This window comes from Arthrobacter sp. R3-55, assembly GCF_054161505.1.
Genome location: NZ_CP096423.1, coordinates 166,588 through 223,210, shown reverse-complemented (window position 1 = coordinate 223,210; position 56,623 = coordinate 166,588). Strand labels below are relative to the sequence as shown.

Sequence of the window (56,623 nt, the reverse complement as noted above, 5' to 3'; positions counted from 1 at the left end):
CTGCGGAAACCACCGCAGCCGAGACCCCTGCCCGCTCCGCCACAGTCTGCAAAGTCACCATGCTTTAAACGTAGCGCTTCTGTCCGTCCACGAAGTAGCGGGCCAGGTGCTTTTACAGGAGCACCCATCAAACCGCCAATTACCGCGCCTCGAGCCGCGCCTTCAGCTGCTCCGCGTATTCGGTGTAAGCGGCTGCGATCTCTTCCAGGTCAACGGTTTGGGGAAAGTCGATCACCGGCTGGTGTTCGGCCAGATATGACGTGGTTTCTTCAACAACACGCTGCTCTTCGAAGGCATCGAGCCCTACCTCGGCAAGGAAGTCCGGGTTGGTGTGGACCAGGGATTCGCCGGCTTGCCCCTCTGATGCCCACCGCACCAAGTATTCGTTCTGATTGACCAGTTCAATGTTGAATGACGTCTCCATGGCAAGCAGCCTACGCCGTTCGGAAAGAAGCGTTCGACGACGGCCTGCCGCCGTCGAACGCTTTTCCTTGCCCTAGAGAAGATCAGGTTACTTACTTCTATACTGGCGTTGTGATGGCATCACTGTGGTTCGGATTGATCGCCTCCAGCGCCCTGGTCATCGGCGCCATCGTCGGAGTGCGTTTCGAGCTGCCGAAGCGGGTTCTGGCCATCCTGCTGTCCTTCGCTGCGGGGTCGCTCATCACCGCCTTGGCGTTCGAACTGTTCGAGGACGCCTATGAACAGGGCGGAATCGTGCGCGCAGCGGTGGGACTCCTTGCGGGAGCCATCGTCTTCACCGCGCTGAGCGCCCTCTTGGATCGCTGGGCGCAACCCGGAAGAACGTCCAAATCCAAGCCCGCAGACAAAATCCAGGGCAGCCCGAAGCTGGATACCGACGCCGCAGCATCCGATAAGGCTGCCACCTCCGCCTCGACCCGCGGAGCCGCCGGCATGGCCCTTCTCGCCGCGGTCACCTTGGACGGCGTGCCCGAAAACGTCGCCTTGGGCATCTCACTGGGCGAGGGATCCGGCGGCTTGGCGCTCCTGGCGGCAATCTTCGTTTCCAACCTGCCCGAAGCCCTGGTGGGGGCGTCGTCCATGCGCAGCCAAGGCAAAACGGCCGGCTTCATCATGCTGCTTTGGAGCGCGTGCGCGGCATTGCTGGTTGCCGCCGTGGTGCTCGGCGCGGGACCGCTCTCCTCGGCCCAACCCGAGACGATCTCCCTCCCGCTGGCCTTCGCGGCGGGCGCGGTGATCGCATCACTCGCGGACACCCTGATGCCCGAGGCCTACGAACACGGCGGCCCCGCGGTTGCACTAAGCACGGCAGCCGGATTCGTCCTGTCGTTCACCCTCTCGCTCGCCTGACACGCTGGTGCGGCATTAAAGCAAGAAGCGCACGACGTCGGGGGCCCGGCGTCGTGCGCTTCTTTTGTATGTTGCGGCTACTAGACCTCGGGGCGCCGCTCGACAACGGTGTGGGGATCGCCGCGGCGCTCAACCACGGTGCGACGGGTGCGGTTGGACATGGCGATGGAAATGATGAGTCCGATGACGCCGACCACCATCAGGATGTAGCCAACCAGGACCTGATCGAGGAAGGGGATGATTCCGGGGGCGAGCGCGAAAGCCAGAATAGCTCCGATGGCGATCAGGGCGATGGAAGAACCAATTCTCATAACGTGCTCCTCATGTTTTTTCGGCGCAGTCAGGGTCTACGGCCGAATCTGTATCATCAGGATACTTATGTTCCCCTCGCCCGGCCACCACCTACCGGCCCATGTCCCTTCCCCAGGCGTGCAGGTCAGTGACCGTAACGGGCGGCCACCCGGCCGATCGCATCCTCGGGAGTGGGCGCCGGTCCGAACACCTGCTCCTGGCGGGTGACATCGGCAACGTACTTTCCAGTCTCGAACCAGGCCACCATGCTGGCCATGTCTCCCACCAACGGAAGGACCTTTGCAGTGACCTTGCCGAGCCCGGCGATAGCACCGGCGGGTATGGACATCACCTTGACCTGTTTGCCCGCCCGTCGGCTGGCGACTTCGGCGGCTTCATGGATGCTCACGGGACGGCTCCACCCGATGTCGATGCGCTCACCCTCAATAATGTCGGCATCCACCGCCTCGGCCAGGTAGGCGGCGACATCGCTGGCGAGCACGAACGTCAGGCGGGCATCTTTGGAACCCAGCCAAACGAAACGCCCCTTCGCGAAGGGATCTCCGCCCATCCCCACCGCCTGGTCAAAGAAAGCACCCGGGCGCAGGGCCACGAAGGGCACTCCGAGTTCCTCAAACTTATCCTCGGCCAGCTTCTTGTTCCAGAAGTGCGGAATCTGGGGTGTTTGGTCGCTGGTGACGATGCTGATCAGGACGAAGCGGGGCACCCCGGTATGCTTGGCGGCGACGGCCAGGTTGCTGTTCCCGAAGGTATCGATGGCCTTGGCGTTCTTGTCATTGCGCGTGTAGCCCGCCGCTGTGGAGATGGCCCCGGAAACACCGGTCATGGCGGCAATCAAAGAGGCCGCGTCCAACATGTCGCCGCGCGCGATCTCGACACCCTTCGCCTCAAGCTTGGACGCGTTGGATGCGGGCCGTACCAAGGCGCGGACCTTCTTCCCGCGCTTGAGAAGCTCATCCACCACTTGTCCACCCAGAAATCCCGTGGCGCCAACAACAAGGACAGGACGATCTTCAGCCACAGCTTCTCCTCAGGGGTTTGTTCCTAGGGTCAGTGGTAGCACGCCACCGGAACTGCGGGCTAGGGGGCACTTCGCCTCCACAGCAAAAGTGCAATCAGACGGTGATGACCACCTTCCCGCGGGCTTTACCGGCGTCGAGATATCGCATGGCCTCCGGGACCTCGGCCAACGGGTACGTCCGGTCGATCGCCGGGGTGATGGTTCCGGCCTCCAGGAGAGCTGCAAGATATTCCAGGTCCCCGGCGGTTTGAGTGCCCACGATCATGATGAGCCGCTGGCGAATGAAGGGGGAAAGCGTCACGGCCCGAAACTGGCGATCCAGGCCGCCTGTCCAGGACCCGCCCTCCTCACCACCGGTGATCACAGCTGCTCCCCCAGGGGTGAGCGCCCGGCGAAGACTCGAGACCGAAGGGTTGCCTGCGATGTCGATGATGACGTCGTACTTGTCAGCGCCCCCGGCCAAGTCAGCACGGTTGGCCAATCCAATACGGTCAACGGAGTCCCGGGCCGTGTAGTCGATGACATGATCAGCGCCGAGGCCCCGCACCAGGTCCGCCTTGGCAGCACTGGCTACCCCGGTGATCTGCATCCCGGCTGCCTTGGCAAGCTGCACCGCGTAACTGCCCACACCACCGGAGGCGCCGGTGATCAGGACCTTAAGTTCCTTCAGCGCCGGGCCGGAAGCGGGATCAATGCCGCCGGCACGCAACGCGATCAAGGCGGTGCAGGCGGACACCGGGACCGCCGCGGCTTGCTCGAAGCTGATGCTGGCGGGTTTATGGGCGAGCTGGTTCTCCCGGGCAGCGGCGTATTCGGCGAAGGATCCCTTCCCGGACCCGAAAACGTGGTCACCCACGGCAAACCGCGTCACCTTCGACCCCACAGCTTCCACGGTGCCGGCGAGGTCCAGGCCGGGGACAGGGTTTCGGGGTGCTCGGAAGCCGTAAGCGAGCCGCAGTGCATATGGAAGACCCGTGGTGACATGCCAGGTCCCGCGGTCAAGCCCGGCAGCGCGGACCCTGACCAGGACCTCATTGTCTTTGATGGCCGGGCGAGGGACCTGGGCCTCATGCAGGACATCGGCGGGACCATACGCGTCCTGGACGATGGCCCGCATGAACGGACGCGGCATGGCTGACATGTTCTGACGTGATTCCTTGGCGTGCTGACCAGTGGTCATGGCCGGACCTTTCAGTGCTGGCGATGCGGGGGTTCTTGGGGATTCTTGGGGTTTTACAGTTTTTTCGTACGCTGTACTAGAGACGTTACCGTACACTGTACTAAACCGCTAGAGCTCCATCCCGCCACCAGCCCGCACAATGACCACGGAGACCACGTGACCGCAGCACCCCAGCGCATACCCCTGAGTCGGGAACGGGTCCTGGCGTGCGCCGTCGAGCTCGCCGATCAATCCGGGATCGCCGCGCTGACCATCCGGTCACTTGCCCGGACCATGGGTACCAAACCCATGTCTCTCTACTACTACGTAGCCAACAAGGACGAGATCCTGGATGGCATCGTGGACATGGTCTTCAGCGAAATCGAACTGCCGGCACCAGGGGGAAATTGGCGCGAGGAAATGCAGCGACGCGCCCGCGGAATGCGCTCAGCGCTCAGGCGCCACCCATGGGCAGTGGGGCTGCTCGAAAGCCGCTCGGCCCCCGGACCGGCCACCCTCCGGCACCATGAAGCCACACTCTCCACGTTGCGGGAAGCCGGATTCTCCGTGCAGCAGACGGCCCACGCCTACGCCCTGCTGGACAGCTACATCTACGGATTTGCCGTCCAGGAAGCAGCACTCCCGTTCGAAGGCAGGGACACGGCAGCCGAAATCACCGAACCCATCATGGAGCGATTCAGCACCGGTGAGTATCCGCGCATGGTGGAGATCGCCGTCGAGCATGTCCTCAAACCCGGCTACGACTTTGGCGACGAGTTTGAGTTCGGCCTGGACCTGATCCTGGATGGCCTCAACCGGCTGAAAGCCGGACAGCAAGCCGGAGAGCAATAGCAGCCTTTGGCTTTCAGGCGCGAGTCTCAGTGGAGGCGCCCGGTTCGAAGGGGTACGGTCAGGCATAGCTGACGACGCCTAGTAAGGGAGCTGACTTAATGGCCAGGATCGAGGACTACGCGATCATCGGGGACCTGAACACGGCCGCCCTGGTGGGGCGCAGCGGTTCCATCGACTGGATGTGCCTGCCGCGCTTCGATTCTCCCGCCTGCTTCGCCGCACTGCTGCACACTCCCGACGCCGGCCGCTGGTTGCTGGCCCCCGCCGGAACACCGGAGGGCGCCAACTGCACGCGACGCCAATACCGCGAGGACACCCTCATCCTGGAAACGGATTGGGAGGTGGAGGGCGGCTCCGTCCGGGTCATCGACTTCATGCCCGTCCGCGACGACGCCGTGGACCTGGTGAGGATCGTCGAAGGCCTGTCCGGTGAAGTCACCATGAACATGGAACTGGTTTTGCGCTTCGACTACGGCCGGGTGGTCCCATGGGTCCGGCACGGGGAGCACGGGATCAGCGCCGTGGCCGGCCCCGACTCGGCCTACCTCACCACCCCCGCGCCCTTGGAGGGCAGGGACAAACGGACCTTCAGCGAATTCACCGTCCGCGCGGGCCAACGCGTTCCCTTCGTGCTGCGCTGGGCACCAAGCCACGAGCGGGAGCCACGCCGGATCAATCCGCTGCATGCCCTTGAAGCCACGGAATCGTTCTGGCTGGAATGGATCGGCCGCAGCGAGATGACCGGCAAATACAAGGAACCGGTGGAGCGTTCCCTGATCACCCTCAAGGCTCTGACGTATGCACCTACAGGCGGCATCGTGGCCGCAGCAACAACGTCCTTGCCTGAGCAGATCGGCGGACCGCGAAATTGGGATTACCGGTACTGCTGGCTGCGGGACGCCACTCTGACGTTGCAGTCCCTGCTGGCCGCCGGCTACACCGAAGAGGCATCCGCGTGGCGGGACTGGCTGCTGCGCGCGATCGCCGGCGACCCCTCGGAGCTTCAGATCGTTTACGGGCTCGACGGCGCCAGGAGACTCCCGGAGGCGGACATCCCCTGGCTGTCCGGTTACGAAGGTTCACTGCCGGTCCGCACCGGAAATGCGGCCGCTCCGCAGTTGCAACTGGACGTGTGGGGCGAGGTCCTGGACGGACTTTCGCTGACCCGGGCGGCTTCCCCTGACGGCGCCGTGGATAGCTCCTGGGATATTCAGGTGGCCTTGATGGAGTTCCTTGAGGGGGCTTGGGACCAGCCGGACAACGGACTGTGGGAGATGCGCGGCCCCAGGCAGCATTTCACGCACTCCAAGGTCATGGCCTGGGTGGCTGCGGACCGCATGGTCAAGGCCGTTCGAACCTCAGGCCTGCCGGGACCTGCCGACAGGTGGGCTGCCCTGCGCAGCGAGATTCATCACGATGTCATGGCCAAGGGCTTTGACGAGGAACTCAACAGCTTTGTCCAGTCCTATGGAAGCAAGGAGCTGGACGCAAGCCTGCTCCTGATTCCACGGGTGGGCTTCCTGCCGCACCGGCACCCGCGGGTTACGGGTACCGTGGACGCCATCCAGAAAGGACTCACCGACGACGGATTGGTCCTCCGGTATCGCACCCAGTCCGGTCATGACGGACTTCCGGGCGATGAAGGCGTCTTCCTGGCCTGCTCCTTTTGGTTAGTTGACGCCCTTCTGGGCATTGGCCGGCCGGATGAAGCGACGCAACTGTTTGAGCGGCTGCTCAGCCTGCGCAATGACGTGGGGCTGCTCAGTGAGGAATGGGATCCGCGAACGCAGCGGCACCTGGGCAACACTCCCCAGGCCTTCAGCCATTTCCCGCTCATTCACAGCGCCTTGCAACTCCACCAAGGCGAGGCCCACAACAGCGATACCCCGCTACACAAACCCAAGCACCCGGAAAGGGCCAGCGGCTCTACCCTTCGGAAAGATCCTCGCCTTCGGTAGCTGAGGGTTCACCCTTGTGGCGGGCTTCCTCGAGGTGAAGATCCAGCTTGCGCTCGGCTTCGCGGCGGCGCTGGCCGACGGTCCGCATCTGTTGCGTAGTGGGATCACCACGGTCCTCGTACGCCGCACCGTTGGGCGCGACGGGCTGCACACTCTCTTGTTCGCCCATACCTCAATGGTCCCATCACCGGATGGTCAGCGATAGTAAAAAACGGCCGTTGCGAGGCCCGCTCTGCGCCCTCCTACGAGTTCTTGGGGCGCAGAGCGGGCCTCACAACCAGCCTTTAGCGGCGCGTCTCGCCCGTGCCGGTGCCCTCGGTTTCGATGCGCTCCTTACGGACTTCCTCATCTACCTGGACGTCGTCGCGGACCGTGTCCTTTTCGAGCCGCACGCGCTCAACCGGAACGGTTTCCTTTTCCACCACAGGCCGTTCCTCGTGCAGGGTGACCTCATGTTCGCTCTCGGTCAGATCCGGACCGGACATGGCATCACCGGCGTTGGCATCCGTAATGGGCTCACGCTCCAAGCGGACTTCCTCGCGTTCCACAGGGACTGTGGTGGTGACGTTTTCCGTAGTGATGTACTTGCGCAGCCGGGCGCGGCCGGTTGCCTGCCTCTCGGTGCCCACATTCAGCTGCTCCTCGGAACGGGTCATGGCGTCATCGCCCCGGCCAATGGACGTGTCGCGGTCGGTATCGGCGTCCCGGTGATAGGCGCCGGTGTCTGTGGCATCCCTGGCACCGAGGGTGTCCTGGGTGCCCACAGTATCCCGGGTTCCCACCGTCCCGGCGACGCGTGCATCGTCATCGCGCTGGCCGCCGTAGTTGTCGCCGTCGCTGAGTCCATAGTGGTTGTAGAGGCGACTCTCCTCGCCCGGATCAAGGTGGCCGTCTTCAGCCACCCTGGGTGCGTCCTTAATGTGGTCCTTGCTGAAGGGCACAATGACGTCGTCGCCTTCAACCGTTGCCTCCCGAAGCGGAATGAAGGATTCCGAGCTTCCGAAGAGCCCGGTCTTGACGGTAACCCAGGTGGGTTCGCCTGTGTCGTCGTCGGTGTAGAACGTGCCAATGGAGCCGACCTTGTCACCTTCTGTGGTGCGGACGTTTCCGTTGAGCCCCATCAAACGGTCAATGTTTTCCCTCGCGAGCATGATGTCTCCTTGGAATGCGGTTCTCTTGATGGATCGCCAAGCGGGCTTCATCACCTGGCATGGTTTCCGGATGCCGGAGCGGGGAGCAGATTCGACCCGCCGGCTTTAAGGAACATCAATACAATAAGCATGCTTAGTGTTTCTTTGGCAAGCCCCTTTGGAGAATCGGTGGCGCTTGCCACACTGCCTCGCCAACCGTAGGCTCGAAGCGGAGAAATTAGTACTTGTGCCAAAGGTATCCACTCTCTCTTACCCGCCAGGGTTCATCATGTCTGCTCAGCCAGAACACCTCCCCTTTCCAAGCCCAACCCACGCGCGCACCCCGCGATGCCAGTCCTGCGGCAGCAGCCAGCACCTCTCCGTGGACACCATAGGCGCCCACCACGACCTCGCCTCCGGCCTGGTGGAAGTGGGTTACAACTGCGGAAAGTGCGACTCCTTCCTTGCCCATGCCGCAACCGTCGCCGACGTCGCAGATGTCCTGCATGGGTCCACAGATTTACCCGGCCTGCTTCAGGCCGGCAACCATCAACTACACTGCGGCATCCCGATGCACACGGGGGCCGGGAGGCGGCACGTCCTCATGGTCGACACCACAGGCAAGCCTGTGGACCCGGAGTTGGAGGCATACCTCAGCACCCAAGTCCTGCATTGCGACGAGTGTGGATTCCAGATGGAAATACCGGACTAGACCCGGCCTTCCAAGGGGGCGCTGACTCCAGCGCCCCCTAAGGCAAAGAGCGCACGACGGCGAGTACCGCCGTCGTGCGCTTTTTTGTGACCTTTTCCAGAAATCGCTTTCTTCCGCTTCCGGCATGCATTACATTTATCTCCAGCAGTTTTCGGGATGCCATCCCGATAATCGGAATTGAAAAAGAACTGACCATTCACGGCAACCCGCCGCCACCCGCTTGGAGACAAGATTGACTGAGAACAGCGTTGTTCAGAACGCCGGTCGGCCAGACACCGGCACCCCTTCCGAGGTGAAGAACGTCCGCAGGGCCGCATGGGCCGGACTGATCGGGACTGCCCTGGAGCAGTACGACTTCGTGATCTACGGAACCGCATCCGCGATCATCTTCAACACGATCTTCTTCCCCAACGTGGATCCTGCGATCGGCATCCTTGCTGCTTTCGGCGCCTATGCCGTTGGCTTCGGCGCCAGGCCCCTGGGCGGACTCTTCTTCTCCAAGTACGGCGACCGCCTGGGCCGCAAATGGGTGCTGGTGGCAACCCTGTTCCTCATGGGAATCGCCACGTTCGCCATCGGCCTCCTGCCGACTTACGAGCAAGCCGGGCTCTGGGCTCCGGCCCTCCTGGTGGCCTGCCGCTTCCTGCAGGGGTTCGGCGCCGGAGCCGAACAAGCCGGAGGCGTGGTCCTGATCGCCGAGACCGCACCCAAGGGCCAGCGTGGCAAGTACGCCTCCTTGGTCTTCGTCGGAGCAGCGGCCGGAACGGCACTTGGAGCGGTCGTCTGGATCCTGGTTCAAATGATGCCCAAGGAAGCACTGGAATCGTACGGATGGCGACTGGTCTTCTTCTCGTCAATCTTCGTGACGATCGCCGCTTACGTCATCCGCCGCAAGCTCAAGGAATCTCCCGTCTTCCAGGAACTTCAGGAAGAGGGGGCCATCGGCAAGCGGGACACTCCCGTGGCAGACGTGGTGAAGAACGGCCGTACCAACCTGTTCCGGGTGTTCTTCATGAATGTCGGCGCCAACGCCCACTCCTACCTTTTCCAGGTATTCCTGGGCTCCTACCTCATCAGCCAGCTCAAGATCGACGCAACGTTCATTCCCAAGGTCCTGCTGGTAGGCGCCCTGTTCGCCTGCGCGTCCGCCTACGTATTCGGCAACCTCTCGGACAGGTTCGGCCGCCGCTCCATGTACTTGGTGGTCACCACCTTCCTGTTCCTCTTCCCCATCCCGGCCTTCCTGCTGATCAACACGGGCAATCTGTTCCTGATCTCGCTGGTGATCGTCCTGGGCTTCATATTTGCCGCCCAGGGATCCGTAGGTGTCCAGGCCGCGTACTTCCCCGAACTTTTCGGCGCACGCTACCGCTACGCAGGTGTGGCACTCGGCCGCGAGTTCTCCTCCGTTTTCGGCGGCGGCGTTGCTCCGCTGATCTGCTCCGCGCTGGTCACGGCCTTCAGCGGATCCTGGGTCCCGGTAGCCATCTACATGATGGCCATCATGGGCATCAGTTTGTTCACCACCATCAAATCCCCGGAGACGGTCGATCGCGACCTTCTCCTTGAAGAGGACGCCAAGTAATGCAACCCCCGATCACGCCCATCAACCCGACAAAAATAGTCATCACCGATTGCGACCACGACTCCATCGATATCGAGCGGGCGGTTGCCCGGGATGCCGGCGTGGAGCTGGTGTTAACTCAGTGCCACAGCGAGGACGAGGTGATCGCTGCCGCGGCTGGCGCGGACGCGATTGTTGTCCAGTACGCGCCTATCACCGCCAAGGTTCTGGACGCGTTGCCAGGGCTGAAAGCGATCGGCCGTTACGGCGTCGGGGTTGACACGCTCGACGTCGAAGCCGCCACCGCGCGCGGCGTCGCCATCTGCAACGTCCCCGATTACGGCACCGAAGACGTCAGTGACCATGCCATTGCCTTGGCCGTCAGCCTGGCGCGCGGGATCACGCAGCTGGACCGCGGTGTGAGGCGGGGGGACTATTCGCTGGGGCCGGTGCAACCGTTGCACCGGATCAGCGGGCGGGTGTTCGGGGTGGTGGGCCTGGGGTTGATCGGGGCCGCCACGGGCCGTAAAGCAAAGGGGCTGGGCTACCAGGTCATAGGGTCCGATCCCCTGCTGGCACCCGGCTCTGTCACGGATGACGGGATCACTGTGGTCAGCTTCGAGGATCTCGTTGCCCGTGCTGACGTCATCTCCCTGCATGTCCCGCTCAACCAGCACACGCATCACCTCATCAACGGTGACGTCCTGGACAAGGTGAAGCCCGGGGCCGTTCTGGTCAATACATGCCGCGGAGGTGTGGTGGATACGGATGCGGTAGCGGCAGCCCTGAAGGACGGGCGCCTGCACGCTGCCGGCCTGGATGTCTTCGAAGTGGAGCCCCTGCCCAGGAACAGCCCCTTGTTGGAACTGGAGAACGCGGTCCTCACACCACACGCGGCCTGGTACAGCGAGGAATCTTACGCGGAGCTCAAGCGCCGCACGGTGGAGAACGTGGTGGAGGTCTGTGCCGAGCGCACACCGCGCAACATCCTTAACGGCGAAGTGCTGACGGGGAGCGTGGCCCGATGAGCATCGAAGCCATCCCGGGAACAACCGTCAAGACCATGCGGGCAGCGGTGTGGACGGGTCCGGAGACCATTGAGTACCGGACCGTGCCGCTTCCCGAGGTGCCGGAGGGTTGGTCCTTGGTCCGGTCCGAACTGACCGGGATTTGTGGCACGGACTTCTCCATCCTGCACGGAAGCCACCCCCGCGCTGAGGCGCCCGTGGTCATGGGTCATGAAATCGCCGGTGTTGTGGAAGTCGCCGCGGCGGGAGGTCCGGCGGCGGGCACCCGGGTGACCGTGGAACCCTTGATCCATTGCGGAACATGCCACCCGTGCCGGGAGGGGAACACCCATGTGTGCCGGAACCTGAAGCTGTATGGGATCGACGTTGCAGGGTCCTTGGCCGAGTACGTGGCTTTGCCCGCGGAAACCCTGATTCCGATCAGCTCAGCTGTTCCACTCCAGGAGGCAGCATTGGCTGAGCCGTTGGCCGTGGCCGTGCATGCAGTGTCCCGGTCGGGGCTGCGTGGCGGTGAGCGGGTGGTGGTTTTCGGCGCCGGCCCCATCGGCATCCTGACCGCGCTTGTTGCCCGGCATGAAGGTGCCGGCAGCGTGCTGATTTCCGAACCCTCCGAAGAACGCCGTGTAGTGGCCGAGCAGCTTGGTTTCGACACCGTCGCTTCCGGCACCGACCCTGTGTCCGCGGTCATGGATGCAACCGGCGGGGACGGCGCGGACATCGTGTTTGATTCGGCTGCGCACCCCTCGGTAGCGGCGCTGCTGCCCAAAGCCGTCCGCGTCCTGGGCACCATCGTTCTGGTGGGCGTCTACAAAAAGCCGGTAGAGGTGGATCTGCAGGCTTTGACCTTCGCGGAAAACACGGTGGTGGGAGTGCGCGTCTACACCCACGCCGACGTCGAACGCGCAGTGACGCTCATCGAGGGCGGCGAACTTGGGTTGGGACGGATCCCGGTGCAGGTCTTCCCCCTGGAAGAAACCCCGGCCGCGTTCACCCAGGCCATGACCGCCGGAGCGGTCCTCAAAGTATTCGTGGGCCCGGCAGGGGCGAACGGCAAGGAAGAAGAATGACTGACACCGGCATGACAGACACAGCAGCGCCATTTGACCTGACGGGCCCGGTTTTTGACCTGACAGGCTCGACGGCGGCCATCACCGGAGCCTCCCGGGGCATCGGCCTGGGAATCGCCGTCGGATTGATCCGGGCGGGCGCCAACATCGTTGCGCTGCAACGGGGCCCCCTCGCTCCGGAACTGGCCCAAGCCGCGGCGGAGGCGGGGGTTTCCGCTGAGGTCGTAGCCATCGACCTCTCCAGTCAGGACTCCGTCACCCGCGCCATCGAAACCACGATGGCCACGCACCGGGTGGACATCCTGGTCAACAACGCCGGCACGCAGATCCGCCATGACTCCGTGGAGTTCCCGCTGGAAGACTTCGACGCGGTCATGAACATCAACACCCGGGCGGTGTTCCAGCTCTGCCAGGGCTTCGGCAAGGCCATGGTGGAGCGCGGACACGGAAAAATTATCAATCTCGCCTCGCTCCTGAGCTTCCAGGGCGGATTGCGGGTCCCGGCCTACGCGGCTTCCAAAGGAGCCGTGGCCCAGCTGACCAAGGCGCTGTGCAATGAGTGGGCCCCACATGGGGTGAACGTCAACGCCGTAGCCCCGGGCTACATCGCCACGGACATGAACCAGGCGTTGCTGGCCGACACTGTGCGGAACGAGCAGATCTCCAACCGGATCCCGGCCGCCAGGTGGGGCTCAGGAAACGACCTCGCCGGAGCAGTGGTGTTCCTGGCATCCCCGGCAGCGGACTACGTCCACGGCGTGGTCCTTCCGGTGGACGGCGGGTGGATGGCCCGATGAGCACTGTTCAACGCCCGAGCATCCCCACACGTCCTGCGCCTTCGGCGATCCTGACAGCCAACCCCGTGGTGGCCGTCATGCGCGCACAGCACGCCCGCGAGTACGCCCCCGTGATCGAGGCCTTGGTGCGCGGTGGGGTCCGCTCCATCGAGTTGACCCTCAGCACCAGAGGCGTCTTCGAGGAACTGCCCCTCCTGAGGGAACGGTTCGGTACGGACGCCGAGATCGGGGTCGGCACCATCACCACTGCGGACCAAGCGAGGCAAGCCCTCGACGGCGGAGCGGACTACCTGGTCACCCCGGCGATGGTGACCGCGGTGGTGAGCGCCGCCGTCGAGCGTGGCATCCCGGTGTTCCCGGGCGGGCTGACGCCCACCGAACTGCTGGCAGGCTGGCAAGCCGGCGCCACTGCGGTGAAACTCTTCCCGGCTTCGGCCGTGGGACCCGGGTACATCGGCCAGCTCCGCGGACCCTTCCCGGATATGCAGGTGGTACCTTCGGGCGGCATCGGGATTGACGATGCGCCGGCGTGGATCGCGGCCGGCGCTATGGCCGTCAGCCTGGGCGGGCCTCTGCTGCGGGACGCCTTCTCCGGCGGGAACCTGGCGGAACTGACAGCCAGGGCAGAAAAGCTCAGCCGGCTCGTCGCCGGGGCCGTCGAAGCGAGGGCGGCGAAATGAGTGCACTCACCGAGGCGGTCCCTACCGATGTGATCACCATGGGCGAAACCATGGCGCTGATGAAAGCCGCTACGCCCGGTCCCCTGGCCCACGCAGGCTCCCTGGAATTGGGCATGGGCGGGGCGGAGACCAACTTCGCCATCGCCCTCAAGCGCCTGGGCACCAGCGTGACCTGGCTCGGGCGGGTGGGGCAGGACAGCCTCGGCGACCTCGTACTCCGAGAGGTAGCTGCCGAAGGCGTGACCACCCTGGGTATCCGCGACGCCGAGGCCCCCACGGGTCTGATGATCAAGGAACGCCGCACCCTGGAACACCTCAAGGTCTGGTACTACCGCTCAGGCAGCGCCGGCTCGCGGTTGGCTCCGGAGGACGTCCCGGTCCACATCATTCGGAAGGCGAAGCTGCTACACCTGACCGGGATCACGCCCGCCCTCTCCGAATCGGCGCGTGAAGCCGCACAGTATGCAGTGTCCGTGGCGCGCGAAGCCGGGGTGACCGTCTCCTTCGACCTGAACTACCGTGCAGCGCTGTGGACAGAGGACCAGGCAGGGCCGGTCTTCCGGGCGTTCATTGAACAGGCGGATATCGTGTTCGCCGGCGATGACGAAGCGGGGATCGCCGTGGGTCACGGCTCGGAATCCCTTGAGCTCGCCCACAGGATCGCAGCCATGGGACCAGGGCAGGTAGTGATTAAGAACGGGCCGCAGGGCTGCGTGGCTGTCATCAACGGCACCGAATACCGTCAAGAGGCAGTGCGCATCAACGCTGTGGACACTGTGGGGGCTGGAGACGCTTTTGTGGCCGGATATATCTCCGACCTCCTCGCTGGAGCCCCGGTGGAAGACCGGCTGCGCACCGCGGTGAGAACAGGCGCCTTTGCCTGCCTCGTCCCCGGAGACTGGGAAGGCATGCCACAACGACACGAGCTGGGATTACTGGACGCTACCGACCCCGTGGCCCGCTAGATCCTTCCGGGGTCTGCCGCTGCTGTGTCAGCGCCGTTGATCAACAGGGGCCTAGATCCACGCCCTTTCAAACCCCGGCGGCAAGCAACTGGTGAGCTCGGGCTGGAACTTCTGCAGCAACGCAACCAGGGATTGGACGCGCTCGGGGTTCATATGGACGCTGGGGGCGGAGACCGACACTGCGGCAGCCATGGCTCCGCTCAAATCAGGTATCCCGATGGCAAGGCACGTGATCCCCAGTTCGTTCTCCTGGTCATCCATGGCGTAGCCGTTGTGCTTGGCCTCATGCAAGGCGGAAAGGAATTCTTCCACGGTCCTGATGGAGAGCGGCGTCGGGGTGATGGCGTGGTTGAAGGCCTTGACCGCTTGGGCGTCGTCCTTCTCTGCCAGCAGCACTTTGCCCAACGCCGTGGTCTGGGCCTTCCGGCGAACGCCCGGATACGAGGTCATCTCGAACCCGCGGTGTCCGCGGGCCTTGGCCAGGTACACCACTTCATCCCCGGACAGTATCCCCAAGTGGGTGGCATCCTGGGTGATTCGGGCAATATCGGACAGGATCTGCTGCACGGCCCCCGGCAAATCGATGCTGGTTTGCGCTTGGGTCCCCAATTCCAGGAGCTTGACGCCCAGATGGTAGCTGCGGTCCTCCGCCTGACTCAGGTACTTGGCTCCCACCAGGGAGGTCAGCATCCTGTGGGTGGCCGATCGGCTGAGTCCTGCGGCTTTGGTGATGTCCTCAAGCCGATGATTGCCGGCCGCTACGTGGTCGATCAGGCTGAGTCCTCGTTCGAGTGTCCGGGCTCCGGCGGTGCTGGCTTCCATACCGCCGATTCTCCCACGAAACAGCCACTCGTCCCTATATGTGGAAAGTCCCCGGCGGCGGTTAGACTCTTCGGTGCGTACTGACCGCGAACAACGCACGACGGCGACCTGCCGCCGTCGTGCGTTGGGATACGGAAAGAAACTCTTCCAGGATGGCCCGGATCGCCACCTGACTACTTGTGCCGATGGCCCCGTCCGCCAATTTAGTAAGGATGCTTGCTTTCTGGCCGAAGGTGGTGTTTTGCTTGATTTACCAACGTTCAGGCACCCGGACTAGGAGCTGACATGGTCTATGAAGACAGCGCGGGTTCAAGCACTCCCAAAGCCCGCAGGAATGAAGTCGTCAATGCGGAAAAGGAACGCTTTGGGGGCATTAAATGGGGTTCGGCCTTCTTTGGCTGGTTAACGGCCATCGGGATGACGGTCCTGCTCAGCGCCTTGGCTACCGCCATCGGCGTGGGCGTGGGGGCGGCGAATCCATCCGGCGCCGAGCAAGCTGCGGATCAGGCCCAGCAGAACCCGGAAACCCTGGGTATTGTCAGCGGAATCGTGCTGGCAGTCGTCTTGTTCCTGGCCTATTACTGCGGAGGGTACGTCGCGGGTCGCATGGCCCGTTTCGATGGAGCGAAGCAAGGGCTCGCCGTCTGGCTATGGGGCATCATCATCGCCATCGTGGTGGCGATCCTCGCGGCGGTGGCAGGTAACCAATTCAACATCCTCGACAACCTCAACGGCGCCCCGCAGATTCCTGTCGACGGAAGCCTGATGACCGCCAGCGGCATCATTGGCCTTGTGATCGCCTTGATCGTTCCCCTCATCGGCGCCATCGTCGGCGGCAAGGCCGGCATGCGCTTCCACCGAAAAGTGGATCAAGCGGGCATTGATCACCAGAGCGGGGTCGTCGGTTAGGCGGCATCTACAGTGAGTATCGCCAAAGACGAGACAAGCGCACGACGGCGACCTCCCGCCGTCGTGCGCTTCAGGCCACCGTGCCTGAAGACCGCAGCGGGGCGCGGCGGGGGCGACATGGCGCGGCTGAGGCAACATGGCGCGGCTGGGCGATATGGCGCGGCGGGGGCGACATGGCGCGGCTGAGGCAATACGGGGTCAAGGGCTTGTGAAACCGGGCTTCGAGCTGCGTTCCTCGAGGGATTCGAGCTCCTGAAACAGCGTGATCTGGAGCCCTTCGGGTGCTTCGAGCCGGGAATTCAGCGATTTCCAGGGGGTCTCCCTGGGTTCAGCAATCAAGGTGCCGCCGGCTTCCACCAAGTCCTTGGTGGCCGCGGCGGAATCATCCACTTCGAAGGCGATCCGGATCTTGGCGCTGGGCTTGCCGTCCGCCTCAATCCTGTCAATCATCCGCACTTGGGCGGCGTTGGCGATCTCGAGGGTAGCCCGGCCGGCTTCCAGGATGGTGACCCTGGCGTCCCCATCTCCTTCGAAAGCAGCTTGCTCGGGCAGGCCCAGGGCGTCACGGAAAAATGTCAACGCGGCATCGTAATCCTCAGCCTCTACGACAAGGCGCAACTGCCGGACCGGTGTTTTTGGACTCGGGTTAATAGTCATGTTTTACGGTAGATCCTGAGCCGCTATTTCCTCGACACCATGAGCAGCGATTGGTTTTCCACATAGCGTCTTTGAGGGCTTATAGCGGTTGGGTCCCCGTGACAGGCTTGATTTATGGAAGGCACAGGGCAGATCGTGGAGCGGCGGGCAAGTTCGTCCGGCGCCAGTGATGTGCCGGCGCACGTTCCGCTTTTCTCGCTCGATGTTCCTGTCCGAACTTCGGCACACCAATTCCCGACGTCGGCAGGCATCACCCCGGATGCATCCCGGGACGCTGGGCGACCCTTCGTGCCCGACTCCCCGTCCATGCCCCGGGAACCTTTGGAAGGGGTAGCGCCCGCGGCGCTGGCAACTTCTCAGGAATCCGCGGCCGATGAGGTGCCGCGCGCGTTGACCCCGCACCCATGGTCGTCGAGTGTTCCATCAATGGAAGCGGCGCTTCTCGGGGGCGCTGCCGCAGTGGACGTGTTGCGTTCGACGGCGGCAGATGAAGTCCGACTGCTCGGTTTTGTCGATGCGGCTGACTTTGCGGGCAAGGTCGAAGAGATCGCCCGATCCTTGGAGTATGTCCAAGTTATTGCGGCGCAGGCGGTGGAACGGGCCCGGACGGAGGCGCTACAGGCCAGTCCGGGGTCCTCGGCGGCTGCGTCGGAGTGGCGGACGGGCTGGACTGAAACTGTGCCGGGGGCTGACGCGGGTTCTCTTTCCGGCGCGGGCTCCGGTACCGGCGCGGGTTCTTTTTCCGGCGGGGGTTCTTTTTCCGGCGCGGGCTCCGGTACCGGCCCGGGCTCTGGTTCCGGCGCGGGCTCCGGTACCGGCGCGGGCTCTGGTTCCGGCGCGGGCTCCGGTACCGGCGCGGGCTCTGGTTCCGGCGCGGGTTCTGAGGCGCCGGCAGCCGGGTCCAGGGCCAGTGTTGTGGATGACGGGTACCGGGACGCGGCACAGTTCCTGCGGGCGCGGTTGCGGATCGGTATCGGCGAGGCCCGGCGCAGGCTCGCCCTCGCCCCGGACGTCCTCCCCCAACCCGGCATGATTGGCCAGGACATCCCCGCCCGCCGCATGATCCTCGCCGAAGCCCTGGCCTCCGGAGAACTGCCCTCCCGCTCAGCGTCGATCATCAGCAGTGCCCTGGACAAAGTCAGGAACCTCACCGACGACGCCACCATCACCCGGATGGAACACGCCCTGACCAAAACCGCAGTAGAGACCGACCCGGACTTCGTCACCACCATGGCCAAACGCTGGACCGAATCCATCGACCAGGACGGCCCAGAACCCTCCGAGGAAGTCCTCCGCCAACACCAAGGCGCGTTCCTACGCCGCCGACGCCGCTACGGCCTGCACCACATCGAAATCTTCGCCACCGCCGAACAATACGAAACCCTCACCACCACCATGAACACCGCCACCAACCCACGCCTGACCACCACGGGCTTCGGCACTGTCATGGGCCCTGATGCCGGCACTGATGCCGGCGGCGGCCCTGACCTTGACCGGCGCTCCCGGGCCCAGAAACTCCTGGACGGCCTCACCGGTGCCTGCAGCCTCGCCATGACCACCGGGGAACTACCCTCCAACGGCGGACTCCGACCCCAACTCACCGTCACCATCGACTACAACGAACTTTTCGATCAACTCACCCCGCCCGGCAATGGCGCCAGGACAGGCACCGGCACCGCTACATTCCTTGGCCCGATCCACCCCAACACCATCCGCAAAATAGCCTGCGACGCCGACATCATCCCCGTCCTGCTCGGCAGCGACTCCCGCGTCCTGGACATCGGCCGCACCACCCGGATCTTCCCACCCCACATCCGCAAAGCCATCACCGCCCGCGACGGCGGCTGCGCCTTCCCCGACTGCACCATGCCCGCACCCTGGTGCGAAGCCCACCACACCACCTACTGGTCCAACGGCGGCACCACTTCGACAGACAACGGCACCCTGCTCTGCAGCCACCACCACCACCTCATCCACAAAGAACAATGGCGCATCGACATGACAACCGGCGTCCCATGGTTCATCCCCCCACCCCACATCGACCCCCAACAAACACCCCGACGCAACCACCACCACACACCCCACAGAACATAAGAAAGCGATGTGGGGCCAATGAGCGGGCTCCTGGGGAAACGAAAGCCCCACTCACTCACGAAGCCGGCAGCCGCCAAATCGCCAAAAGCCCGCCAAGTCCCCAGCAGCCCGGCGAGGTCAGCGTGCGGCCGGCCACCCCGTGTACGACTCTGCCAGGTACGCCTTGGCATGCTCGGACGTGACCACGGAGTGGAGTTCACCGAGTTGGCGGGCACGGTCGAAGTCGTCGGCACCCGGCACCGTATGCAGCATGGATGTCATCCAGTAGGAGAAGTGCTGGGCCTTCCATACGCGGTCCAAGGCGCGGTCGCTGTAGGAGTCAAGCAAAGCGGTAGAGCCGTTGGAATAGAAGGAGTCGAGGCCTTCGAAAAGCACTTTGACGTCGTGGATGGCCAGGTTGAGGCCTTTGGCCCCTGTGGGTGGAACGGTGTGCGCCGCGTCGCCGGCCAAGAAGAGGTTGCCGTGGCGCATAGGCGTGTGGACGAAGCTGCGGAATGGCAGAACCATCTTCTCCAGGACGGGCCCTTCTTTGAGCTCAAAGCCGTTGCCGTTGACGCGCTTGCGGAACTCAGTCCAGATGCGTTCGTCATCCCAGTCGGCCACGTTTTCCTTGGGGTCGCACTGGAAATACATGCGCTGCACGGTTTCAGTGCGCTGGCTGATCAGTGCGAAGCCGTTCTCCGAGTTCGCGTAGATCAGTTCGTCGGCGCTGCGCGGGGCCTCGGCCAGTATCCCGAACCATGCGAAAGGGTATTCGTGGAAGTACCATTTCCGGTTGGCCTCCGGGATTTGGAAGCGGCAGTGGCTGCGGGAACCGTCAGCACCCACCAGGAAGTCGGCTTGGATTTCGAATTCCTGGCCGTCGGCATCCGTAAACCACACCTTCGGTTTGCCTTCGAGATCGTGAACCGTGGTGTCGGTGACGCTGTACCGGACGTCACCGCCGTCGGCTTCCCGCTTCGCTGCGAGGTCCATGAACACGTCAGTCTGCGGGTACAGCCACACGGATTCGCCCACGAGTTCCTTGAAGTTGATGCGATGACTCTCACCATTGAAGCGCAACTCAATGCCGTCGTGACGATCGCCTTCACGCAGCACCCGGTCGGAGACCCCGGAGTCAACCAGCAGGTTGACGGTGCCGTGCTCGAGAATCCCGGCGCGGACCGTTTCCTGGATTTCCTTGCGACTGCGGATCTCAACCACTACGGACTCAATGCCCTGCTTGGCCAGCAGATGGGAGAGCATGAGGCCTGCGGGGCCAGCGCCCATGATGGCCACTTGGGTGGTGATGGGTGTGCGTGCCATTGTTGTTCCTCGCTTCGTTGCGGATCCCGGCTTACTCGGACGCGGGATGAATCTGGATTCAGTGTGGCGCGCAGTGAGTGATTGTCGTTACATCAATTCCGTTCAACGGAAGCGAAATCATTCGGCCAACCGCCGCCCTATGCCTCGGGCCGCCGTCTGGAGTGCCGGAACAAGCGCCTGCAACCGCATTTCCGCAAGCGGCACAACCACGCCTAAAGCCGCCACAGTGCGGCGCTTACCGTTCATCACCGGAACAGCAATGCCCCAGGTGTCGGAATCCACCACGCCCGCTAGTTGCGCGTAACCCTGCTGGGCGGCGTCGGCCAGCAATTGGCGCACGACGCCGGCCGTCACCTTTCCGGACGGATCCTGGAACTGCTCGAGGTACTCCGCCTGCACCTCACGTGGCTGGTGCGACATCAGGGCCAGCCCTGCCGAGGAGATATGGACGGGCATCCTTCCCGCCACCCTGGCCCGGTTCGCGACAGACCCCCTCCGCGAGAGCCGCTCCACGAACAGCGCCTCCCAGCCCTCCAGCACAGCAAGGTTTACGTTCTGGTTAAGGACCTGCTGGATATCCTCCATGAATGGCATGGCAGCCTGACGGAGGGCCAACGTGGGCGAATTTCGGTTGACGAGTTCCCAAAGGCGAAGACCCAGCCGAACAGTGCCACCAGCGCCGGGATCCAACAACCCGTGCTCTGAGAGTTGGCGGACCAGCCGATGCGCCGAGGACAAAGGGAGCCCTGCCCGGTCAGCCAACTCGGTCAGCTGCAGGGAGGTCACTCCTTCCGGAAAGGCTTCGATAACCCGAACCACGCGGTCTACTACCGAGTCTCCTGATGCTGAGTTGGCCACCACGCCCTCCTTGGGTATCTGGTCGGAAAGTGACGCGGCACCAACTTGCCACCTTCCATTCAATGGTAGAACGTGTGCCACGCAACATCCTGGGGTGATACAACTCTCATAACCGACCGAACGTTCTTTGGCCTGGGGCAATCAGCCAGCGCCAACCACAATGAAGTACCGAGGACGCTATGCCAACGATGACATCTGCCCGCCGCTCCCAATGGCCTGTTTGGCTCTGTTGGCTGGCCATGGTCCTGGACGGTTTCGACCTCGTTGTCCTTGGAACTGTCATCCCCACACTGATCAAAACCGGCGATCTGGGCTTCGACGCGGTCGGAGCCACCTTTGCCGCAACCATCTCCTTGGTAGGCGTGGGCCTTGGCGCACTTTTCATCGCGCCGCTTTCCGACAAGTTTGGGCGCCGGAAACTCCTGATCGCCTGTGTGGCAGGCTTTTCGCTGTTCACCATCGGCATTGCCTTTGCCCCGAACGTTGCCATCTTCTCTCTGCTGCGCCTGCTGGCCGGGCTCGGTTTGGGTGCTTGCCTCCCGGCCGCCCTGGCATACATGAACGACTACGCCCCGGCCGGGACAGCCGGGAAGTCCACCACCCGGACCATGACCGGTTACCACGTGGGCGCCGTAGCCACCGCTCTGTTGGCTATTTTCATCGTTCCCAACTGGCGGCTGATGTTCATCATCGGCGGTGTGGCCGGCCTGATACTGCTGCCCTTCCTGTGGGTCAAGCTGCCGGAATCGCTCCCTGAAGCAGCCCCTGCCAAGGCGGGCGAGGCCACGAAGGCAACAGCCGTCGTCGACCCCTCCACCGGTACCAAGCAAAAGACCGGTTTCCGCGACCTCCTGCAGAAGCCCTATCCTCTGGTGGCCGTGGGTATTGGCATCGCATCGTTCATGGGGCTGCTGCTGGTCTACGGGCTGAATACGTGGCTGCCGCAGCTGATGGCTGCTGCCGGATATCCCGTGAGCACCGGACTGACGCTGTTGCTGGTCCTGAACGTGGGCGCCGTGGCGGGCCTTTTCCTTGCCGGGATTCTTGCCGACAAGCATGGGACCAAGAAGATCGTGCTCCTATGGTTCGGGTTGTCGGCGGTGCTGCTGGCGATCCTGAGCGTCAAAATCCCCAACGAATTCCTGCTCAACGCGGCCGTATTCGTGACGGGAGTATTCGTCTTCAGCTCCCAGGTGCTGGTGTATGCCTGGGTCAGCCAACTGTTCCCTGCGCGGCTCCGCGGAACCGCACTAGGCTTCGCGGCAGGTGTCGGCAGGTTGGGCGCGATCGTTGGTCCTGCCGTAACGGGAACGTTGGTAGCCGCAAATATCGCCTACCCTGCAGGCTTCTATGTGTTCGCCGCCGCCGGACTGCTGGCCGTGGCCGCGCTCTTCCTGGTGCCGCACGAGGTCAAGGCCGCCGACGCCACCGTGCCGGCGCACCACTAGCCGCTCCAGACTAGGAAAAATCACCAGCACCGGGGTAAAACCGGCCCGATTCGATGCCCCGGATTCATGGTGCGGCAGTCCGGATCCAGAATTCCCGGTCCAGGGTCCAGGATTCAACGCCTCGATCCCTTGCGCAGGGACTCGTGCGCACTCCCCAGCAACTGCGGACCCGCCGCGAAGCAGCGATCAGTGGAATCCTGCAGTGCGGGGAGAGCCAAGACCGCCGAGTCGAAGTGATCTTCCCGGATCATGGTTTCGATGACCATGCACTGGTTCTCCGTCTCAAAGGCCCCCACCATCGCAGAGGAAATCTTGAGGCTGAGGACCGCATCCATGCTGGCATCGGCATCCTGCAGCCCTAGTCCGTGGGAAATTCTGAGGATCCTGCCGGGCAGCATACTCAGGTAGTTGGAGAGAAAATTGATGGCCGGTGTTGAGTCTTCCAGCTCCTCAGCCAGTGATTGCAGCGTGCATGGCTCCAGGACGGATTCCGTCTTCCCTACGTCTGGTTCAGCACGTCCGGCCGGCATCCGCCGGTCATTCACCACTTGCTGCCTGCGGCTCTGCGGCACCTTCCAGGGCCGACTCGCCGGGCTTGGTGGTAACCGTACCGGCGACGCAACCGAGCGTCGCGGTTGCGCAGTGGAGTTTCGCGGTGGGGCGTCCCGGTTGCGCGGTGGAGCGACCCGGCTGCACCGTGGGGCGTCCCGGTTGCGCGGTGGAGTTTCGCGGTGGAGCGGTGGTGCGTCCCGGCTGCGCGGTGGAGCGACCCGGTTGCACCGTGGGGCGTCGCGGTTGCGCGGGCGTTTGCTGTGAGTGCCACTGCAGTGGATGGTTCTGCAGTGGTTCGGCGTGCAGTCAGGGGGCAGTAAGTGGTTGTCGCCGCTGCGGGCTGCTTCACAGCGACGGGCTTCAAAGCGGCGGTGGGCTCCACGCCAGACCCGAGGCCGGTGGACTTCGCTCCGGACCCGACGACGGTGGGCCGGGTTACGTCGTTGACCGCCGTGGGCTTCCCTGCGGAACGCCGGCCGTGGAGGGCTGGTCCGTCAATGCTGGTGAGGGTACTCATGTCCTGGCGTTCCTTCCGGGTGTTGATCGACTTCTGTAGGGTTTTTGCAGAAAAGCCCGTGTGCCCCTGCCCTGGCTTCCTGCGGAAAATCCTCAAGTCCGACCCTGGAATTCTTATCTGGCCTGGAATTGTTGTCCGACCTTGGAATTCCTGTCTGGCCTGGAATTCGTGTCTGGCTCAGGAATATTTGCTCAGGAGTATGGCTGATGCAAGAAAAATACCGGCGGACCTGATCGAGCAGGGGGGAAGCCCGACCAGGCCCGGCGGGGCTTGATGGTGTTACTAGTAGCGCCGGTAGTTAGGTGGCTGCCGCTAACAAGCTGCGGCTAGGTGGCTGCCGCCAAGAAGCTGCGGCCAAGAAGCTGCTGACTGTGGCTTTCTGGACTAGCACCGCGGACTATGGCGCCGGGGACTATGGCACAGCCGCCGGGGCTGATCGGGCTGGGGTAGTGAATCCGATCAGACCCGGCTGCGCTATCGGCCGGCCCAGGGGGTTATCGGGCTGAACCCGTGGGGCTTGACGGCGTATTGCGGGAAGCTACAGGGAAGCTGCGGTGGTGCTGCGCTGTTACTTGGTGGTTTCGGTGCGTTGGGTGCCGGTGAAGGCGAAGGCGATGGTGGAGGTGGCGCCTTGGAAGTCGTTGTTCGCGGTGGTGGGGAACGCGGTGGTGACTTTGAGGTTGTCGGTCTTGGTCGAGGTCAGGGAGGCCAGGTTGTTCAGGACCTTGTTCGCGGCGATCACCGGCCCGTTGGCCAGCACGGTGGTTTTGGTGCCGGTGCAGGTGTAGGGGGCGGCGGTGCCGGTCCAGGCCACGGAGCAGTTTTCGATGGTCAGCTGCAGGCCGTGGGTGGTGTCGGTGGTGAGCAGTGATCCGGTGGCCCCGGCGGAGGTGGTGAGGGTGATGTTGTTCAGGTCCGAGTTGCCGGTGTTGGCCAGGGTGACGAGTTTTTCGATCTTGTCTCCGGGCAGCAGTCCTGCGACGGGGAGGTTCAGGGTGTTGGCCGGTCCGGGTGCGCCCAGGGCGATGGTGACGGTGCCTGCGGTCACTGCCTGGGAGGCGGAGGTGGAGGAGGTGAACGCGCCGTAGGTTCCCATGCCGGCGACGGCCGCTGCGGTGCCGACCAGTGCGACGGAGGCGAGGATTTTGCCGGAGGTGGTCTTGAGGCTGATGGCCATGGGAATCAGGGTCCTTTCGGTGGGCCACCGCGGTTCCGGCCGGCCTGTTCTTCGATGTCTGCCTCTCTGGCTGACAAGAACTACTGTGCCGGGGCTGGATCAAGAACAAATCCTGCAAACCCGCAACACTTCCTCAGGAAAAACTCAAGACTCCCGCACGCCCCCAACCCCCTATGAAAAACTGCATTGGTGCACGTGGAAGGCCAATGAAAGGGCACAAGAATGCCGATGTGGTTGCAGGCCCTGCTGTGGGGAACGCTGGCAGGCGGAGCCTTGGTCCTCGGTGCCGGGATCGCCTGGGTTTGGAAAGTCCCGCCGAAGATCGTTTCCACGGTGATGGCCTTCGGTGCGGGGGTCCTGATTTCCGCGCTGGCTTTTGAACTGGTGGACGAGGCGGTTGAGGGCGGCGGGTTGATCCCCACCGTGCTGGGTTTCCTTTTGGGCGCCGTAATCTTTGTGGGCTCCAACGTTCTGCTGGCACGCGCCGGCGCCAAACACCGGAAACGCTCCAGCGGACCCCAGCCCTCCGAGAAGGAGAGCCCCGGCAGCGGAACAGCCATCGCCGTTGGAGCGCTCATTGACGGCATTCCTGAATCCGTGGTGCTCGGCGTCGGACTTCTGGCCGGTGGCGGTGTCAGCCCGGCCATGCTGGCCGCGGTGTTCATTTCCAATGTTCCCGAGGGCCTGTCCAGCACGGCGGGCATGAAGAAGGCCGGACGCAGCCCCGCGTACGTCTTCGGCACGTGGACCGGCATTGCAGTGTTCAGCGGACTGGCTGCGCTCATCGGTTACACGGCTTTGGAGAACGCTCCCGGGAGCGTCATTGCGTTCATCACCGCAATCGCCGCCGGTGGGATCCTGGCGATGCTCGCGGACACCATGATTCCCGAGGCCTTCGAAGAGCACCACAACCTCACGGGACTGACGGCCGCCGTCGGGTTCCTCAGTGCCTTTACCATCCATCACGTGGGTGGCTAGGACTCCACCCCCAAAGGAGCTAGTGCGGCAGCAGGCCAAGCAACGGCAAGGCGACCGCCGTCGACACCGCCATGGCCGCCGTGTTGCCGATCACCGGGTGGAATCCTGCGGGTAGCCGCGCGGAAACCAGACGCGCAATGGGCGGAGCCAGGACTGCTCCCAGCACGGCCCCACCCACCATCGCGGACCACGAGCCGCCGTAAGCCAGCACGGCAGCAGGGGCCACGGACACCACGGACGCATAGGTGGCAGCCCATCCGCCGTCGCGGTACCAGCGCCGCCAGAGGACCACGCCGATTCCCGAGGTCAGCGCCTGGGCGAACAGTATGTGGGGCACCAGTTCCGACCCGTACGAGGGCAACCCCGGGTTGAGTACGTACGCCACCCCCACTGCCAGAATGACACCGGCGCCAGCCAGTTCGTTGGCAAAGAAATGGGTCTCGGTGAAGTCCTTGAGGACCCGTCGCACCGCCCAGCCGGCATCGCCGCGGAACTTCCGGTGAACGCTCGACGGCGGGACTCGCCGTTGTGCGGGCGGGTCCGGCACACGCAAGGCTAGCCACGGCAACTGCCTCGCCAGCAAAAACGACACCATGCACGCAACGGACATCGCAAGGACGTTTGCCACCACTGTCGGCAGGCCAAGCGGCACGGACACGGCGGGGATGAACAGCAGGGCCAACGGGGTAGTGGTGACTGCGCCCAGAACAGCGCCTGTGACGCAGGTTCTCCAGCCGCCGCCGTACATGAGGACCATAGCGGGAGCGACGCAAACAAAAGGTACGAAAGTGGGCTGCCATCCGTCGTCGAGCATCCATCCGAAGGCCAGGTTGGATATCAGCAAACTCAGCGACGCCGATGCCAGCACCCAGGGCCAAAGTCCGGTCCCATAACTGAGCGAACCCGGCCAACTCCGCCCCCGTCCGCCGGCCCGCCACGCAAGTGCCGCCCCGGACAGGAGCCCGAGCGCGGCGAGTTCCGAGGCGAAGAACAAGGGCTCCGTCATGTCGCTGAGGAACCACCGGAGCGCCGGGAGCCAGGACTCGGTGGCAGCTTCCGGCCAGCCGGAGTACACCGGGCCAAGCCGCGGAGACTCTTGGGCGAGCATGTGCAGGAGCAGTGCGAAAGCCCCCACAACTGCCACCATCCCGGATGCGCCCATAGCGACCGCTGCCGCGCCAAGATGGCGGGTTGGCTCCGGTCCTCGCCGGAACACGGCTTTGGGCGCGCGGTCAGTTGCGGAATCGGGCGAAAAAGAGTGCGTCATTGGGACCCTAAAACGTGCGGTGGTGCGTGGCTTTGAGCAGCGTAACCGACCGTTTGACGCCGGGCGCAACGTCCTGGTTACGGGGAATTTGTGACCGGACCAAGCACCCGGCCGGGCACCAGCCGGCCACACTCCCCGGCCACCCAGCCCGGCACCCGGCCGCGCACAGCCCAGCCCAACCCGGCACCCGGCCGCGCACGGGCCAGGCACCCAGCCCGGCCACCCGTCGTCGGGCCCCAACCCACTCACCCTTACTAGGTGATCTTTCTGCCCAATCGCTGCCGATCCCAGCCCGGTCCGGCGCCGGACGGGCCGGCCGAATCGAGAATGGTGATGTGGTCCCGCCGGGGAACGGGTCCCTTGCCGGATGACGACGGTCCTGCCCCGGGCCGAACGAACGATGGGAAAGACACCATGAACTTCTTGGAATCGTTGTGGAGCATCATTCTCGCTTTTTTCTTTGTTGCCTATTTGATCCTCCTCTTTCAGATCATTTCCGATCTTCTCCGTGACAAAGCCCTCGGCGGCGGCGTAAAAGCCCTCTGGATTCTGTGCCTGTTCGTGGCACCGTTCATCTCGGCCCTGATCTACGTCATCATGCGTGGGAAAGGAATGGCGCTGCGCAGCGAAATACGCGTTCGTGAATCAGTGGAAGAAGCAGAGAATTACATCCGGGAGGTTGCCGGAGCCCCTACACCCACCCAACAAATCGAATCGGCCAAGGCCCTTCTTGCCGCAGGTGACATTACCGAGGCAGAGTACGCTCGCCTGAAGGAGCTGGCATTGGCCTGATTCGGACGACGGTCCGTGCTTCACAAAACTGCCGAAAGGGACCGCATGACGCGATTGAAGGCATTCCCGCTGTTGGAAGGCGGACCGTTCCGATTCGGCCTGATAACGGCCTTGGGTGTCCTGGTTGCCTTGGCTTTGGGGTCCGCTGTCATAACGTTGCGGTATTCGCTGACGTTGATCTTCGCAGCCCTGTTTATCTCCCTGGGGCTGTATCCCTTGGTCCGGTGGTTGGAACGGTGGAAGCTCTCACGCGGCGGAGCCGTGCTCGCGGTGGCTGTGGGCTTCCTGGTGGTAGTGGCAATCCTGATCCGCTTTGTGGTTCCCATCCTGGTGGAAGAGGGCGCCGCGCTGGTCCGGTTGCTGCCGTCCAGCTTCGACGCAGTGGGTGAACAGGAATGGTTCCGGGACGTCAACGGATCACTCGGCGGAGCCCTGACCCCGCTGCTGGAATGGTTGGAAACCTCGGCAGCGGACCCCAATGTTTGGCTGGCTATTGGCGGCGGCGCCGTGCAGGTTGGCTATAACGTGGTGAACGGGACCTTCGCCGTGGTCTTCGTTGTTGTCCTGACCCTCTATTTCGTGGCCGGACACGAGGTCATGAAATCCAGCCTTTATGCACTGGTTCCCGCGTCCCGCAGGGAATCATTTGCGGACATTTCCGAAACAATCATTGCCTCGGTGGGTAAATACCTGAGCGGAATGTCAATCCTGGCCCTGTTCAACGCAATTTTTACCTTCATCCTCCTGTCCGTGGCAGGGGTCAGATACGCGGCGGTACTTGCCGTCCTTGCCTTCCCCATCACCCTCATACCGCTGGTGGGCAGCGCGGTCAGCACCGCCATCATTACCGTGGTTTCACTCTTCACCTCACCCTCAACGGCACTCGTTGTTTTCCTCGTCATGCTGGCGTACATGCAAATTGAGGCCTATATCCTGACGCCGCGGGTGGTGGGCAAAGCCATCAGCATCCCGGGTTCCTTGGTGCTGATCGGTGCGATGGTGGGCGGGACACTGCTGGGACTGCTGGGCGCGCTGATCGCCTGCCCCACCACTGCCTCCATCCTGCTGATCATCAAAAAGGTAGTCATCCCGCAACAGAACGCCAAGTAGCCCGGCATGCAAGGACTACTGCACGACGCCGAAGCCGTCACCTTGATCTTGTTGGCGCTGCACATCGTGCTCGGTGCAATTGCCGCGGTGATGGTCTCAGCCAACCGGAAACCGTCGTCGGCCATTGCGTGGGTGTTGGCGATCATCTTCATTCCGTATCTGGGTACGGTGGCGTTCCTGCTGGTTGGGCGCGGCAAGCTCCCCAAAGCCCGGCGCGAGAAGCAACGCGCAGTCAACGAACTGATGCTGGGACGTACGCCCGGCCTTTCAGCGGTCAGCCACAGTGAGGACTGGCCCGCCTGGCTGCGTTCCGCCGTCGAACTTAACCTCAGGCTTGGGGCGCTGCCCATGGTGGGCGGCAACCGCGCCGAGCTGTTGGAGGACTATGACGGATGCTTCCACCGCATGATCGCGGACATGGATGCCGCAGAAGAATACGTGCATGTGGAGTTCTACATCCTGGCGCTGGATCCCACAACGTCCCCTTTCTTCGACGCCATGGCCAGGGCCCGCAAACGCGGTGTGGAGGTCAGGGTGCTTTTTGACCACCTGGCAGCGGTTGGCGGCCCCAAGTACAGGGACATGCTCCAGGCTTTTGACCACATGGACGTCGAATGGCACGCCATGCTGCCCCTGCGGCCCTTCAAGGGTCAATGGCAGCGCCCGGACCTGCGCAACCACCGGAAGCTGGTGGTGGTGGACGGACGCGTGGGCTACACCGGCTCGCAAAACCTGATCGATGCCTCCTACAACAAGAAGCGGAACATTCGGCGGGGCCTTCAATGGCATGAGCTGATGGTCCGCTTGGAGGGGCCGGCAGTACGTGAACTGCACGCCGTGTTCGTCACGGACTGGTACAGCGAGTCCGGGACCCTGTTGCCGTTGGACACCTCACCGGTGGTCCTCGGATCGGAGCCGGAGCTCATTGACGCCCAGGTCCTGCCCAGCGGCCCCAGTTTCGATAACGACAACAACCTCAAGCTCTACACCACGCTCATCTACAAGGCCGAGCACCGCGTCAGCATCACCAGCCCCTACTTTGTCCCGGACGAAGCAATCCAATTGGCCATCGTCACCGCCGCCTCGCGGGGATTGAGCGTTGAGCTCTTTGTCTCGGAAGTGGGCGATCAGGCCATGGTCTACCACGCCCAGCGGTCCTACTATGAGGTCCTTCTGCGGGCGGGTGTCCGCATCTACCTTTACCGGGCACCGCAGGTCCTGCACGCGAAGCACTTCACCATTGACCACGACGTCGCAGTCATAGGTTCCAGCAACATGGATGTCCGCTCGTTCAGCCTCAACATGGAGGTCTCGGTGCTGGTCCATGGCCGATCCATCGTGGACCGGATGCGGGCCGTGGAGGACAGCTACCGCGAGGCGAGCATGGAGCTGTTGTTGGAGGACTGGCTGCGGCGGCCGGTGGGGCAGGTGGCACTGGACAACCTGGCCCGGCTGACGTCGTCGCTGCAATAGTTCGCCGGGGTAGCTGGTGAGGGTAGCTGGCGGGCGTAGCGAGCCGCAGTAGGGTGTGGCGCCCTGGCCGGGTGCGCCGCCGCAGCACGATCGGACTGCATCAATCGTCCAACTGCAAGTACCAGGTCACACCCGCGCTGATGCCCCTGCCCAGCAGCAGCGAGAACGCGATGGCGATGACGACCGCAAATTCCGTTGAAAGCCCCGGCAACAGCCCGGACAGGGCGCCGATGCCCACCGAGTAGACGGACCACAGGATGCCGGCTGCAACGGAATAGAGGACGAACCTGCCGCGAGGGACAGGGGTGATGGCGCTGGCCACGTTCATGGTCAGGCGCCCCAGCGGGACAAACCTGGAGGTCAGGACCCACGAGGCGGAGTGCTTGGATAATCGTTCCCGGGACGCATGCAGGGCCTTCTGGGTGCGAGGGCCTTGGAGCATCTTCCAACCGGCCATGTTCCTGCGTCGGACCAGTTCATACGCACCGAGATCTCCAGCCACCGCTCCGGCCAGCATGGCTGCCACCAAAAGGTATCCGTTGGGCAGATTATCCGTGGCGGACAGGGCTCCCAACGCTACAAACAACGACGTAGTGGGGATGGGTGGGAAGATCGCCGACAACGCCACGAAGAGGGCCCCGAGCGGGTAGACCCAGCCGGAGTCCGCAGCGCTCATGATGTCCTTGAAAGCCTGCACGGTGAAACCCCTTTCCGGGCTTCGCCCAAGCGTCTCACGGTGGACATCACCATCCTTACGCGCTGAGCCCGCCGCGCGGATCGCCTGTACTGGGTGAATCCTCGAAGTCACGCCCCTACACTGAAGGAGTGGACGACCTTCGAGGTACCCGCCCGGACTTAATGAGCCCTCAACTGACCACGGTTTCCAAGCCGCCCTTGGACGTGATGGACCGGCCCCGGCTTGTGGCAAAACTCGATGCCGCGCCAGACACCATCCTTCTCTACGCCCCTGCAGGATTCGGCAAAACGGTGCTCCTGGGCCAATGGCTCGCCTGCCGCATGGACAACGTCGCGTGGGTGAGTCCGGACCACCAGGACAAGCCGGCCCTGTGGCCGTCCATCCTTCACGCGCTCCGGCAGTGCCCTGCCGTACCAGCGGGCACTTTGAATCAATTTTCCGGATCCGAGGCTAATGCCCGCGAGGTACTGGGGCGTCTGGCGGAACAGCTGACCAGCGCCGGCACCATCCGTTTGGTGATCGACCGCGTTGAGGGCTTCCCGGCCGCTGACCGGGATCTTTGGATTCCTGCCCTCCTTGCCCACGCTCAACTGCCCTTCCAACTTGTCCTGGCCACCCGGGAAAGCACGGCCGTGGACCCGGGGCGGGCCCGGCTCAGCGGACGGATCCTGGAACTGCAGTCACATGATCTGGCTTTCTCCCTGGACGAGATCAATTCACTTGCGGCCAAGACCATCACCCTGCTTGGGACACATCAATTGGGCGAAGTGTTCCGTCAAACCGGGGGGTGGCCGGCTTGCGTGGTGCTTGCCTTGCGGACCCTGCGCAAGGCCGCGGATATCGAAACACCTGTGGGCGACATCGCAGCGAACAACCGCCAACTCGGGGAGTACCTGGGCCACGAAATTATCCGCGTACTCACCCCCGCCGAACGGCAGGTGCTCGCCAGTACCAGCATGTGCCGTGTCCTGGTGGCAGCCCAAGCCAATGCCTTGGCGGGCCACCGGGATGCGGGCAATGTCCTTTCCGCGCTGGCGGACCACCGCGATCTGGTGGAGTCCGCCGGAAGCGGACGGAAGGTCTTTCTGGTCCGCCCCCTGATCAGGGCATACTTCCGGGCCGAACTTACCCGGAAGGAACCGGACGAAGCGATTCGCCTGAACCGGATCGCTGCGCAGTGGCATGAGCAGGCCGGCGAACCAGAGGCGGCGCTCCGGCACGCCGTTGATGCAGCTGATTCTCAACTGATCGGTGCGATCCTCGAGCGGCACGGAGCAACTCTCCTGGGCTCAGGCGGAGTCACACGGGTCAGGAGGGCCATCGCGGCTCTGCCGGATTCGGTTCTGGCAACCAGTCCGAGGCTCTGTCTGGTGGCGGCACTGGCCCATGTGGAAAGCCGCCAGCCCACTACCGCTGCCCGCTACCTGGCCGCCGCACACCGGACCTGGCCGGATAATCCGCCGGCAGATCTCCGCGAACTTCGCGCTTTGGCAGAAGCCCGGCTTTCCTGGTTCAGCGGAGAATGGGAGAACCAGGATCCCAAGGCCACCAGCGACTATGCGGCCCTTCCCATGTCACGGCAGAGCGACATCAGGATCGAGGCAAAAATGGTGGCCCTCACTGCTGCGGTGATGGAGCAGCAGTACGGGGCGGCGGAGGACGAGGCCCGGGAAGCGTTGATCGAGGCCACCGAAGCGGGCAACAGCTACCTTGCCGGCAAGGTGTACCTCAAGCTTGCCGGCATCTCCTCCATGCAGGGCCAACTCCGCCGCGCCAGTGACTATCTTCGGCAGGCGGAGGAGAAGCTTCCGGCCTACGCGTGGACTGCGGGAGCCGGCCGATCGGTGGGTGCCTTGATTCATGCCTCGGCTGCCCTCCTCGGGTCCGAGCCCGCCGCTGCCCTGAAATTTGCCACTGCAGCCACTGCCGATCTCGGACAATTGGGATCCTCTGCCAAGGGGGTCGGAGCCGCGATGCGCGCTACCTTGGAACTGGTCACGGCGTGCGCCCACTTGGACACAGGAGACAGGCGGCACGCCTTGGACGGCATGCGCCAAGCCCGGTTGAGGATCGGCAAGGACTACCTGTTCGCGCAGCCGATGGCAGCCTTCATCGCGGTGATCGAGCACACGGCGGCCCTGTCACTGGGCCATGCGGAGCGTGCCCGTGAAGTCTTGGAGTGGGCCGAGGAGCTGATTCCCGGCACAGGCGAGTTGTGCCTTTTGCGAGCGCAGGGACCGGCTGGAATCAGCCGCTTCGATGCCGCGACAGAACGCCTCCGCCCCTTGCATGCGGGCGTGGCGGCACCCTTGCTGGAATGGACGTGGATTCACGTTAACGTCCTGGAATGCTCCATGGCCATCCGCGCGGGGCGGAGGGCAATGGCGGGAAAACTACTGGAAGATGCGCTGGCCATGGCGGGGGATCTGGCGGTGACCAGGCCCTTGGCCATTGCTCCCCAGGAAGTCATTGACCTGCTGGTGGAACGGGCGGGTACGCATGGCCCCCAGGAAGAACTTGCCAAGCGGTTGCTGGTTTTGCGGTCTCCTGCTGATGCCCGGCTTGCGCCCTTGCTGACTCCCCGGGAACGGGAGGTCCTGATGCTGCTCCCCTCGCATTTGTCGCAGGAACAGATGGCATCGGAGCTCCACCTGTCCGTGAACACGGTGAAGACCCACCTGCGGATCATCTATTCCAAGCTCGGGGCGGGGACCCGGCATGATGCCGTGGCTGCGGCGTACAGGTTTGGGCATTTACCGTAGGCCGTGACCTCGGAAGACGCCCATCACTCACCCGATTGGGGTGACCCACCAGCTTTGACCCGGTTCTAGTCTGAGAGAATGCCGGCCAAAGACCCCGCGGGTTACCGAAGGCACCCATGACAGACGTGACTGTCACGTTATTGGTGCTCGTCGCAGTGATTGCTGCGTTCGTGTGGAACAGGCTGCCCGTTGAGGTAGTGGCTCTTGGAGCAGCCTTGGCCCTTTACGGCACCGGCATTGTGGGTTTGGAGGATACTTTCGCCGGTTTCGGGAGCGGAACCGTGGTGTTGATAGCGGCGCTGTTCGTTGTGGCAGAGGCCATTGATGCCGCAGGGGTGACCACTTGGCTGGGAAGCCTGCTGATCAGGTTCTCGGGGACCAGCCGTACCCGGTTGATGGTGTTGATGATGGTCTTGACGGCCCTGCTGACTGCACTCATCAGTGTTAACGGAGCTGTCGCCGCGTTGTTGCCCATGGTGGTTGTCCTCGCTGTCCGGCTGGGACGGCGGCCGTCGGAACTGCTCATGCCCATGGCTTTCGCTGCACATGCCGGGTCCTTGTTGATCCTGACCGGCTCACCGGTCAACATCCTGATCCTGAACGCAGCGCTAGACACCACGGGGAAGGGAATCGGGTTCTTTGAGTTCGGGCTTGTGGGGCTTCCCCTGCTGCTGGGAACCATCGGATTGACGCTTTGGCTGGGGCCACGGCTTCTGCCGGTCCGGACCCCTGATGCCCTCCCCAAGGACCTGGGCTCCCACGGTGAGACGCTCATGAACCATTACCTGGGCGGTGAGGGGCTGAGCCGCCTCAGCATCCCGGCAGGATCGGCCTTGGTGGGCCAGCCGGTTGCGTGTCTTCAGGACGGGCACGACGGCGGCCACCTCCACCTCATCAGCGTGCAGGGCTCAGACGGCAAGCCGTCAGAAAACCCGGTGTTCGAACAGGGCGATGAGATTGTGGTGCGCGGCGGCCAGCCCACCATCGACGCCCTTGCCGCACGGCACGGCCTGAGCCAGGACGACGACGCAACCTGCGGACTGATCAGCAGCACCTACGGGGTGGCCGAGGTAGTAGTGGCACCCCGCTCAAACCTGGTCGGTACCGAGGCTTACCCCGGCATGGTGACGGACAGCGGTGACCTGGTGGTGTTGGCGCATCACCATCCGGGTGAGCCGGAGTCCTCGGGACGGACGCTGATCACCGCCGGGGACAGGTTGCTGCTCCAGGGAACCTGGGCTGCGCTCGATCAACACACCGTGGATCACAATGTGTTGCTGGCTGACTCGCCGGACACCATCCGCCGCCAAACAGTCCCCTTGGGCCCGCGGGCAACGCCGGCGCTGATCATTCTTGGCGCAATGGTGGTGCTGCTGGCCACGAACCTGGTGCCTGCACCCGTCGCGGCGATGCTGGCGGCTTTGGCCATGGTGGTGCTGCGTGTTGTCACGGTTCAGCAAGCCCACCGTTCCATGGCGTGGACCACCCTCATCCTGGTGGCCGGCATGATTCCGCTGTCCACGGCCATCACTTCCACCGGCACCGCGGAGATCCTCGCTGAGGGCATGGTGTCAGTGGTAGGAAACGGCGGCCCTTTGCTGTTGCTCCTGGGGCTCTTTGTGGTCACTGCCGTGCTGGGCCAGCTGATCAGCAACACGGCCACTGCCCTGATCATCATCCCGATCGCGCTCTCCGTGGCACAGGAGTCAGCCATCAATCCGTACGCGGTGCTGATGTGCGTGTCGGTTGCATCCTCCGCTGCCCTGCTGACGCCGGTGGCAACCCCGGCCAACATGATGATCATGCAGCCGGCTGGCTACAGATTCGGCGACTACTGGAAATTCGGGTTGGCCATCATGGCCCTCTACGCGGCAGCGGCCATCCTGCTGGTACCCGTGTTCTGGCCCCTTCAGACCTAGCCGCACCGAAGAACCCGGCACACCAAAACGATCGGAGATCAACGTCAAGGCAAACCCTGCACACCGTTCCGCCAACCCCGTAGCGAGGTATTCAAGCGCTCCTTTCCAGTGAAGGGGCAGAGCACACCAGGAGCAACACATGGCCAGCGTCCACACCACCAATGAAACCCCACCACCCGTCAAGGCGGCTTCATGGCTGCCTTTGATCGTGGTGGTCCTCACCCAAATCCAGGCATCATTCGCCGTCAACGCCTTGACGGTCTCCATGCAGGGCATCACCACTGACCTGGATACCGCAGCGACATCCGTGGGCACTGCCATCACCGCCGGTACGTTTTCGATGGCGGCTTTCATCCTGCTGGGAGCGAAGCTGGGAGCCCGGTTCGGGACGCGTAAGGTGTTCCAGATCGCCGTGGCCATTCACGCCGCAGCCATGGCGGGTGTGGCACTCAGCCTGAGTCCGGCGATGCTGTTCATTGCCCAGGCTTCTTCGGGCGCCGTCATTGCCCTGATCGCACCCGCGCTCACCGTCTTCATTGCCACCAATTACAAGGACCAGCAGCAGGCAAAAGCCATCGGGCTCCTGGCAGCTGCCATTCCGGCGGCCGGGGTGCTGGCACTGCTGATTGCGGGCTGGTTCGCCACCACCATCGGCTGGCGCTACTCGTTCGGCCTCATGGTGATCCTCGGTGCCATCAACCTTCTGCTGAGCTTCAAGCTCAAAACCGTGCCGCCGCAGCCCCGGCTGAAGATCGACTGGACCGGCTCCATCATCGCTGCGGTGGCGGTTATCCTGCTGAGCTTCGGTTTCAGCGGCCTGTCGGCCTGGGGCACCTGGTTCGCCACCAGCCAGGCACCCTTCGAGATCCTTGGGCTCTCGCCCGCACCCCTCCTGATCCTCCTCGGGGCCATTGCGGGACAAGTGTTCTTCCTGTGGATCCGGAAACGCCAGGACGCCAAGCTGCCACGAATTTTCGACCTCCGGGTACTGGCCTCCAGTTCCGAACTGGCAGTAACGGCCTGCATGGCCATCATGCTCTTCGTGGGAACTGCGGCAAACTTCCTGATCCCCCTCTACATGCAGATCGTTCAGGGGCGCTCGAGCATTGAGACCTCCTTTTCGATCATTCCGTACACGTTGTCCATTTTCCTCGCGAGCACTTTCGTGGCTTTCCTTTACGACAAGTTCCCTCCCCGGACCATCGCCCAGGGCGGCTTCGTGGTGGTGGCTGGTGCGCTGGTCCTGCTCGCCTTCACCATCCGCAACGACTGGGGCCAACTCTTTGTGGTGCTGGGCCTGATCCTCCTGGGTCTTGGCCAAGGCGCAATCGTCGCGTTGGTGTTCAATACGCTGCTCAGCGCGGTTCCCCGCGAGCTGGCCGGCGACGTCGGAGCCTGGCGCGGCCTGGTCCACAATCTCTCCGGCAGCGTGGGCATCGCCGTGGCGAGCGCGTTCGCCGTCGGGATGCTGTCCTCGCTTATTGCCAGCGGCGCCGCCGCGCATCCGGAAGTGTCGCAGGAGTTGATCTACAAAGTAAACGTCAACGAGGCAGACTTCCTGACCAACGCTCAGGTGGAGGCAGTGATCGGCGACCGGGTGAGCAGCCCCTCCGAGCTGGCAGCCGCGATCGAAGTCAACGAAGAAGCGCGTCTTCGCGCCCTGCAGATCTCCCTTCTGGGATTATCCGGGCTTGCCCTGCTGGCGATTGTCCCGGCAGGTCGCATGCCCGGCCGCATGAAGGGCGACCTTCCCGAGCAACTCGAACCTAACGATCCCGATGCGATTCCCGAGCCGGCCCCCAGCCCACACCACGCTGTCACGGCGCCGTCAACCACAGCTGTCCCCACCACAACTGCTCCAACCACAACAGAACGGGCGAAACGGTGAACCACGAACCCTACAAACTGATCCCGGCGGATTTCTTAGTCCTGCCCTCCCTTGGCGGATCCGACCCGAAATTGCACTTTGTGGACGGCTTCGGCGCACTCGACGCGATCGGCGTGCTGGTGCCCTCGGAAGGTGATGTTCCGGAGTCCGTCGGCCTGCACCGGGAAACGCTGGAAAGTGCGGGCTTTGACGGCAAACCCGGAACCACCCTTCAGCTGGCCAACGCATCAGGGACTTTGGTGGTGGCCGTTGGCGGTGGGAAGCCGGGATCCTTGGATGCGGACGGGTGGCGCAAAGCTGCCGCTGCCTTGGTCCGTGCCACGCAGAAGCATTCGCGGATCGGCTTTGAACTGACCCAAAGTTTCGATGGGACTGACGCTTCAGGGATGGACGCCGAGCGACTGGGCCAGGTTCTGGCCGAAGGTGTGCTGCTGGCCCGGTACAGCTATGAAACGCTCAAAAGCAGGAGCAAGCCGACAACACTGACCGAGGTGCAGTTCCTCGGCGCCGGCCTGGACACCGCGGCTGCTACCCAAGGCCTGGAGACGGGCCGGGTCAAAGTGCGGGCCACTGCCATCGCCCGGGACCTGTGCAACGCCCCGCCCAGCCACCTCACTGCCGTTGGGTTGGCCTCGGCGGCGAAGGAGCTCGGGGCACAGTTCGGATTCGGCGTTGAGGAGTTCAACAAAGATCAGCTGATCGAACTCCGCTGCGGCGGCCTCCTCGGCGTCAATGCCGGCAGCGCCCAGGAACCACGGATGATCAAGCTCAGCTACCGGCCGGACGGGTCCGCCACCGGCCACCTCGGCCTGGTAGGCAAGGGCATCATGTACGACTCCGGCGGTGTCAGCCTCAAACCCAGCGACCCCATGCACTTGCTCATGAAAATGGACATGGGAGGCGCAGCGGCGGTCCTGGCTGTCTTCACCGCACTGCGCGATCTCGGCTGCAAGGCGGCCGTGACCGGGTACCTGATGTGCACGGACAACATGCCCTCGGGCTCGGCCTACAAGTTGGGGGACGTACTCACCACCCGCAGCGGACTGACCATCGAAGTCAAGAACACCGACGCCGAAGGTCGCCTGGTCATGTGCGACGCCCTGACTCTGGCAGTGGAGGACGGCGTGGACGGGATCGTTGACATCGCAACGCTCACCGGGGCAGCCCTGATGTCCCTCGGGCAGCTCACCGCCCCGGTGTTCGGAAACCAGCAACACCTGGTGGACAGGGTGCTGGAGTCCGGGCGCCGTGCAGACGAACAACTGTGGCAACTTCCATTGGAACGGGCCTACCGCCCCCAGCTGGATTCGGACATCGCGGATATCTCCAACCTTGGCGGCCCTTACGCCGGTTCCACCACTGCCGCGCTGTTCCTTGCCGAGTTCGTGGGCGACACCCCCTGGGCACACATCGACATTGCCGGCACCATGCAATCCGACAAGGATGACGCCTGGCGCAGCAAGGGCGCCACAGGGTTCGGCGCGCGTCTCCTCATCGACCTGGCCCTCGGCTATTCAGCTACCTGACCCGTTACCAGCGAAAGGATTTCATCATGGGTTTGTTCAGGACCGCCGGCCGTGCCGCCGTCGTGGGTTCAGTCCTCGGCCGCACGCAACGCAGGCAACAACAGCGCTTCGCCGCCGAGGACGCTGCAGCAGCAGCTGCAGCCGGCCACCACCCTCCCGCTGCACCGCTTCAAGTGCCGCCTCCGCCGCCGCCTGTACCGGCCGCCGTCGTCGATCCGACCGATCATATGCTCGCCCAACTCAAGCAGCTGGGTGAGCTGAAAAGCGCCGGAGTCCTCAATGACAAGGAATTCCAGGCGCAGAAAGCACGAATCCTGGCGCGCTGAACTCTTGCATGACAGCAAAGAGGCCCCGACGCAGCAGCGTCGAGGCCTCTTTTGCATGGCAGGCGATTAAGCCTTCTTGCGCGTCACCAGTCCCCAGATGACCAGGACCAGCAATGCGCCGCCGATGGCGAGGAGCCACGTGGACAGCGACCAGAACTCGTTGATGCCCACCTTGAAGATTGCGCTGCCGATCCAGCCACCCAGAACGGCACCCACGATGCCCAGGAGGATGGTGGTGATCCAGCCGCCGCCCTGCTTACCGGGCATGATGGCCTTTGCGATGGCGCCGGCAATCAAACCCAAAATGATCCAACCGATGATTCCCATTTTTCTTTCCCTCTTTCATAAGTAGGACCCAGTTCGGCATAAGGACGCATGCCGCTATCGACCTGATTGTTGGCTACCAGACGAGCCGTCGGAGCATACCGACGGCTTGGCTGGCAGACGGCCTGCCGGCAGGATCGGGGTCGGTCATGGCGTGAAGCACCATGGACCAACGCCGCCGAACCGTGCCGGGAATTCGAGGTTCCCCCAGAGTCCTGGCAACCATGGACTCGAGGGGAGGGCCTGGGAACGCTTTGGTTCCGGTCAGGCATTCAAGTGCCACCAAGCCCAGTGAATAGATATCGCTGGCCGACGTGGACGTACCGCCGCACACCTCTTCGGGACTCAAGTAATGCGGTGTTCCCGAGGATGATTTGGGTGCGGAATGACGCCCGTCGATCGCTATCCCGAAGTCGGTCAACTTCGCGATCCCGGGGCCGTCCGGATCCGCGTGGAAGTCCACCAGGATATTTCCGGGCTTGATGTCGTTGTGGACAATGCCCCGGCGATGCAGATGAGTGAGCGCCTTCGCGATCCCGCTCATCCATGCCACTGTTTGCTCCGGGGAAACGGGGCCTTCGTGGAGGATGGAACGGAGATCGTTGCCGTCCATCAGATCCATCACCAGGTAGTTGCGGCTTCGCCGGGGGTCTTCCTCCATCATGGTTCCCGAGCCCAGCACCGCCACGATATTCCGGTGACGCAGCCGGCCATGGATGTCCACCTCGCGGCCAAAGGGCGTGTTTTTGGCCGGGTCCGTGGTGCCGTCTTGCGTTGCCCTGAAGATCTTGACCGCCACGAGCTTTCCCGTGCGCAGGTCAAGGGCTTCATTGACGTAGGCTTCCGAGCCGCCGCCAAGCCGCCCGCCCAGCCGGTACCGCCCGCCGAGCACTACCTCTTGCTGGGTGGGCTCAGCGGGCTGGGTGGGCTGGGTGGGCTCAGTTGGCTGGGTGGACACAGCGGGCTGGGACACAGCGGGCTGTTGGCTGCTGCGTGCCATCCCTGTGTGGGTTGACCCTGGCTGGGTTGACCCTGACTGCGCCGTGTTTCGACACGCGGCCCCGCGATCAGCGCGGACGGCCGCTACGTCAAGGGTGGTCACGCCAGGAGTGTTTCGATTTCGGTGGCCGGCACGCCGGCCACCTCCGCGAGCGCCTGGGGGTTGACTCCAGCATCAACTGCCTTCCTGAAGGCCAGCGCAAGGGTGTTTTGGGAGATGGCGAGTTCGTGCTGAAGGCTCTGCCGGCGAAGCGCAGCTACCCAGACTCCGCTAACGGGGTCAAGGGCGTCGATATCCATACGGAAGCCACAGCCGCAGGCCCACTCCGGCCAGATGGGCTCCACCGAGACCCACTTCATGGCGTCGTAGGCCGGTCCGGCGGAAATGGCCATGTGCGAGCCGCAGTGCACGGGTCCCATGGGGATCGCCTGATCCGTTACAACCTGCACGTCATTCTCAGCCACTGGTGTGGAACTTGGTTCACGCAGCGCGACTGTCATCGTCTTCCCACACATTCACTAGTAAGTAGCTTGGCTATCTAGTTATATGTGTACTTATGAATTATGTCCAGCCGGGACTCAGGAGGACGCGATGCTGTCGATGGCTTGGCGCATGCGCCGAAGGAACTCCACCACCACGGCGGAGTCATCGCTGCTCAATGTCTCGGCGGCCTCCATCATGCGGGCGTGCATGTCCCCCATCGTATTCCGAACCTCTTGGTGCGAATCGGCAGTGGGGCGAAGAATCAGGGCACGGCGATCCGTGGGGTGCGGTTCCCTGGTGACATAGCCGGACCTCACCAACCGGTCCACCAGGGATGTCATGGATGCGGACGTCACGCCCAGGCGGACCGCCAGCTCCTTGGGGCCCACCTCTCGCCCGGCCCTCTCGGCTTCCAGGAGGTAACGCAACGCCACAAGGTCGGTTTCGCCCATGCCCATGGAGTTGCGCGTGCGGCGGCGCATGTCGGCTTCGGCCGAGCGGTAGTCCCTCAGTGCGTTCAGGACGTCCACTGCGCCCATTTGCTTGCGGCTTTCCAGGCCGTACCAATAGCCCTGACGCTCACTTTTGTCGTTCATCACCAGTCCTTTGGTAGACATGTATCTCGCTTGTCTAACCAATTGATACTAGGTGATAATCCAAGGGCCCGCTGACCTTCGGGTGGTTCAGGCCCCGGCCTGCGCCTTTCGAACCCGCCGCCAGATAGCCGGCGCCACCACTACTGCAACGCCGACGGCGGCACCAATAACGGTCTCGATGATGCGGTCCCGCAGGAGCAAACCAGGATCGACAGGGGCCGCCAGGAGTGTGGCAATCAAGGCCAGCGGAGTGACGAAGACCTGCGCCACGAGGTACTGCCGGGCGATGAACATTTCGGCGCCGAACTGGCAGGCAGCAATCACCAGGACCATGGCCCACGGCGCGGGGTTGAGCCACAGGATTCCGGCCAACAGCACCAGCCCAATGACTGTGCCGGCGATCCTTTGGATGCCGCGGCTCACCCGGTGGCGCGTCGAATGGCCCACCAGCGGAACCACGGCCGCCACCATCGCCCAATAGGTGTGCCCGAACCCAAGCCGCTCCCCCACCAAAGTGGCAATTGTGCCCGCAAGGCCCGCAGCCACCAGATAGCCGCCGCCCTCCAGCCAGATCGCCCGCCGCTCAGCAGCGGTGTGACGGATGGGCGGTGGCGGCTTCCACGGCGTCCGGTGGCTCTTGGCCACGCGTGAGGACATACCGATCAGAAGGCAGAAACCCGTGGTCAGGACCGACACCAGCATTGCCTCCCACAGAGGGGGCTGGGCGGCGATGGAAGCAATGGCGGCAAACGCGAAAATATGAAAGAGGGAGCCGCCTGGGCGGAGCCGCCACGCAGCCACCACCACTGAGCACGCGCCTGCAACAACTGTTGTGGCAGCGGTCAGTAGCCACGAATAAGCGGCACCTTCTATCCCGGAAGCCTGCGCGAAGCGGGCCATGAGGGTGGCCAAAAGGATGATTAAAAGCATGAAGCCGCCGGCCCGCAATTGGCTGCGGAAACGGACGCCGTGGGGCTCGTTGCGGCCGTAAATTCCAGTGAAAGCACCGAACGAGGCAAACACGGCCAGGTCCAGCCGCCCGATCAGCGTCAGCGTAATCAGGGGAACAAACACACCTACAGCGCAGCGGAGGGCGGGATGGTGGTCCTTGTTTCCAGGACCCATCGTGAACAATTCCGCTACAGCCTTCAAGGGGCGGTTCGCCTTTCGTCGCAGGATCAAACGTACGACGACGGCGCTGGCGTCCGTTCAAGATTACGCTCCGGACGCTGGACTGCTTGGAGTTTTTGTACAGATAGTGCCCCGAATCACGCGTTATCAGGGCATTATCCGTACAAAAACTGCAGGGTCAGAAGCGGGATGCTGCGAGGCTGTTGACCTGGGTGGTGGCCAGCGGGTTGCCGGCTATATCCGTCATGCCCGAGGCAGGAGCGTATCCCGGAAGTGGTGCCGGCGCAGCAGGTACGGTCAGCGCCCCTGGCCCTCCCGCTCCCAAGGTAATAGTCAGGGTCCTGGCGCCCGGGTTCCATGTCAGGATTGAGCCGCCGGCGTTGTTCCCTGCAAAGGTGAGGGCTGTGGCGGTGTAATCCCCACGAAGTGCCACGCTGCCGACCCTAAGGTTGGGGCAGCCCGCTTGGGTCACGGTCAGGACGTCACCTGCGCTGATATTCACCAGCACCTGGCTGCTGCCATTCCCGCTCTGGGTCTGCGTTGCCGTGTTGCTGGTCCATGCGCTGCAGATGGTGGTGGCACTGAGAGCCTCGGAGAAGGTCAGCGTTACAGAGTCTCCTTGTTCCGCGACGCCTAGAGTCTTCCCTGTGCCATTGTTCAGTTGGACCCCGGTCACGGTGGGCACTGCCACGTCCTTGGTGGACGTTGCAAGACCGGCAGTGCCTGTATTACCCGCGGTATCTGTCGCGCGGCCCGAGTAGGAAATGGTTCCATCACTGAAAGCAGAAAGGTTAAGCGGAGCTGCTGTCCATACGCCCACACCGTTGGTCACCAGGGTTTGCGTCACCGGCTGCGCGCCGGAACCAGTCACCGTCAGGGTCACAGAGGAGTTGGCTTCCGCCGTACCGCTGACCGGAACGCTGCTGACATTGGCTTGGTTGACATAGGCCGGCGCTGTTAGCACGGGCGCCAGGGGCGGGGTGGTGTCCGTGACAGGCGTGGCGCCTAAGCTGCGTTGACTTTCGTTTCCCTGCCACAGGGAAAGGGTGGGCGTCACGGTGTAATACCAGGTTCCCGCAGGCACTCCGGCCTCCACGCAACTCAGTCCGGCGACTGTTCCCGCACATCCACCTGTCGCTGGAACCATGGTCCCGCCGGTCGCCGAACTGTAGCGGGCAATACTGTAGCCGGTTACGGACCGTCCTGCCGCCGTCGTGCTTGCCGTCCACGTGACCGTGACGTTAACGCCGTTGATGCCGGTAGCCGGTCTTGCGCCCTGGCCTACGGAATCGGCCGCGGCCGCGCCGGCGCCACTGTTGATGGAGCTCCAGAATGCACTGGCAGCCGGCCCTCCCCAGGAGACGAGGAGAATGCCTGCCACGATGATCGCAAGCTTACTGCGCCAGCTGAACAGGGCGCCCGAAGGACGGTTCTGACGGAGACCGCTCATTTCCGCACCTCCAGCGTCACAGGAACGGAAAATTGGGCACCCTGGCAGGCGGAGAGCGAGGCCACGTCCATGCTGGCGGCGCCCGGAAGCGTCAGCAGAATGGATGAGTTCGCAGGGATCACCACAGGAGGACTTATCGCCGCATCCGGGGGCGTGAACGTGACTCCCGTAGTGGTACAGCCGGCGTGGGCGGCGTCGGCAGTTACCGGTCCGTTGGCCGCGAAACCATGGACGGTCATGGGGAAGGGGTTGGGGTTTGAGGCGCGGAGAAGGACGTCTGCGGTCCCCCCTGGAAACAAGCTGGTCTGCAGGGTGTCGCCCGGGACAAGTGCCTCCATTGCGACTGTCTGAAGCGTGCCGTTGGCTGCCGATCCGTTGCCGCTACCGGCAGCGGCCCAGTAGGCATAGGCGGATCCTGCGCCACCCAGGAGGCAGAGGGCAAGAGTGGCGGCAGCGCTTCTTGCCAAGCGACCTTTTGCGGGAGTACGTGGAGTTCGGACGCTCGTCATGTCAGTTCGCCTGTCCTGTGCCGGTGAACGTGAGCAGGATGGTTGCGCCTTTGCAACCATCCTGGTTCCGGGAAGTGTCCAGCATGGAAATCTGAGGCCGCTTCGGCTCGGGCACGCCCAGCGACGAGAGTGATCGCGCACCAGGTTCCACGGTCAGCGGATAGGTTCCGGAGTACTGGGTGAGTTTGTAATCAGCGGCGCTGCAGGGCAGGTTGGCCGCCACCGCAGCGGGTGTTGGCACCACTTGGCTGATCGCGACGGACAGATTGGTCACCGCGATGGTTTTGTTGTCCGGGTTGGCGATCAGCAGGTCCACAGACCGCGTAACTCCCGGGGCCAGCAGCCCGCTGACGGTACCGCTCACGTCAAAGCTTCGTTTGACGTTCAAGACATGCAGCTGCCCCTGCGCCGTTGCCTGAAGCGTTCCTGCCGTCCCCTTTACGGTGAAGTCCGACTTTCCAGCCGGGGTGCCCACGGCGGTAGTAACGTTCAACGTCGTCTGGGTTGCGCCTCCGGACGTCAAAACCACCGACGACGGCGACCATGCGGCCGCCGCTCCGGCCGGCAAACCCGTGACGGCGAACGTCACCGGTCCAGTGAAACCTCCCGTGGATGCCACAGCAACCGTGTAGCTGGCAGATTGGCCCTGATCCACTGTGCGGCTGGACGGCGACAACGTCAGGGTGATTCCCTTACCGGCCTTGACCTGACCACCTTGGCTCCCGCCCGCTGCAAGCGCCGCAACAGGCACGAAAGCAACTACCAGCGCCAGGAGCAGCGCGCGCAGGGGTATTCCGACTCGGTGCAATGGCGCAGTGCGCTGTGGACGGGGGTCCATGGAAACTCTTTTCGGACGTGTTCAGTGCCGGGCGGAAAGATCAGCCAGGGACCGCCACTGAGGGGCGGTCCCCGGCCGGCCGGTGCTACAGGCTGGAGACGTTGACCGTGACGACGGCCGACTTGCAGGCGTCCTGGTTCACGGTGGTGCTGTCGTTGAACTTCAAGACACCACTGCCCACCGAGGTACCGGCGGCACCGGCAGCAACAGGACTGTTGCTGGTCACCGCGGTGACCTCGAACCACTCGGGGAGACAGCCGGCCACGTTGGTGCTCACGGTCGCACTAAGGGCGCCCACCACTGTGCTTGAGGTGGTGGAGTTATCGGCCGTGTACGCCACATCGACCTGGTTGCCTGGGGCAAGGCCGGCGTCGAACGTTGCGTGAAGGGTAACCGTTCCGCCTCCGGCGGCGTTGGCAGCTGAGCCGTTGCCCGAGCCCGTTGTGGTCCAGTAGGCGTATGCAGCTCCGCCGCCCACAGCTACCAATGCCACACCGGCAACGGCGGCGGTGATCCGGCTCTTTTTGGAAAGCTTGCGCATGATAAGACTCCTTGGTTTTTCTATGTCCCGGGGAGCCGCCTCGCAGCCCCCAGCATCCGAACGGTGTTGTCGGATGAAGCAATGCCCCCATGTTTCTGTGCTGTGCGCCCGCGTGGCTACTCTTGGCTGTACGCCATTTTCCGGGCCGACCAAGGGGTCAGGAATACGCTCATTCCCGGGGCAAGTACTCAGTTTTGCGGAGCGGACTACTTGGATGGGCTGGCGCGGGCGCCGGAACCGCAGGGCGGCGGGTACTCAGTTGTGGTCAACGTGTTCCGAGGGCCAACCACAGCCTCCGGCGCTCCCGGCGTGATGCAGGCCCGTTACGCTGCGCGAACATTGTGCCCGTCTTGAGCAAAAACTGCGCTGGAGTTCGAGCCCTTCGCGTTTATGACTTAAACCCCCGACGGCGGTCAGCCGCCTCTGGGAGGTGGCTGACCGCCGTCGGGCATCAGTGGTGGCGTGGGTCTTTAAGGGTCAGTTGGCCTATTTGTGGGCGGCGAGGATGGTGGAGGCTTCCTGGCGGGTGGTGCCGGAGTCCTGGATGCCCTCGGCGATGTGTGCGAGGTGGGCGGGGATGTCCCGGCCTTTCTTCCGCATTGCGGTGGCCCACAAGCGTCCGGCCCGGTACGAGGAACGGACCAGCGGTCCGGACATGACACCGAGGAAGCCGATCTCCTGGGCCTCGTGCTGGAGATCCACGAACTCCTGCGGCTTGACCCACCGGTCCACCGGCAGGTGCCGCTCGGACGGGCGCAGGTACTGGGTGATCGTGATCAGGTCACACCCGGCAGCGTGCAGGTCCCGCAGCGCCTCAGAGATCTCTTCCCTGGTCTCGCCCATGCCCAGGATCAGGTTGGACTTGGTCACCATGCCCAGGTCCCGGCCCTGGGTAATGACGTCCAGGGACCTTTCGTACCGGAACGCCGGACGGATCCGCTTGAAAATCCTCGGCACGGTCTCCACATTGTGCGCGAACACCTCGGGCTTGGAATCACAGATCGCCGCGATGTGCTCAGGCTTGCCGGAGAAGTCCGGGATCAGCAGCTCCACCCCGGTCCCCGGGTTCAGCTCATGGATCTTACGGACCGTCTCGGCGTACAGCCACACACCTTCATCGGCCAGGTCATCACGGGCCACCCCGGTCACCGTGGCGTACCGCAACTGCATGGCCTGGACACTCCGGGCCACCTTGGTGGGTTCGAACATGTCCACCGGGGACGGTTTGCCGGTATCGATCTGGCAGAAATCACAGCGCCGGGTGCACTCGGACCCGCCGATCAGGAACGTCGCTTCCTTGTCTTCCCAGCACTCAAAGATGTTCGGGCAACCGGCCTCTTCACAGACCGTGTGCAGCCCTTCCTTCTTCACCAGGTTCTTAAGCTGGACAAACTCAGGACCCATCTGGACCTTGGCCTTGATCCACTCAGGCTTACGTTCAACCGGGACTTGGGCGTTGCGGGCCTCGACGCGCAGCAACCTACGGCCTTCAGGTGCGAGTGTCATGACGTTCCTTTGTCTTGATCAGTAAATTCTTGCGTTGCGGGGCCCGTTCTGCGCCCTTCGGCATCGGCATACCGCGCACAGCGGGCCTCACAACTCAGCATTCGACGACGTTGACGGCGAGGCCGCCCATCGCGGTTTCCTTGTACTTATGGGACATGTCCTTGCCCGTTTCCCGCATGGTCACAATGACCTCATCCAACGAGACCCGGTGCGTCCCATCACCCCACAACGCCATCTTCGCCGCGTTGATCGCCTTCGCCGCAGCAATCGCGTTCCGCTCGATACACGGAATCTGCACCAACCCCCCGATCGGATCACACGTCAACCCCAGGTTATGTTCCATCGCGATCTCCGCCGCGTTCTCCACCTGACCCGGCGTACCACCCATCACCTCAGCCAACCCAGCAGCAGCCATCGACGACGCCGACCCCACCTCACCCTGACACCCCACCTCAGCACCCGAAATGGACGCCTGCTCCTTATACAAAACCCCCACAGCACCGGCAGTAAGAAGGAACTTCACCACCACATCATCCCGATCCTGCTGGGAAGCCTTGTCCATCCCCGGGGCGTAATTCAACGCGTAATACAGCACCGCCGGAATGATCCCCGCAGCACCGTTGGTCGGCGCCGTCACCACACGCCCGCCCGAGGCGTTCTCCTCATTGACCGCCAACGCGATCAGGTTCACCCACTCCTGCCAGTACTTCGGATCGTTCCGGTCCTTATCCTCCTTCAGGAGCCGCTCCAACCAATCAGGAGCACGACGACGGACCCGCAACCCGCCAGGAAGCACACCCTCACGCTTCAAACTGGTTTCCACACAGGCCTCCATCACGGACCAGATATGCAGCAAACCCTCCCGGATCTCCTCCTCGGACCGGGACGCCCGCTCATTAATGAACATGATCTCGCTGATGCCCAAACCCTTCGACTGGCACCGGCCCAACAACTCCGCCGCCGTCCGGAACGGCAACGGCAACTCCTTCTTGGACGCCTCCAACTCCCGCTGCGCGGCGTTCTCCTCACCCTCACAGACAATGAACCCACCACCAACAGAAAAGAACGTCGCCTCCCGCACGATGTTTCCCTCAGCATCCGAGACAGCAAACTTCATCCCGTTCGTGTGCCGCGGCAACACCGTCAACGGATGCAACACCATATCCTCCACCGCATACGGCAACTCCACCCCCTCACCCGAGGCACCAGCCAGGTTCAACACACCCGTCTCAGCAATAGCAGCCAAGCGCGCCTCCACCTCCTCAGGCAGGATCAGCTCAGGGTGATACCCCTCCAAACCCAACAAAGTCGCCGTCATGGTCCCGTGGCCACGACCCGTTGCAGCCAAGGACCCATACAAATCCACCCGCAACGACGCCACCGAACCCAGGACCCCAGCTTCCTTCAACTCACCAGCAAACACGGCAGCAGCCCGCATCGGCCCCACAGTATGAGAACTCGACGGACCAATACCCACGGAAAACAGATCAAAGACCCCAACGGCCATGGTTTTTCCTCACTCAATAAACAAAAAATAGAACCCGCCCCGCCCCCAACAAACGGAGCGGACCCCACAAAACCCCCAACCTTTCGCCACTTCGACGCTTCGCTGCCAAACACGCCGTGCGCACGGCACATCCTGCAGCAAACCCCCGAACCGGCCCCAGATGCCCACTCCCCAACCAACCGGACGCCCAAGGAACACCCCCGGCAGCTGGATCCATTCACAAACAAGCGAACCCGCGAGTCGTGCCCCATCTGTGCAACCCGACTCTGTGCAGCCCGACTCTGTGCAGCCCGGCGGGCCCCCCTGGGCCGGCATCCGGAAGCGGGCGTCCAAGGGAGCATCGCATCCGCCCAGCGGATGCCTATGCGACCGAGCCCGCGGAGGATGTCGGCCCCAACGGGCGAAGGCGGCCGAGCCCGCCGAGGATGTCGGCCCCAACGGGCGAAGGCGACCGAGCCCGCCGAGGACTTCAGGCCCATCGGCCAACACAACCGAGCGGCTAGCTCAGGTTCTCGACTCCCGGGTACAGCGGGTGCGCCTTCGCGAGGACATCAACACGGTGCCTCAACCCGGAAAGGTCTGCGTCGGCGTCGGCGATCAATACTTCGGCGATGATGTCCGCAACCTCGCGGAAGGCCGCTTCCCCGAACCCTCGGGTAGCCAGCGCGGGCGTCCCGATCCGGAGGCCGGAGGTGACCATGGGCGGCCGGGGGTCGAAGGGGACGGCGTTGCGGTTGACGGTGATGTCGACGGCGGCGAGGCGGTCTTCGGCTTCCTGGCCGTTGAGTTCGCAGTTGCGAAGGTCTACGAGGACCAGGTGCACGTCCGTGCCGCCGGAGACCACGCTGATGCCTTTCGCGGCGACGTCGGGCTGGACCAGTCGCTCTGCCAGGATGCGCGAGCCCGCGAGGACACGTTCCTGTCGCTCACGGAACTCTTCGGAGGCGGCGATCTTGAACGCAACGGCCTTGCCCGCGATCACATGCTCCAGCGGTCCACCCTGCTGGCCCGGGAACACGGCCGAGTTGATCTTCTTGGCGATGTCGGCATCGTTGGACAGGATAATCCCGCCACGCGGACCGGCGAGGGTCTTGTGGGTGGTGGACGTGGTGACGTGCGCATGCGGAACCGGCGAGGGGTGCAGGCCCGCGGCAACCAGGCCGGCGAAGTGGGCCATGTCCACCATCAGGTAGGCACCCACGGAGTCGGCGATCCGGCGGAATTCGGCGAAGTCCAGCTGCCGCGCGTAGGCGGACCAGCCGGCCACGATCAATGCTGGTTTGTGCTCCTGCGCCAAAGATTCAACCTCAGCCATATCCACGGTGTGGGTGTCCTCGCGGACTCCGTAGGGGACCACGTTGTAGAGCTTGCCGGAGAAGTTGATGCGCATGCCGTGGGTCAGGTGGCCACCGTGGGCCAGGTTCAGGCCCATGATGGTGTCGCCCGGCTTGATCAGCGCGTGCATTACCGAAGCGTTGGCTTGGGCGCCGGAGTGCGGCTGGACGTTGGCGAATCCAGCGCCGAACAGGGTCTTGATGCGGTCAATCGCGAGTTGCTCCACCACGTCAACGTGTTCGCAACCGCCGTAGTAGCGCTTGCCCGGGTAGCCTTCGGCGTACTTGTTGGTCAGCACCGAACCCTGCGCCTGCATCACAGCCACGGCCGTGTGGTTCTCGGAGGCGATCATTTCCAGGCCATCGCGCTGGCGACCCAGTTCGTCGTCGATCTTCGCCGCGATCTCAGGATCCAGCTCTGACAGTTGGGCGTCCAACGACGCCGACACCACTTGCTGGTATTCAGTCACCGATACAGGGTTCACAGTTCTCCACCGTTCTTTGCAGCGTATTCTTCGGCCGACATGAGCGGCCCTTCCTCCGTGGCGGCCACCTTGAACAGCCAGCCCGCGCCATAGGGATCGTTGTTGATCAGGGCCGGATCGGTAACAACGGCGTCATTGATCTCGGTCACCTCCCCCGTCACGGGCGAGTAGAGGTCCGATACCGACTTGGTCGACTCCACCTCGCCACACGTCTCGCCGGCCGTCACAGTGGACCCAATCTCGGGCAGGTCCACGTACACAATGTCGCCCAGGGCGTCGGCAGCAACTGCGGAAATCCCAATCCCCACGGCCCCGTCACCATCAACGGCAACCCACTCGTGCTCAGCCGAGTATTTCAATCCAGCAACTACTTTGCTCATCCCAACTCCTTCTCTGACTAACTGAAAACTTTTCAAGATCACCCGCGGCAGGTTGCCCCATCCCCAGCGCTTAGGGGTTCAAACAGCGCCACCATCCACAACGGTTCGGGTCCGGCGACCGGCAGCATGCGTCTAAGGGAGCGTCGCGTCCGCCCAGCGGGCGCCCATGCGACCGAGCATGCAGAGGTCGGCGGTCCCGAAGACCCCGGCTACTTTTGGCGCTTGTAGAACGGCAGCGGCACGACTTCGAACGGCTCGGCTTTGCCGCGCAGGTCAACCTCGACGATCGTGCCCGGCTCGGAATGCTCGACGTCGACATACGCCAGGGCGATCGGGTAACCGAGCGTGGGGCTCGGCTGGCCGGAGGTGACTTCGCCGATCAGCGAGCCGTCTTTGAGGACCGAGTAGTGGGCGCGGGCGGCGCGGCGTCCGGCGCCTTTGAGGCCTACCAGCTTCTGGCCCAACGTTGATCCGACGCCGGCAGCCTTGATGGCAGAGAGCGCCTCCCGGCCAATGAAGTCGCTTTCCTTGGCCAGGGAAACTACCGGGCCAAGGCCTGCGGCGTAGGCGTTGACGTGGATGGAAAGTTCGTTGCCGTACAGGGGCATTCCGGCTTCGAGGCGCAGGGAGTCGCGGGCTGCGAGGCCGGCCGGGATCAGGCCGTGGCCTTCGCCTGCTTCGAGCAGCGCTTCCCACAGGCCGGCGGCGTCAACGTTGGAGATGTAGATCTCGAACCCGTCTTCGCCGGTGTATCCGGTCCGGGCGAGCAGCAGGTGCTCAGTGCCGCCGTCGAACATTACCGGCACCTCCACCGCCGCGTAGTACTTCAGTCCGGTGACCAGCGCGTGCTGTTCTGCCGGGACAAGCGTCAGCAGGATCGCTTCCGCGGCCGGCCCCTGCACAGCGATGAGCGAAGTCTCGGCGGAAGCGTCCTCCACCACGACGTCGAATGCGCTTGCCCGCTCCGACAGGGCCGCGGCCACCACTTTCGCGTTGCCCGCGTTGGGGACCACCAAGAACCTGTCCACGCCGTCTTCGGGAGAGGGCCGGCGATAGGTGATGAGGTCATCGATGATGCCGCCGTCGGCGTTGCAGATCAGCGAGTACTTGGCCTTGCCCTCGGCCACTGCGGACAACTTGCCCACCAGCGCGTAGTCCAGGAACGCAGCTGCCTCAGGGCCGGACACCCACACTTCGCCCATGTGGGAGAGGTCGAACAGGCCCGCGGACTTGCGGACTGCGTGGTGTTCAGCCAACTCCGAGGAGTATTTGAGCGGCATCTGCCAGCCGCCGAAGTCGGTGAAGGAAGCGCCGGCCTTTTTGTGCTGCTCATAAAGAGCCGTGTAATTCTCAGACATGTGGGCAGTCCTTAGTTTTCGACGTCGGCAGTGTTGTCCTCGAACGCTTCGAGGGGCGGGCAGGAGCACACCAGGTTGCGGTCACCTGCGGCGCCGTCGATCCTGCCGACCGGCGGGAAGTACTTGTCCTGCTTGAGATGGTGGACGGGGAACGCGGCCTGCTCACGCGGGTAGTCGCGGTCCCAAGCGGAACTCACGACGGCGGCAGCCGTGTGCGGTGCGTTGCGCAGCGGCGACTTCTCAACAGTGAAATCACCGCCGGCTACCTGCTCGATCTCGGCACGGATGGTGATCATGGCTTCGATGAAGCGGTCGATCTCGGCGAGGTCCTCGGATTCCGTGGGCTCCACCATCAAAGTGCCGGCAACCGGGAACGCCAACGTAGGTGCGTGGAAGCCGAAGTCGATCAGGCGCTTTGCCACGTCCTCAGCGGTGACGCCTGTCCTGGCCGTCAGTTCGCGGAGGTCCAGGATGCATTCGTGCGCCACGAGGCCACCTTCGCCCGTGTACAAAACCGGGAAGTGCTCATCCAGCCGGGAAGCAACGTAGTTGGCTGCCAAAAGAGCCGACTTGGTTGCTTCCGTCAGCCCCTGACCACCCATGAGCTTCACGTACGCCCAGGAAATCGGCAGCACGCCGGCAGAACCGTAGCGCGAAGCGGAAATGGCCACGCCGTGCCCGTCTTCATGTGCCGCTTTATTCGCGTCCCCCGGCATGAACGGCGCCAAGTGGGCTTTCGCCGCCACAGGACCAACGCCCGGACCGCCGCCACCGTGGGGGATGCAGAAGGTTTTGTGCAGATTCAGGTGGGACACGTCCCCGCCGAACTTGCCCGGCTGGGCCAACCCAACCAGTGCATTCAGGTTGGCTCCGTCAACATACACCTGGCCGCCGGCTGCGTGGATGGCATCGCAAACTTCCCGGACGTCGGCGTCGTACACACCGTGCGTGGACGGGTAGGTGATCATGATGCAGGACAGGACGTCCTTATTGGCCTCGATCTTGGCGGTCAGGTCGGCGTGATCGATGGTGCCGTCCGCAGCCGTGGCCACCACAACAACTTTCATCCCGGCCAGCACAGCGGACGCCGCGTTGGTGCCGTGGGCTGAGGCAGGAATGAGGCAGACGTTACGCTGCTCATCGCCGCGGGACAGGTGGTAGCCACGGATGGCCAACAGGCCCGCGAGCTCTCCCTGAGACCCGGCATTGGGCTGGATGGAGACCTGATCGTAGCCGGTGATCTCCGTGAGGTCAGCTTCCAGGTCCTCGATCAGCTCGCGCCAGCCCGCTGTCTGGTGGTCCGGAGCGAACGGGTGGATCGAGGCGAACTCGGGCCAGGAAATGGCTTCCATCTCGGCGGTGGCGTTCAGCTTCATGGTGCACGAACCCAGCGGAATCATGGTGCGGTCCAGTGCGAGGTCCCGATCAGACAGCTTGCGGATATAGCGCAACAGCTGCGTCTCGGAACGGTGCGTGTTGAACACCGGGTGCTGCAGGAAATCGGAGGTGCGGACTACCCCGGAGGGCAGTTCGAACCCGGCCGCGTCCCCCACCGGGCCGGCGCCAAAGGCGACGGCAACCGCGGAGAGGACCTCCGGCGTCGTGGTTTCATCAACGGAAACGCCCACAGTGTCCGCGTCGATGAGACGCAGGTTGATGCCGCGGGCTTCGGCAGCGGCGATGACTTTGTCTGCCTTGCCGGGAACACGGACGGTGAGGGTGTCGAAGAAGGCATCGGAGACGAGTTCGCGGCCTGCCTTCTGCAGTGCGGTTGCGAGCGTGCGGGCATGGCCGTGGACGGTCTCGGCGATCGCCTTCAGGCCCTCGGGGCCGTGGTAAACCGCGTACATCGAAGCCACAATCGCCAGCAGTGCCTGCGCCGTGCAGATGTTGGAGGTGGCCTTCTCGCGGCGAATGTGTTGCTCGCGGGTCTGCAGCGCCAAGCGGTAAGCAGGGACGCCGGCGTTGTCTTTGGAAACACCAACGATGCGGCCGGGAAGGGTGCGCTCCATGCCTTCGCGGACGGCCATGTAGGCCGCATGCGGGCCACCGAAGAACAGCGGGACGCCGAAGCGCTGCGCAGTCCCGACGGCGATGTCCGCACCTTGTTCGCCCGGGGGCGTGATGAGGGTGAGCGCCAGCAAATCCGCGGCAACCGTGACCAGTGCGCCGCGTTCCTTCGCTTCAGCAATGACACTGGAGTGGTCGAACACGCGACCCGACACACCTGGCTGCTGCAGGACGATGCCGTTGATGTCGCCGTCGGGAAGGCCGTCGCTGAGGTCGGCAATTTCCACCTCGAAGCCGAGGGCCTCGGCGCGGCCCTTGACGATCGCGATGGTCTGCGGGAGGAGGTCCGCGTCCAGGACAGTCTTGCCGTCCTTGACCGTCTTGTTCTTGTTTGCGCGGCGCATCAGCAGCACTGCCTCGGCCACGGCGGTCGCTTCATCCAGCAACGACGCGTTGGCAACCGGCAGCCCCGTGAGATCCTGCACCATGGTCTGGAAGTTCAGCAGCGCCTCAAGACGGCCCTGCGAAATTTCGGGCTGGTACGGCGTGTAGGCCGTGTACCAGGCGGGAGCTTCGAGGATGTTGCGGCGGATCACCGGTGGCGTCACGGTGTCGTAGTAGCCCTGGCCGATCATCTGGACGGCGGTCTTGTTCTTGGATGCGAGCTTTCGGAGCTCGCTGAGGACCTGCACCTCAGTGAGGGCGTCCTGCAACTTCAGGGCCGTTTCCTGGCGGATGGAATCGGGGACCGCGACATCTACCAAGCCGTCGACAGAGTCGTAGCCGATGGCCTTGAGCATGGTGTCAACGTCGGCTTGACGGCGGGCGCCGATGTGCCGGTCCGCGAAGGCGGTGGGGGTTGATTGAACAGTCAAGAGGAACTCCATGATTCAGGCGCCCAGTGAGCGCCACGATGATGTGGGGTTCCTCCCCGCTCTGTATTGGACCTGAGAGATTCCGCAGACTGTGTTTCCACATGCCGTCTGCTTGCACCGTCGGTGAGCCCGGTTACCCGGACTGCTTTCCAGAGTTGCCTAACCGCGGCGGTACATGGGCCTGAGAGATTCCTGGGGAGGATTTGCTCCTACGGCGCCTGACTGGATGTACCGGCAGGACTCTCCCGCCGCAGATCAAAAGCGTTGCGTCACTTTCGTGACACGCTTCACACCATAGCCGCTTCCCGCGAAAAAGCGCAAGCAAGGTGCAGCTACTCCCGCCAACCCTCTTCCACATCCCGGCCCCTTCCCGCCAACCCTCTTCCACATCCCGGCCCCTTCCCGCCAACCCTCTTCCACATCCCGGGTACACCAGCTGGAAACCACCGAGTGGTAGTTTGATCTCTGCTGGAGGCAGACATTGCACCTATTCGGAGGACCATCCATGTTCAAGGGTTTCAAGGACTTCATACTTCGCGGCAACGTGATCGAGCTGGCTATCGCCGTAGTTATCGGCAGTGCGTTCACCGCACTCGTCGGAGCTTTCACCAACCACATCATCAATCCCGTGATCGCAGCCGC

General features: G+C 63.6%; 54 protein-coding genes and 1 riboswitch (2 of these 55 running past the window's edge). Of the genes, 23 read left to right on the top strand and 31 right to left on the bottom strand.

Features of this window, described 5'->3' with window-relative positions; all coding sequences use genetic code 11:
• Together M1D51_RS01095 and M1D51_RS01090 are read right to left on the bottom strand one after the other, a co-directional pair.
• Window positions 1-61, bottom strand: the beginning of a protein-coding gene (locus tag M1D51_RS01095; RefSeq protein WP_458108201.1) for a LacI family DNA-binding transcriptional regulator. The gene continues 944 nt to the left of window position 1, outside the view; only the first 61 of its 1,005 coding nucleotides appear in the window; its start codon is at window positions 59-61; the stop codon falls past the left edge of the window.
• A 78-nt stretch (window positions 62-139) separates the two neighbouring features.
• A complete protein-coding gene (locus tag M1D51_RS01090) occupies window positions 140-424 on the bottom strand; it encodes a hypothetical protein (RefSeq protein WP_458108200.1) in 285 nt (94 codons plus the stop codon).
• Window positions 425-534: 110 nt separating this feature from the next.
• On the opposite strand from M1D51_RS01090, the gene M1D51_RS01085 reads away from it, so the two are divergent.
• On the top strand, window positions 535-1,332 hold the full coding sequence (locus M1D51_RS01085) for a ZIP family metal transporter (RefSeq protein WP_458108199.1): 798 nt from the start codon (window positions 535-537) through the stop codon (window positions 1,330-1,332).
• Between the two features lie 80 nt (window positions 1,333-1,412).
• On the opposite strand, the gene M1D51_RS01080 is transcribed toward M1D51_RS01085, so the two are convergent.
• From M1D51_RS01080 to M1D51_RS01070, 3 genes are all read right to left on the bottom strand, one after another.
• Window positions 1,413-1,643 carry a DUF6458 family protein gene (locus M1D51_RS01080; RefSeq protein ID WP_172326563.1) on the bottom strand — a complete coding sequence of 77 codons (231 nt, stop codon included), beginning with the start codon at window positions 1,641-1,643 and terminating at the stop codon, window positions 1,413-1,415.
• A gap of 125 nt (window positions 1,644-1,768) precedes the next feature.
• The gene (locus tag M1D51_RS01075; protein ID WP_458108198.1) at window positions 1,769-2,665 is read right to left on the bottom strand and encodes an SDR family oxidoreductase; all 897 of its coding nucleotides are present in this window, start codon (window positions 2,663-2,665) and stop codon (window positions 1,769-1,771) included.
• Window positions 2,666-2,759: 94 nt separating this feature from the next.
• Entirely contained in the window at window positions 2,760-3,845 is a 1,086-nt protein-coding gene (locus M1D51_RS01070; RefSeq protein ID WP_458108197.1) for an NAD(P)-dependent alcohol dehydrogenase, read from the bottom strand.
• Window positions 3,846-4,001: 156 nt separating this feature from the next.
• On the opposite strand from M1D51_RS01070, the gene M1D51_RS01065 reads away from it, so the two are divergent.
• Window positions 4,002-4,676 carry a TetR/AcrR family transcriptional regulator gene (locus M1D51_RS01065; RefSeq protein ID WP_458108196.1) on the top strand — a complete coding sequence of 225 codons (675 nt, stop codon included), beginning with the start codon at window positions 4,002-4,004 and terminating at the stop codon, window positions 4,674-4,676.
• A gap of 98 nt (window positions 4,677-4,774) precedes the next feature.
• A complete protein-coding gene (locus tag M1D51_RS01060) occupies window positions 4,775-6,634 on the top strand; it encodes a glycoside hydrolase family 15 protein (RefSeq protein ID WP_458108195.1) in 1,860 nt (619 codons plus the stop codon).
• Here M1D51_RS01060 and M1D51_RS01055 read toward each other — a convergent pair.
• Entirely contained in the window at window positions 6,603-6,803 is a 201-nt protein-coding gene (locus M1D51_RS01055) for a hypothetical protein (protein ID WP_458108194.1), read from the bottom strand. The two genes, M1D51_RS01060 and M1D51_RS01055, sit on opposite strands and share 32 nt — an antisense overlap.
• 115 nt (window positions 6,804-6,918) lie before the next feature.
• On the bottom strand, window positions 6,919-7,785 hold the full coding sequence (locus tag M1D51_RS01050; protein WP_458108193.1) for a PRC and DUF2382 domain-containing protein: 867 nt from the start codon (window positions 7,783-7,785) through the stop codon (window positions 6,919-6,921).
• Window positions 7,786-8,053: 268 nt separating this feature from the next.
• Between M1D51_RS01050 and M1D51_RS01045 the strand changes: the two genes are divergently transcribed.
• The 7 genes from M1D51_RS01045 (at window position 8,054) to M1D51_RS01015 (ending at window position 14,577) form a co-directional block, all read left to right on the top strand.
• A complete protein-coding gene (locus M1D51_RS01045) occupies window positions 8,054-8,476 on the top strand; it encodes a hypothetical protein (RefSeq protein ID WP_458108192.1) in 423 nt (140 codons plus the stop codon).
• Window positions 8,477-8,708: 232 nt separating this feature from the next.
• Window positions 8,709-10,061 carry an MFS transporter gene (locus M1D51_RS01040; RefSeq protein WP_458108191.1) on the top strand — a complete coding sequence of 451 codons (1,353 nt, stop codon included), beginning with the start codon at window positions 8,709-8,711 and terminating at the stop codon, window positions 10,059-10,061.
• Window positions 10,061-11,068, top strand: a complete 1,008-nt coding sequence (locus M1D51_RS01035) for a C-terminal binding protein (protein ID WP_458108190.1) — start codon at window positions 10,061-10,063, stop codon at window positions 11,066-11,068. The genes M1D51_RS01040 and M1D51_RS01035 overlap by 1 nt, the downstream gene beginning before the upstream one ends.
• Window positions 11,065-12,135, top strand: coding sequence for a zinc-dependent alcohol dehydrogenase (locus M1D51_RS01030; RefSeq protein WP_458108189.1), 1,071 nt, complete (start codon window positions 11,065-11,067; stop codon window positions 12,133-12,135). The genes M1D51_RS01035 and M1D51_RS01030 overlap by 4 nt, the downstream gene beginning before the upstream one ends.
• Entirely contained in the window at window positions 12,132-12,932 is an 801-nt protein-coding gene (locus M1D51_RS01025) for an SDR family oxidoreductase (protein ID WP_458108188.1), read from the top strand. The genes M1D51_RS01030 and M1D51_RS01025 overlap by 4 nt, the downstream gene beginning before the upstream one ends.
• On the top strand, window positions 12,929-13,612 hold the full coding sequence (locus M1D51_RS01020) for a bifunctional 4-hydroxy-2-oxoglutarate aldolase/2-dehydro-3-deoxy-phosphogluconate aldolase (RefSeq protein WP_458108187.1): 684 nt from the start codon (window positions 12,929-12,931) through the stop codon (window positions 13,610-13,612). Before M1D51_RS01025 ends, M1D51_RS01020 begins: the two co-directional genes overlap by 4 nt.
• Window positions 13,609-14,577, top strand: a complete 969-nt coding sequence (locus M1D51_RS01015; RefSeq protein ID WP_458108186.1) for a sugar kinase — start codon at window positions 13,609-13,611, stop codon at window positions 14,575-14,577. The genes M1D51_RS01020 and M1D51_RS01015 overlap by 4 nt, the downstream gene beginning before the upstream one ends.
• A 51-nt stretch (window positions 14,578-14,628) precedes the next feature.
• On the opposite strand, the gene M1D51_RS01010 is transcribed toward M1D51_RS01015, so the two are convergent.
• Window positions 14,629-15,399: an IclR family transcriptional regulator gene (locus M1D51_RS01010; RefSeq protein WP_172322889.1), complete on the bottom strand. Its 771-nt coding sequence runs from the start codon at window positions 15,397-15,399 to the stop codon at window positions 14,629-14,631.
• A gap of 285 nt (window positions 15,400-15,684) precedes the next feature.
• On the opposite strand from M1D51_RS01010, the gene M1D51_RS01005 reads away from it, so the two are divergent.
• Complete coding sequence (locus M1D51_RS01005) at window positions 15,685-16,308, top strand: hypothetical protein (RefSeq protein WP_458108185.1); 624 nt, start codon at window positions 15,685-15,687, stop codon at window positions 16,306-16,308.
• Window positions 16,309-16,506: 198 nt separating this feature from the next.
• Here the strand turns inward: M1D51_RS01005 and M1D51_RS01000 are convergent, their stop codons facing one another.
• Window positions 16,507-16,965 carry a VOC family protein gene (locus tag M1D51_RS01000; protein ID WP_458108184.1) on the bottom strand — a complete coding sequence of 153 codons (459 nt, stop codon included), beginning with the start codon at window positions 16,963-16,965 and terminating at the stop codon, window positions 16,507-16,509.
• A gap of 114 nt (window positions 16,966-17,079) precedes the next feature.
• Between M1D51_RS01000 and M1D51_RS00995 the strand changes: the two genes are divergently transcribed.
• Entirely contained in the window at window positions 17,080-19,059 is a 1,980-nt protein-coding gene (locus M1D51_RS00995) for a DUF222 domain-containing protein (RefSeq protein WP_458108182.1), read from the top strand.
• A 117-nt stretch (window positions 19,060-19,176) separates the two neighbouring features.
• Here M1D51_RS00995 and M1D51_RS00990 read toward each other — a convergent pair whose 3' ends face one another.
• Entirely contained in the window at window positions 19,177-20,364 is a 1,188-nt protein-coding gene (locus M1D51_RS00990) for a 4-hydroxybenzoate 3-monooxygenase (RefSeq protein ID WP_458108181.1), read from the bottom strand.
• Window positions 20,365-20,481: 117 nt separating this feature from the next.
• Window positions 20,482-21,222 (bottom strand): IclR family transcriptional regulator, encoded by a 741-nt coding sequence (locus tag M1D51_RS00985; protein WP_458108180.1) that lies wholly within the window; start codon window positions 21,220-21,222, stop codon window positions 20,482-20,484.
• Between the two features lie 179 nt (window positions 21,223-21,401).
• Between M1D51_RS00985 and M1D51_RS00980 the strand changes: the two genes are divergently transcribed.
• The gene (locus M1D51_RS00980; protein WP_458108179.1) at window positions 21,402-22,670 is read left to right on the top strand and encodes an MFS transporter; all 1,269 of its coding nucleotides are present in this window, start codon (window positions 21,402-21,404) and stop codon (window positions 22,668-22,670) included.
• Window positions 22,671-22,783: 113 nt separating this feature from the next.
• On the opposite strand, the gene M1D51_RS00975 is transcribed toward M1D51_RS00980, so the two are convergent.
• From M1D51_RS00975 to M1D51_RS00965, 3 genes are all read right to left on the bottom strand, one after another.
• Window positions 22,784-23,200: an Hpt domain-containing protein gene (locus M1D51_RS00975; RefSeq protein WP_458108178.1), complete on the bottom strand. Its 417-nt coding sequence runs from the start codon at window positions 23,198-23,200 to the stop codon at window positions 22,784-22,786.
• Between the two features lie 11 nt (window positions 23,201-23,211).
• Window positions 23,212-23,739 carry a hypothetical protein gene (locus tag M1D51_RS00970; protein ID WP_458108177.1) on the bottom strand — a complete coding sequence of 176 codons (528 nt, stop codon included), beginning with the start codon at window positions 23,737-23,739 and terminating at the stop codon, window positions 23,212-23,214.
• Between the two features lie 568 nt (window positions 23,740-24,307).
• Window positions 24,308-24,916, bottom strand: coding sequence for a TasA family protein (locus tag M1D51_RS00965; protein ID WP_458108176.1), 609 nt, complete (start codon window positions 24,914-24,916; stop codon window positions 24,308-24,310).
• A 222-nt stretch (window positions 24,917-25,138) separates the two neighbouring features.
• On the opposite strand from M1D51_RS00965, the gene M1D51_RS00960 reads away from it, so the two are divergent.
• Window positions 25,139-25,894 (top strand): ZIP family metal transporter, encoded by a 756-nt coding sequence (locus M1D51_RS00960; RefSeq protein WP_458108175.1) that lies wholly within the window; start codon window positions 25,139-25,141, stop codon window positions 25,892-25,894.
• 19 nt (window positions 25,895-25,913) lie between these two features.
• Here M1D51_RS00960 and M1D51_RS00955 read toward each other — a convergent pair whose 3' ends face one another.
• On the bottom strand, window positions 25,914-27,161 hold the full coding sequence (locus tag M1D51_RS00955) for a hypothetical protein (RefSeq protein WP_458108174.1): 1,248 nt from the start codon (window positions 27,159-27,161) through the stop codon (window positions 25,914-25,916).
• A 414-nt stretch (window positions 27,162-27,575) separates the two neighbouring features.
• On the opposite strand from M1D51_RS00955, the gene M1D51_RS00950 reads away from it, so the two are divergent.
• Genes M1D51_RS00950 through cls form a run of 3 tightly spaced genes read left to right on the top strand, consistent with a single transcriptional unit; the run spans window position 27,576 to window position 30,536 of the window.
• A complete protein-coding gene (locus tag M1D51_RS00950; protein WP_172322901.1) occupies window positions 27,576-27,953 on the top strand; it encodes an SHOCT domain-containing protein in 378 nt (125 codons plus the stop codon).
• Between the two features lie 45 nt (window positions 27,954-27,998).
• On the top strand, window positions 27,999-29,063 hold the full coding sequence (locus tag M1D51_RS00945; RefSeq protein ID WP_458108173.1) for an AI-2E family transporter: 1,065 nt from the start codon (window positions 27,999-28,001) through the stop codon (window positions 29,061-29,063).
• Window positions 29,064-29,069: 6 nt separating this feature from the next.
• The gene (gene cls, locus M1D51_RS00940) at window positions 29,070-30,536 is read left to right on the top strand and encodes a cardiolipin synthase (protein ID WP_458108172.1); all 1,467 of its coding nucleotides are present in this window, start codon (window positions 29,070-29,072) and stop codon (window positions 30,534-30,536) included.
• 100 nt (window positions 30,537-30,636) lie between these two features.
• Here cls and M1D51_RS00935 read toward each other — a convergent pair whose 3' ends face one another.
• On the bottom strand, window positions 30,637-31,233 hold the full coding sequence (locus M1D51_RS00935) for a DedA family protein (protein WP_458108171.1): 597 nt from the start codon (window positions 31,231-31,233) through the stop codon (window positions 30,637-30,639).
• Between the two features lie 128 nt (window positions 31,234-31,361).
• Between M1D51_RS00935 and M1D51_RS00930 the strand changes: the two genes are divergently transcribed.
• The 5 genes from M1D51_RS00930 to M1D51_RS00910 all read left to right on the top strand — a co-directional run bounded on the left by M1D51_RS00930 (window position 31,362) and on the right by M1D51_RS00910 (window position 39,654).
• Window positions 31,362-33,995, top strand: a complete 2,634-nt coding sequence (locus tag M1D51_RS00930) for a LuxR C-terminal-related transcriptional regulator (RefSeq protein WP_458108170.1) — start codon at window positions 31,362-31,364, stop codon at window positions 33,993-33,995.
• Between the two features lie 116 nt (window positions 33,996-34,111).
• A complete protein-coding gene (locus tag M1D51_RS00925; protein WP_458108169.1) occupies window positions 34,112-35,914 on the top strand; it encodes an SLC13 family permease in 1,803 nt (600 codons plus the stop codon).
• A 139-nt stretch (window positions 35,915-36,053) separates the two neighbouring features.
• Window positions 36,054-37,802 carry an MFS transporter gene (locus M1D51_RS00920; protein ID WP_458108168.1) on the top strand — a complete coding sequence of 583 codons (1,749 nt, stop codon included), beginning with the start codon at window positions 36,054-36,056 and terminating at the stop codon, window positions 37,800-37,802.
• Window positions 37,799-39,328: a leucyl aminopeptidase gene (locus M1D51_RS00915; protein ID WP_458108167.1), complete on the top strand. Its 1,530-nt coding sequence runs from the start codon at window positions 37,799-37,801 to the stop codon at window positions 39,326-39,328. Before M1D51_RS00920 ends, M1D51_RS00915 begins: the two co-directional genes overlap by 4 nt.
• Before the next feature lie 26 nt (window positions 39,329-39,354).
• Window positions 39,355-39,654, top strand: a complete 300-nt coding sequence (locus M1D51_RS00910) for an SHOCT domain-containing protein (RefSeq protein ID WP_172323870.1) — start codon at window positions 39,355-39,357, stop codon at window positions 39,652-39,654.
• Window positions 39,655-39,720: 66 nt separating this feature from the next.
• Here the strand turns inward: M1D51_RS00910 and M1D51_RS00905 are convergent, their stop codons facing one another.
• The 15 genes from M1D51_RS00905 to gcvP form a co-directional block, all read right to left on the bottom strand.
• Entirely contained in the window at window positions 39,721-39,981 is a 261-nt protein-coding gene (locus M1D51_RS00905) for a GlsB/YeaQ/YmgE family stress response membrane protein (RefSeq protein WP_172323869.1), read from the bottom strand.
• A gap of 73 nt (window positions 39,982-40,054) precedes the next feature.
• Complete coding sequence (locus M1D51_RS00900; protein WP_458108166.1) at window positions 40,055-41,080, bottom strand: serine/threonine-protein kinase; 1,026 nt, start codon at window positions 41,078-41,080, stop codon at window positions 40,055-40,057.
• Complete coding sequence (locus tag M1D51_RS00895; protein WP_458108165.1) at window positions 41,077-41,442, bottom strand: hypothetical protein; 366 nt, start codon at window positions 41,440-41,442, stop codon at window positions 41,077-41,079. Before M1D51_RS00895 ends, M1D51_RS00900 begins: the two co-directional genes overlap by 4 nt.
• Before the next feature lie 114 nt (window positions 41,443-41,556).
• Complete coding sequence (locus tag M1D51_RS00890) at window positions 41,557-42,078, bottom strand: MarR family winged helix-turn-helix transcriptional regulator (protein WP_172323867.1); 522 nt, start codon at window positions 42,076-42,078, stop codon at window positions 41,557-41,559.
• Between the two features lie 66 nt (window positions 42,079-42,144).
• The gene (locus tag M1D51_RS00885; RefSeq protein ID WP_458108164.1) at window positions 42,145-43,209 is read right to left on the bottom strand and encodes an FUSC family protein; all 1,065 of its coding nucleotides are present in this window, start codon (window positions 43,207-43,209) and stop codon (window positions 42,145-42,147) included.
• A 157-nt stretch (window positions 43,210-43,366) separates the two neighbouring features.
• Window positions 43,367-44,638 (bottom strand): hypothetical protein, encoded by a 1,272-nt coding sequence (locus M1D51_RS00880; RefSeq protein WP_458108163.1) that lies wholly within the window; start codon window positions 44,636-44,638, stop codon window positions 43,367-43,369.
• Complete coding sequence (locus tag M1D51_RS00875; protein ID WP_458108162.1) at window positions 44,635-45,147, bottom strand: hypothetical protein; 513 nt, start codon at window positions 45,145-45,147, stop codon at window positions 44,635-44,637. Before M1D51_RS00875 ends, M1D51_RS00880 begins: the two co-directional genes overlap by 4 nt.
• 1 nt (window position 45,148) lies before the next feature.
• Window positions 45,149-45,985, bottom strand: coding sequence for a COG1470 family protein (locus M1D51_RS00870; protein WP_458108161.1), 837 nt, complete (start codon window positions 45,983-45,985; stop codon window positions 45,149-45,151).
• Between the two features lie 85 nt (window positions 45,986-46,070).
• Window positions 46,071-46,526, bottom strand: coding sequence for a hypothetical protein (locus tag M1D51_RS00865; RefSeq protein ID WP_172323863.1), 456 nt, complete (start codon window positions 46,524-46,526; stop codon window positions 46,071-46,073).
• A 486-nt stretch (window positions 46,527-47,012) separates the two neighbouring features.
• Window positions 47,013-48,032, bottom strand: coding sequence for a lipoyl synthase (lipA, locus tag M1D51_RS00860; RefSeq protein ID WP_458108160.1), 1,020 nt, complete (start codon window positions 48,030-48,032; stop codon window positions 47,013-47,015).
• A 94-nt stretch (window positions 48,033-48,126) separates the two neighbouring features.
• The gene (locus tag M1D51_RS00855) at window positions 48,127-49,539 is read right to left on the bottom strand and encodes an L-serine ammonia-lyase (protein ID WP_458108159.1); all 1,413 of its coding nucleotides are present in this window, start codon (window positions 49,537-49,539) and stop codon (window positions 48,127-48,129) included.
• 499 nt (window positions 49,540-50,038) lie between these two features.
• Window positions 50,039-51,358, bottom strand: coding sequence for a serine hydroxymethyltransferase (gene glyA, locus M1D51_RS00850; protein WP_458108158.1), 1,320 nt, complete (start codon window positions 51,356-51,358; stop codon window positions 50,039-50,041).
• Window positions 51,355-51,738, bottom strand: coding sequence for a glycine cleavage system protein GcvH (gcvH, locus tag M1D51_RS00845; protein ID WP_458108157.1), 384 nt, complete (start codon window positions 51,736-51,738; stop codon window positions 51,355-51,357). The genes glyA and gcvH overlap by 4 nt, the downstream gene beginning before the upstream one ends.
• A 209-nt stretch (window positions 51,739-51,947) precedes the next feature.
• Window positions 51,948-53,096, bottom strand: coding sequence for a glycine cleavage system aminomethyltransferase GcvT (gcvT, locus tag M1D51_RS00840; protein WP_458108156.1), 1,149 nt, complete (start codon window positions 53,094-53,096; stop codon window positions 51,948-51,950).
• 11 nt (window positions 53,097-53,107) lie between these two features.
• A complete protein-coding gene (gcvP, locus tag M1D51_RS00835) occupies window positions 53,108-55,981 on the bottom strand; it encodes an aminomethyl-transferring glycine dehydrogenase (RefSeq protein ID WP_458108155.1) in 2,874 nt (957 codons plus the stop codon).
• 159 nt (window positions 55,982-56,140) lie between these two features.
• Window positions 56,141-56,239: riboswitch (glycine riboswitch) on the bottom strand.
• Between the two features lie 247 nt (window positions 56,240-56,486).
• Here gcvP and mscL point away from each other — a divergent pair.
• Window positions 56,487-56,623: the start of a large conductance mechanosensitive channel protein MscL gene (gene mscL, locus M1D51_RS00830; RefSeq protein WP_172325968.1), read on the top strand. Its footprint extends 322 nt past the window's final position; 137 of the gene's 459 nt are visible here — the first part of the coding sequence; its start codon is at window positions 56,487-56,489; its stop codon lies beyond the right edge, outside the window.

What these genes read in the sequence shown, in the direction of transcription:
- M1D51_RS00890 (WP_172323867.1), bottom strand. Translation starts at nt 42,078, where the DNA reads ATGTCTACCAAAGGACTGGTGATGAACGACAAAAGTGAGCGTCAGGGC.
- M1D51_RS00955 (WP_458108174.1), bottom strand. Translation starts at nt 27,161, where the DNA reads ATGACGCACTCTTTTTCGCCCGATTCCGCAACTGACCGCGCGCCCAAA.
- M1D51_RS01045 (WP_458108192.1), top strand. Translation starts at nt 8,054, where the DNA reads ATGTCTGCTCAGCCAGAACACCTCCCCTTTCCAAGCCCAACCCACGCG.
- M1D51_RS00870 (WP_458108161.1), bottom strand. Translation starts at nt 45,985, where the DNA reads ATGGACCCCCGTCCACAGCGCACTGCGCCATTGCACCGAGTCGGAATA.
- M1D51_RS01000 (WP_458108184.1), bottom strand. Translation starts at nt 16,965, where the DNA reads ATGACTATTAACCCGAGTCCAAAAACACCGGTCCGGCAGTTGCGCCTT.
- M1D51_RS01010 (WP_172322889.1), bottom strand. Translation starts at nt 15,399, where the DNA reads ATGGAAGCCAGCACCGCCGGAGCCCGGACACTCGAACGAGGACTCAGC.
- M1D51_RS00920 (WP_458108168.1), top strand. Translation starts at nt 36,054, where the DNA reads ATGGCCAGCGTCCACACCACCAATGAAACCCCACCACCCGTCAAGGCG.
- M1D51_RS00950 (WP_172322901.1), top strand. Translation starts at nt 27,576, where the DNA reads ATGAACTTCTTGGAATCGTTGTGGAGCATCATTCTCGCTTTTTTCTTT.
- M1D51_RS00875 (WP_458108162.1), bottom strand. Translation starts at nt 45,147, where the DNA reads ATGACGAGCGTCCGAACTCCACGTACTCCCGCAAAAGGTCGCTTGGCA.
- M1D51_RS00905 (WP_172323869.1), bottom strand. Translation starts at nt 39,981, where the DNA reads ATGGGAATCATCGGTTGGATCATTTTGGGTTTGATTGCCGGCGCCATC.
- M1D51_RS00945 (WP_458108173.1), top strand. Translation starts at nt 27,999, where the DNA reads ATGACGCGATTGAAGGCATTCCCGCTGTTGGAAGGCGGACCGTTCCGA.
- M1D51_RS01055 (WP_458108194.1), bottom strand. Translation starts at nt 6,803, where the DNA reads ATGGGCGAACAAGAGAGTGTGCAGCCCGTCGCGCCCAACGGTGCGGCG.
- lipA (WP_458108160.1), bottom strand. Translation starts at nt 48,032, where the DNA reads ATGACACTCGCACCTGAAGGCCGTAGGTTGCTGCGCGTCGAGGCCCGC.
- gcvH (WP_458108157.1), bottom strand. Translation starts at nt 51,738, where the DNA reads ATGAGCAAAGTAGTTGCTGGATTGAAATACTCGGCTGAGCACGAGTGG.
- M1D51_RS01005 (WP_458108185.1), top strand. Translation starts at nt 15,685, where the DNA reads ATGGTCTATGAAGACAGCGCGGGTTCAAGCACTCCCAAAGCCCGCAGG.
- M1D51_RS00910 (WP_172323870.1), top strand. Translation starts at nt 39,355, where the DNA reads ATGGGTTTGTTCAGGACCGCCGGCCGTGCCGCCGTCGTGGGTTCAGTC.
- M1D51_RS00965 (WP_458108176.1), bottom strand. Translation starts at nt 24,916, where the DNA reads ATGGCCATCAGCCTCAAGACCACCTCCGGCAAAATCCTCGCCTCCGTC.
- M1D51_RS00980 (WP_458108179.1), top strand. Translation starts at nt 21,402, where the DNA reads ATGCCAACGATGACATCTGCCCGCCGCTCCCAATGGCCTGTTTGGCTC.
- M1D51_RS00865 (WP_172323863.1), bottom strand. Translation starts at nt 46,526, where the DNA reads ATGCGCAAGCTTTCCAAAAAGAGCCGGATCACCGCCGCCGTTGCCGGT.
- M1D51_RS01035 (WP_458108190.1), top strand. Translation starts at nt 10,061, where the DNA reads ATGCAACCCCCGATCACGCCCATCAACCCGACAAAAATAGTCATCACC.
- M1D51_RS00970 (WP_458108177.1), bottom strand. Translation starts at nt 23,739, where the DNA reads ATGAGTACCCTCACCAGCATTGACGGACCAGCCCTCCACGGCCGGCGT.
- M1D51_RS01080 (WP_172326563.1), bottom strand. Translation starts at nt 1,643, where the DNA reads ATGAGAATTGGTTCTTCCATCGCCCTGATCGCCATCGGAGCTATTCTG.
- M1D51_RS01025 (WP_458108188.1), top strand. Translation starts at nt 12,132, where the DNA reads ATGACTGACACCGGCATGACAGACACAGCAGCGCCATTTGACCTGACG.
- M1D51_RS00995 (WP_458108182.1), top strand. Translation starts at nt 17,080, where the DNA reads ATGGAAGGCACAGGGCAGATCGTGGAGCGGCGGGCAAGTTCGTCCGGC.
- M1D51_RS01020 (WP_458108187.1), top strand. Translation starts at nt 12,929, where the DNA reads ATGAGCACTGTTCAACGCCCGAGCATCCCCACACGTCCTGCGCCTTCG.
- M1D51_RS01050 (WP_458108193.1), bottom strand. Translation starts at nt 7,785, where the DNA reads ATGCTCGCGAGGGAAAACATTGACCGTTTGATGGGGCTCAACGGAAAC.
- M1D51_RS01070 (WP_458108197.1), bottom strand. Translation starts at nt 3,845, where the DNA reads ATGACCACTGGTCAGCACGCCAAGGAATCACGTCAGAACATGTCAGCC.
- M1D51_RS01015 (WP_458108186.1), top strand. Translation starts at nt 13,609, where the DNA reads ATGAGTGCACTCACCGAGGCGGTCCCTACCGATGTGATCACCATGGGC.
- M1D51_RS01060 (WP_458108195.1), top strand. Translation starts at nt 4,775, where the DNA reads ATGGCCAGGATCGAGGACTACGCGATCATCGGGGACCTGAACACGGCC.
- M1D51_RS01090 (WP_458108200.1), bottom strand. Translation starts at nt 424, where the DNA reads ATGGAGACGTCATTCAACATTGAACTGGTCAATCAGAACGAATACTTG.
- M1D51_RS00880 (WP_458108163.1), bottom strand. Translation starts at nt 44,638, where the DNA reads ATGAGCGGTCTCCGTCAGAACCGTCCTTCGGGCGCCCTGTTCAGCTGG.
- M1D51_RS00975 (WP_458108178.1), bottom strand. Translation starts at nt 23,200, where the DNA reads ATGCCGGCCGGACGTGCTGAACCAGACGTAGGGAAGACGGAATCCGTC.
- M1D51_RS00925 (WP_458108169.1), top strand. Translation starts at nt 34,112, where the DNA reads ATGACAGACGTGACTGTCACGTTATTGGTGCTCGTCGCAGTGATTGCT.
- M1D51_RS01030 (WP_458108189.1), top strand. Translation starts at nt 11,065, where the DNA reads ATGAGCATCGAAGCCATCCCGGGAACAACCGTCAAGACCATGCGGGCA.
- M1D51_RS00855 (WP_458108159.1), bottom strand. Translation starts at nt 49,539, where the DNA reads ATGGCCGTTGGGGTCTTTGATCTGTTTTCCGTGGGTATTGGTCCGTCG.
- M1D51_RS00990 (WP_458108181.1), bottom strand. Translation starts at nt 20,364, where the DNA reads ATGGCACGCACACCCATCACCACCCAAGTGGCCATCATGGGCGCTGGC.
- gcvT (WP_458108156.1), bottom strand. Translation starts at nt 53,096, where the DNA reads ATGTCTGAGAATTACACGGCTCTTTATGAGCAGCACAAAAAGGCCGGC.
- cls (WP_458108172.1), top strand. Translation starts at nt 29,070, where the DNA reads ATGCAAGGACTACTGCACGACGCCGAAGCCGTCACCTTGATCTTGTTG.
- M1D51_RS00960 (WP_458108175.1), top strand. Translation starts at nt 25,139, where the DNA reads ATGCCGATGTGGTTGCAGGCCCTGCTGTGGGGAACGCTGGCAGGCGGA.